Below are 56,647 nucleotides of genomic sequence, written 5' to 3'. Positions count from 1 at the left end.
TGACGAGCGGCAATATCTTCGGTGAGACGGCGACGCTCTCGTTGACCGACGATGACTTGTACGCCGAGGCGATGACGGACACATATCTTTGTACGATCGGGGTCGATGAGTTCGAGCAATTTATCGAAAAGAATCCGAAGATCGCCTTGAAGCTGATCAACATCCTGTCCGTGCGACTTAAGGAAGTGTACGCGCTCAGTGAAAAGATTGCTTTGACCGACGTGAAGTACCGCATCTTGTTCCTGCTCCTCAAGTTGAGCGAGAAGAGCGGTGAACGCAAAAAAGAATGGCAGACGATCAACATGAAGCTGACTCACGCCGATATCGCCGCCATGGTCGGGACGACACGGGAGACGACGAGCGTCATCATGTCTAACTTGAAGAAAGACGGGTATATCAAAAAGGGACTGCGTCTCTCGATCCACGCGGACAAGGTCCACCAGGCGCTAGACGAACTTTAGGAGGGGATTATTTGATAAAAGCATTCGTATTCGATGTGTACGGGACGCTGTTCGATGTCCATTCCGTCAAGGCGGCGTGTGACGAACAGTTCCCCGGGAAAGGTGACCCGATCAGTCAGACGTGGCGCACGAAACAACTCGAATATTTCTTCATCCGTCAGATTTCGGGCCGCTACGAAGACTTCTCGGTCGTCACGCGTGACGCCTTGCGTTACGCCTTAGCGGCGGCCGACGTGACCGCATCTAGCGACGTCGAGGACACGCTCATCGCCACGTATGCGGAACTCTCACCATATGAGGAAGTCGAGGACGTGTTGAAGCAGCTACAGGACAATCGGACCGTCGTCTTGTCGAACGGGACCGCTGACATGCTTGAACAATTGATCGCGAACGCGTCGTTCACCGAACTGTTCGACGAACTCGTCAGCATCGACGGTGTCAAACAGTTCAAGCCGTCACCTGCCGCCTATATGAGCTGGTTCAAGACGACCGACTTGAAGCGGGACGAGGTGCTGTTCATGTCTTCGAACGGCTGGGACATCATCGGCGCCAAGAACTTCGGCTTCCAGACGGCGTGGATCAATCGTGACGGCAAGCCCTTCGAAACGATGGATGTGCGTCCAGACGCGGTCTACGACGACTTGACCGGAATTTTGGAATGGAGAACTTCGTAACGTCTTGCTTTTGAGAAGGAGGAATCGTGATGAAGGCACTATTTTTGAACTGTTCGTTGAAAAGCGGAGACACGGTATCGCATACGGAAGGTCTGATGAAAGACATCATCCCCCACTTTGACAAACTCGGCGTCGAGTCAGAGATCGTCCGCGTCGTCGACTACGATATCGCTTTCGGGGTGACCGAGGACGAAGGGGCTGGCGACGAGTGGCCGCAACTCTTCGACAAAGTGAAAGCCGCCGACATCCTCATCATCGGGACGCCGCTTTGGCTCGGGGAGAAGAGCAGCGTCGCCACCCAAGTGATCGAACGGCTATACGGCGGGAGCGGGCTGAAAAATGAACACGGTCAAGCCATTTACTACAACAAAGTCGGCGGTGTCGTCGCAACGGGCAACGAGGACGGGGCGAAACACGCCTGTGCCTTAATCCTGTACGGTCTGTCCCATATCGGCTTCACCATCCCGCCGAACGTCGACGCGTACTGGGTCGGCGAAGCCGGTCCAGGCGACTCGTACCTCGACGCCGGCCGCGACAACGCCTTCACGAAAAAGAACGGACGGGTTTTGGCGTATAACCTCTATCATTTCGCGAACATGTTGAAACAACATCCAATCCCGGCTGAAGGCAACATCATGCCGTGACCGACCAAGGCGATGAACTGGCTAATGGCAAGGCGAAGGCGAAGATTTTACGAGGAGGTGACGTGTGATGGATTACACGACACTCGTCGACGATAAACGGCTCGACAGCTTCATCCGCTTGATCGACGTGATCGACGCGAACTTACCGGACGGGTTCGAGAAGACGACCGACGGGAAAGGTGTCCATTACGTCGTGCCGCTGTCGACGTACCCGCCCGGTTATCACGTGACGCCGGGCACCCCGTTGCCGTTTATAAGCGTCATCGCCCAGAAGAATCACGTCGCCTTGTATCACATGGGCGTCTACGCCGACGAAGACGTATTGCGTTGGTTCGAGCAGGCGTACGCTGAACGAGTGCCGACGAAGCTCGACATGGGCAAGAGCTGTATCCGCTTCAAGAACGTGTTGCATATCCCGTACGACTTGATCGGCGAGCTCGCCGCGAAGATGACGCCGGAGCGCTGGATCGAGCTATATGGAGGAAACCGGAGATGACCGCGTTGGTCATCTCTTTTTTTCGGCACATTTTGTAAGCTTGGTTACCGCCCCTGAATCGCCCGCTATTGTATGCTGAGAAGAGATACTCGTCGAAAGGAGGACCCGTTATGCCACGCCCGCTCAAAATCAGTCTCATGCTCGTCCTGTTCGGGACGATCTTTTACATCACCCATTTCCATTACGAGCTTCGCCCGTCCGACGTCCGGGACATCGTCTTGTCGTTCGGCTGGTGGGGACCACTCGTCTTCTTCTTGATCTATGCGATCGGCCCGCTCGTGTTCTTGCCGACGTCTGTCTTGTCGCTCGGCGCCGGTCTCGCATTCGGTGTTTGGCCCGGTGTCCTCTATATCCTGTTCGGTGCGACCGCGGCGGCGGTGACCGGCTACGTCATGGCCCGGCTGTTCGGACGTTCGGTGCTCAAAGTCGAGAAGTATCCGTGGTCAGAGAAACTGTTCGCCCAGATGGAGGCGCGCGGCTTTTTATACGTGTTCGTGCTGCGCCTGATCCCGCTCGTCAGTTTTGATCTGCTCAGCTACGCCGGCGGCATCGCGAAAGTGCGGTTCAAGTCGTTCCTGCTCGCGACCGTGCTCGGGATGATCCCCGGGACACTCGCCTACAGTTTTTTAGGGGCTAGCCTCGCTTCAGGGAGCGTGACGACGATCTTCATCGCCGGGCTCGTCTTCGTCAGTCTGCTAGGCGTCACCTACTATTTCCGGAATCCGGTCAAAAAGTGGCTCGGGCTAAACTAAATCTTATTTCCTTATCGTGAAAAAAGGCGATGGAGCGTGCTTCTCTTTTGTCATACAATCAGAAATGGAAATTAGTTCCACACCTAAAAAGTATGCAAGGAGACAAGGGCACGATGAAGAAATGGTTTCTCAGTTTTCTAATTGTCTGTTTCGTAGTAAGTAGCGTCCATCCTACACTCGCGAAAGGAAAAGGTAAGCGCTACGATGACAAGCAAATCGTCTATTTGACGTTTGACGATGGCCCTAGGGCAGAAACACTTGCCCTGCTGGACGTGTTAAAAAAGCATCAAGTGAAAGCGACGTTCTTCATTCTCGGTAAAAACGTTAAAGGCAACGAAGAAACGTTGAAACGAATCGTCGCCGAAGGCCATACACTCGGTCTCCACAGCATGTCCCACGATAAAAAACGGTTTTACAAATCGCCGCAATCCGCTGTCGACGAGATGAAGCAAGTACAGCAACTCATCCTCAAGACGACCGGCGTGAAGACGAGCACGATTCGAGTCCCCTACGGAAGCGTACCCCATATGACGAAAGCGCATAGGGATGCCATGGAGAAAGCCGGATTTCACATGTGGGATTGGAACGTTGACAGCCTTGACTGGAAACGTAAAGACGATCCACGCCTACTCCAATACGAAACGATTCGTCACGTGCGCATCAATCGAGCGAATAACATCGCCTCGGTCGTCTTGATGCACGATCAAGCAACCCCACCCGCATCGCTCGACTACATCATCCGCCACTTGAAAAAAGAGCAGTACTCGTTCCGGACGACAGTCAGCGTCACCGAACCGTACAACTTCTACAATAAATGGAAAACGAATACGCAACGCAAATAAGGTAGGGAGCACGAATGCTCCCTACCTTATTTAGACGTTGAATCGTCTCGTCATCTCACGCATCTCGTCTGCCATATTCGACAGCTCTTGCGCCGACGCCGTGATTTCTTCCATTGACGCCATCTGTTCTTCCGTCGCCGCCGATGAGTTCTCGGTCTCGGTCGCCGTCGTCTCGGTGATGCCTTGAATCTCATGCACCGACGTCAACACCTCGGTCGCACCTGCCGCCATCTCTTCGACAGCACCAGACACTTCCTCGACTTTCTGACTCACTTCTTCAATCGCGAACTTAATCTCATCGAACGCCGTCCCTGCCTGTTGGACGTTCGTCACGCTATGCGCCATATCGTCTTCGACGACGTGCATCGTCTTGACGGCTTGTTTCGTCTCCGACTGCGTGTCCGTGATCAGCGACGCGATCAACTTCGTCGCGACGGCCGACTCTTCGGCGAGCTTTTTCACTTCAGAGGCGACGACGGCGAACCCGCGTCCATGATCGCCGGCCCGGGCCGCTTCGATGGCCGCATTCAACGCCAGCAAGTTCGTCTGCTCGGCGATGCCTGAAATCGTTCCGGTGATCGTCCCGATCTCTTGGGAACGGACGTCGAGTTGGCCGATGACGTGTTGGAGTGTTTTGACTTTCCCACTCATCTCCTCGAGCTGTGTCTCGAGCGTCTCAATCAAGTCATTCCCGGTACCGACTTTCCGGAGCGCCCCTTCCGAAAGCTCTGTCATCTGTTGGGCGCTGCCCGAGACATGATGGATTCCGTTCGTCAGTTCCGTCAGTGTGCCGTTCGATTCTTTCACCCGCGTCAATTGACGGAGCGAGCCTGACGCGATTTCTTCCATCGTGACGGCGACCATCTCAGTCGCTTTCGTCGTCTCTTCGACGTTCGATTTCAAATCATCGGACGACGTCGCGACGCGTCCGGCGGTCGACGTGACATTCCCGATCAACTCCCGGAGACTATCTTTCATCTCATTGAACGAAGTCGAGAGGGAACCCAACTCATCCCGTGACACATATGTGCTCTCAACCGTCAAATCACCGGCACCGGCCTGGCTCATCAGTCTGTTCAACTCACGAATCGGACGGACGATGAGACGCGTGATGTAGATGCCGAGCGCAATCGATAGCGCTCCGCCGAGCGCGACGAGTGCCCAAAAGGTGAGGACCGACCGTTCGCGGTCCGTTTGCATCGCCGCACTCGCCGTCTCGGCTTCTTGATTGATTTCGTCCATGATGACAGTGGCCGTCTCGATTAGGTTTTGCCGGACCGGTCTCAAGTCGCTCATGTAGACGCGATAGGCCGCCGCGTCCTCATCACGGAGTGACGGCTGCAGCACTAATTCAGAACCTTCAAGGTAGGACACGATCTCGGCGTTCAAGTTTTCGACCTGTCGCTTCATCTCCTCGTCCTTCGATGTGAACGTCTCGTTGAATAGCTCGAGGTTCGTACCGATGCTGTTACGTCGTTCCGCGATGCTCGCTTGCAGTTCTTCATTCCGTGCTGAGTCGGTCGCGAGTATTAATTCGAGCAAATAACCGTCAAGCGCACGGTTGTCGGTCCGAATCTGACCCAAATAGCGAATCGGCAACAGCCGTTCCTCATAGATTTCTTCTCCCGCGTCGGCCATCCGCCCTATGAGGACGTGACTGAGCGCCGCCACAACGACGAGCGTCGCGATAAAAACGGTAATCAATACCGTGAGTTTTTTTGACATATTCAAATTTTTCATGGTCATACCCCCTATTTGTTTTATCGTAGGTGAGGGGGAGATTGTGAAGTTGTTTCCCTGAAGTGTTGACCTGTTTTAGCATTTTTCAAGCGATGAATCTGCTTTCTCTGTCTTTTCTGCCTCGATTTCTGGCGAGCCTGCAATTTTAGTGTCAGCTCGAAGCACGGGCTAACTAAAAAACAGACCACGAATTCGAATTCGCGGTCTGTTTTTATAGCGTTGCGATAAGTTGTTTGAGTGCCTCACGGATCGGCGTGACCGGACGACCGAGCACACGTTCGAAATCGGTCGATTCGACCTCGAGTGACCCATTTTGGATGCTTTCTTGGATGCCGACGACGATCGGGATGGCGAAATCCGATACACCGGCACCACGCATGACGTCGCCGTAAGCATCGGCCGTCACTTCTTGGAGCGGAACGTCCCGCCCGATGACATCGCTGAGCGCCTTGACGAGTTCTGCTTGGGTATGGAGCGGACCAGACAGCTCATAAATCTCTGCTTCGAAGTCGTCAGCGAGAAGGACGTTCGCTGCGGCTTCGGCGTAATCTTGTTGTGGCGCCCAACCGACTTTGCCGTCACGTGACGCGCTGACCCACGGTGCACCGGCAAGCGCCCCTTGGATGTTGCCGAGTTCGTTCTCTAAATACCAGTTGTTGCGCAGGAAAGCGTGGGGGATGCCCGTCGCTTCGATTGCCGCCTCGGTCGCGACGTGCGGCGGTGCCATCAAGTTTTGGCTGTCGGTCGCGTTCGCGAGGCTCGTATAGACGATAAAACCGACGCCGGCCTGTTTCGCTGCCTCGACTGCGTTTCCGTGTTGACGAATCCGTGTGTCGTTGTCCCCGTCCGTCGAGATGATCAGCAGTCTTTCGACGCCGCGGAACGCCGTATCGAGCGTCTCTCGTTTGTCAAAGTCCCCGTGACGCACATCGACGCCTTTCGCTTTCAACGCTTCCGCTTTCTCCGGGTTGCGGACACTGACCGCAAGTTCGCTCGCCGGAATGGACTCGAGTAATACATCGACGATTTTTGATCCGAGTTTTCCGGTCGCACCTGTGACTAAGTATTTCATGATTCATTTCCTCCTTCTCAATTTGTGGTCGAGTCAGTTACACCTGCTGTATTTGTCACTTGGTTGTTCCCTGTTAAGCTGAGAGTGTAACCAGTCTGCTTATATGATTGTTCCGGAGGTGGTCGCCAATGACGATTAGAAGCCGTAAAAACAAGTTCTAATGACCTCAAAATTTTAAATTCGTGCAAATTCGGTTATATTATCTATATAGATTTCAAACGAGGAGGAATTAGACACATGTCTGAACTTGAACTACCCCCACCTACGCTGCGCTTGGAGGTGAGGGATTCCTGAGTTATCCGGTCTAACGACCGAAACCTGATCAGGCTAACCCCGTCGTCCCGACGGTTGAAGAGGCCAGGATGCGTTCGGCTTCTCGTTTGAGATTGAGTCCTGCGTTGACATCGCGGTCGTGGTGGACGCCGCAGTTCGGGCACGTCCATTCACGCAAGCCGAGATGTTTCACGTCTTTGTGTTGATGGCCGCAACCTGAGCAGAGCTGGCTCGAGGCGAACGTCTTCCCGACCTTGACGACGGTCTTCCCGTACCAGTCGGCCTTGTATGCGAGCATGCGGAAAAACTCCGACCAACCGACGTCGGAGATGGCCTTGCTCAATTGGCGGTTTTGCTGCATGTCCTTCACCTGCAGCGTCTCGATCCCGATGACGTCGTGGTTTTTGACGATCTCGGTCGACACCTTCTGCAGGAAGTCGTTGCGCTTGTTCGCGATTCTCTCGTGGATGCGCGCGACCTTGCGCTTCTGCTTCTGATAGTTCTTCGCCTCGGACAATTTTACGTTCTTGTTCAGGGCGATGAGCTGACGGCGGGACAGCTTGCGCTGCTCACGTGCCAATTTTTTCTCGAGCGTGCGGAAATGGCGGTCGTTCGGGTACACCGTCCCGTCCGACAAGATTGCGAAGTGCTTCAGACCGACGTCGACGCCGACCGAGGAGCCGGTTTGAGGAAGCGGCTCGATGTCCTGCTCGACCTTCAGGGAGACGAAGTACTTGCCCGTCGCATTCCGGCGGATCGTGGCGCTGAGGATCCGACCCTCGACCCGTCTCGAGTTGGCGAACCGGACCCACTTCAGCTTCGGCAGTTTGAGCCGGTTCCCGGCGATCGACACCTCGGGCTGCTGCGACTTGCCCTGGATGTTCGTCGTGTACGACTGGACCGGGTTGCGCTTCGACTTGAAGCGCGGGTGCCCGTTCTGCTTCGTGAAGAAGCGGTCATAACCGTCGGCCAGGTGCTTCAACGACCACTGCAGGGCCGTGCTGTCCACTTCTTTCAGCCACGCGAGCTCCTCTTTCATGGATGGGAGCGCGTCGGAACACGCGCCGTAGGACAGTCCTGCCCCGCTCGCCTGGTACGTCTCGTCCCACTTCGCCAGGAAATGGTTGAAGACGAAGCGGGCGCAGCCGAGCGTCTTGGCGATCAGGACCTCCTGTTCCTCGGTCGGATAGATCCGAAATCTGTACCCTTTGTGTGTCGACACGCCGTTCACCTCCTCTAGGTATTTATACCCAGAAAAGTTCGTGGCGATTCATCGCCCACTTTCGCTGGGGCTTCGCCCTGGTCGCTTAGAAGCGGGCGTATTCTCGCCTATTTTTGATAAACAAAACGGTAAGTATGACCGCATCATCGATCAAGTTGCGGCCAAGGCGAAAGAAGTCACCGGGAAAATGAATGATAATAAAACTACCGGTCAACGAAGCGGCGATGGACACTCTAACTCTTTGACGGACAAACTGAAAGGCGTCCTTAATCAATTCCAAAATCCTAAAAAATAAGCGAAGAGATTGGGATATACCCAACCGATTTCAAAGAATTTAATATGAAGCGGCCACCGTAAGCGACTTGTTCGCTCATGGTGGCCTCTTTCTATTCGATTTACTCGATAATTCCAGCTCAATTTCTAAAAAACTGTCATGTCAACTCTTGCCTCATCGCTCCGTACTTAATAAAACACCGTGCTAACGATATATCACAAAGATGCCAATCCGATGCGCTCGCCACGGTTTTTCATGTGTATACTAGATAAAAAAACTTTAGGAGGCCTCATGGACTACACATCGACAGACCCTACTTGAAGCAAAACGACAAATCGACTCGATTATTCACAAATTGGACGAGACAGTGGCAACCCTCGAGGCGAAAGCGCAACCCGAACGCTACAAATCACAACTGACGCTAGCCAAACGGCGAATCAAAGCGCTCACGTTGGCCGCCGCGCTCATCGAAGAAAATTTACGGATCCGCTAACCGTCGAGTCTAGATGGCCCTCGTTCTTCTCACGTTTCTCAAGCTATGATGAGACAGAAGACGCTGGCTGATCTCTAGTACGGAGCCCTCCTGTTGTCTCACGAATGTAGTTCAACATGAGGTAGTCCTTGGCGCTCATACTCCCAGCGTCCGAGCTGCTCTAAAATCGGAAAGAGCGATCGACCTTCTTCTGACAACTTGTACTCGACGCGAGGGGGAATTTCCGAATATACGGTCCGAATGATCAGTCCGTCGTGTTCGAGCTCCCGCAACTGCCGTGTCATCGTCCGTGGCGTCGCCTGTGGGAACAAGCGGCACAGCTCGTTGAAGCGCTTCGTCCCGAGCGTGCCGAGCCGATGAAGAATCAACATCTTATATTTCCCGGAAATCTTTTGCACGATTGTTTCAACTGGACACTCCTGCATAGGATTCACTCCTTTAGTATCTTTAAAGATAGTATATGACAGAATTGTGCGTACTTCTAATTATATACGTGAACGGGTACGCTAAACATATCTACTAACAATGAAGGAGTGAGCGAAATGAACATCGCACTATTTGGAGGGAGCGGGCGAACGGGTCGTGAGTTGATCGCCCAAGCACTCGAACAAGGCCATGACGTGAAAGCGCTCGTCCGGACGCCAGAAAAACTCGGCATCACCCACGCCCGGCTCACAGTTATCCGCGGAAATGCCGAAAATCGGGCGGACGTCTTCCGGACCGTCGAAGGAACGGACGCTGTCGTGATGGCACTCGGCCACACGAAGACGTCGAACAAAGATATCCTCGAAAAAGCGACGTCACACGTCGTCGCCGCGATGCATGAGTACGGTGTGAAACGGGTCATCAACTTGACCGGCGCGACCGTCAAAGTACCAAAAGACGTCAAACAGAAGTTTATGAGCCGTTTTGCCGAGACGCTCATGAAGACGCTCGCGAGCGATCTGCTTCGCGATAGTTATACGCAAAAAGGGATCCTTGAAGCGAGCGGGCTCGATTGGACGGTCGTCCGTTGTCCTCGTCTGTCAGAAGGTCCGAAGACAGAGCAGTATCGGACCGGTTATTTCGCTTTCGACAAACCGATGATTGACCGGGCCGATGTCGCCCACTTTATGCTCGATGAAATCGAGGCACGGCAATATGTTCATGACTATCCGCTGATTGGAAACTGACAGACGTGGCCGCTTTATTCGGCCACGTCTGCTTTCGCTTCCTCTTCTTTTTGCTCCAACTCTTCGATCAACCGCTTCATCTCGGCGATCTCGCGCTCTTGTGCCTCGATGATTTCTTCTGACAATTGCTTCACGCGCGGGTCTTCAATCTCCGCCCGCTCGCTCGTCAAGATGGCGATCGAGTGGTGCGGAATCATCGCTCTCATCCAACTGACGTCATCGACCGTCGTCTGGCTGCGGACGAGCCAAAGCGACAGCGCGAACACGAGCGCACTTGCCCCTAAGATGATGGCATTCAGTTTCTTGTTTTTGTACATCCCCCACATAAAGAGCAACATGACGAACGCCATGACCGATCCCATGATGAGTGCCATATAGAGCCGCGTCTGACTGAAGAAGATGTGGTCGAGCTGGTACACATTCAAAAACATGAGCCAGTACATAAGGAACGTCGACACTAAAATCATTAATCCAAATTTCATGTAAGCTTTCATCGTTCTCTCCCGCCTTTCTATAATTTGCTTCTACGTATTTCTTTTCCTGTTCTTTTTTTTTTGAAACACCATTATTCACCCCTCTGAGCCCACACTTCTTCCATGACATCTCTCGCCCATCAATTGTTCGATCACCTCGGCATGTCGGCCGGTTTGATCGGGACGCTCAACGTCACACCTGGAAGGCATGGACGGTACGACCGCTACTATCGATTCCGTCGAAGAGACGACCGTCTATATGATTGACTTCACTTTAGAGTCTGGCGAGAAAGTGACCAATCATAAGTGGGTCACAGAGGAAGAACTATCTGAATACTAAAAGACACACGCGAAACGGCCACACCCTTTTAAAAAGGATGTGGCCGTTTTGTTTGCACATAGTCAGACAAGGCGACTATGTTACTTGATGCTTGTGAAAGAATTACGAACTTTAAGAATAAATTTCAATATATTTTTTTGAAATATAAATGACATATTTAATTATATTTTTTGATGGTAAAATTCCTAAAGAAGGTTAAGAAAAACATCGTTCCGTCGCCCTGTTAACTGACCGAAAGGATTTACCAAAAAATGAAAAAACAATTAATGACAATTACTCTCGGCGCACTTCTCGTTTCCGGTTTGACGCTTCAAACGTCAACACCGGTAGAGGCAGCCACTTCTTATAAAGTCAAAATCACAACGAACAGCTTGAACGTGCGGACGGGTCCATCGACCGCCTACAAAAAAGTCGGCAGCGCCAAGCTCGGTCAATCGTTCACGTATCTAGGGGCGACCGGCTCATGGACGAAAATCAATTACAACGGCAGCACGAAATATGTAGCGAGTACATATGTCAAAAAATATAGCGGTACGGCATTGAAGGCGGCCACGGCGGCTAAATTCATCATGCCGGCGAAAGGCCGATTGTCGCAAGGGTATGGCCCGGCGAGCGGAAAGTACGGTTACACGTTCCATAACGGCATCGACATCGCGGCCGTCAAAGGGACACCGATCCAAGCGGCCGCTTCCGGTCAAGTCATCGTCGCCCGAAACTATGGCGCCTACGGGAACCACGTCATGATCTCGCATACGATCAACGGCCAAGCGTACACGAGCGTCTATGCCCACATGGATCGGTTGAACGTCGTCAAAGGCCAATCAATCTCGAAAGGCGCGAACATCGGGACGATCGGGAATACCGGCAACTCGTTCGGGAGCCACCTCCACTTCGAGATCCATAAAAACAAGTACGTCTATAGCGGCTCGACAGCCGCCAACAGCGTCAACCCGTATACGTTATTCTAAAAAATACACCTTCATCCGCTAAAGGATGAAGGTGTATTTTTTAGCGCCGGAACGTATCTACGTGATCACGTGCGAACTCAGCAAACGAACGTGGCTTCTCCCCGGTCAACCGTTCAAAGTCGTCCGTCACCGCCTTCGCCGTACCGAGCCGTGTCATGAGATAGAGCGCCATCGTCACATTCACATACGCTGGATCCAGACCACGTTCCTGAATATAGTGTGAGCGATAGCGTAGCATGCTCGGCTTGGCGTACGTGATGCGCCGCCCGGTCAGAATCGTCAATTGGTTGGCGATGTCGACATAATCGAGCGCCTCGGGTCCGGTGAGCGTATAGGCCGTGTTGCGATGTGACTCCTGGTCGGCTAAGACGTGCGCGATCGCCTTGCCGATATCCTCGGCGTCGATGAAGCTGACTTGACTGTTACCGGCCGGGATGAAGATCTCGTCGTCTTGACGGATCTCCTCGGCGTGGACGCCGGTCACGTTCTGCATGAAGAAACCTGGCCGGATATGAACGGATGGAACACCTGATTGCTCGATGTACTTCTCGATCTTATAGTGTGGCGGGAACGGATTCGTCTCGACGCCCATGAGTGAAAGAAAGGCGACGAGTCGAATCGAACGTTCGGCCATCGCCTCAATGAACGGAACGAACACGTCCGCGTCCCCGATCTGTGGCGGACGCATCAAAAAGACGCGATCGACCCCGTCGAGCGCCGCTTCGTATGTGTCCGGATTTTCAAAATCGAGTTCGACGTGTCGTGCCGCCATCGGGAAGCGCCGCTGCAGCTCGTCCACCCTGCTCCCGGCCGCGACGACGGCTTCCCCTCGATTCTCTAAATACTTCACAACGTATTGTCCGACGTTCCCGGTCGCACCGGTCACTAAAATCGCTTGCTTCATCATATCGCCTCCTCTTCTCATTGTCGTACAGCTTCGTCTGTTTGTGTTTGAACAATTTGTGCCGACCGTCCCGATTTCCTCTCATTTTTAGGTAGGTCCATGGACTATATAGGGAAATACTGCACAATGTCGTATAATAGAGACAGATCAATCGACATCGTAGAGAGGAGGCCGACGCATGGACCGAAACCGATTTTATCGTTCATCCGCAAGGCACGGCCGAACACGTCCAAAACGAGCCATCCCGAACTATTCAACACGACGCTTGCCGCACTCTCCCATCGCTTCACTCATCGAGGAAGTGCAGGATGCCGTCTGTTATATCGATTTTACCCGCAACCACCTGTATACGAACCAACCGCTCCGTGCCTTCTGTCCGTCGCTGACGACACGGCGCTTCAGCGATTTCAAGACCTTGAGCCGCTTCTTCCATGATGTGTTCGAACGGAACGGGGCCGACCCGGTTGCCGTGACGTCTTTTTGGGAAGAATTGCTCGACAATCGCTTCGGCTGCTGTCCGAGTATGAAACCCCACTATTTTCAGCTCGGCGACCGGACGCTGCAACTCATCTTGAACTTCACCTATACCCCGCGCGGCGTGTTCATCCTCTGGCGCGACGAGACCGAAGCGCGCCGGTTCGAGGAGCAGAAAGACTCATTTTTAGCCGAGCTGTCGCACGAGTTCCGCTCACCGCTCACCGCCATCAGCGGCTACACCGAACTGCTCATGTACCAACATACCGATAACGAAAAGACGCACGGCATGCTGACGCTCGTGAAGCGAGAAGCGGAGCGACTCGAACGGCTCGTCGATAACTTCCTCGACTATCAACGCGTCAACTACTCCGCGGACTTGCTGACGCTGTCGACGTTCGCACTCAAACCGGTTCTTGAAGGCATTGTCGCCCATTATGAGACGACATCCCCCAATCACCAGGTCGTCTTGTCCACTTGCGACGCGACGATCGAGGCCGACCAGGAGAAGTTGTTGCAACTGCTTCACAACTTGATCGGCAACGCCATCAAGTATTCACCGAAAGGCGGGACGATCCGAATCACGGGCTCGATGGACGATACGACGCTCGTCTTATCCGTCCGTGACCCAGGCATCGGTATCCCTCCTGAGTCCATCCCGTACATCTTTGACGAGTACTACCGGGTCGACTCCGACTCCCACCGTCCGATCAAAGGGACCGGGCTCGGCCTGCGCATCTGCAAACGGATCGCCGAGGCGCACGGCTGGGGCATCCACGCCGACTCCGTGTACGGAGAAGGGACGACGTTCTCGATTTACTTATATGACTGATCAACAAAGGGGCCCGGCAATGTATGCCAGGCCCCTGTTTGTTATGCGGCTTTTCGAACCGGTGCGTCGCACTCGAGATCTTGGGCGCGCATCGCTTTGGCGTGCTTGAAGAACAAGCCGAACAATGTCACCGTCCCGACCGTCGCGATGACGTACGGAATGATTCCGTCCATCTTGAAGCCGATCGGTGCCGTCAAGATATAGAACCAGACCGCATACAACATGAACGTCCCCGGGACGAGCGCAATCCAGTAGTTGCGTCCTTTAATGTACAAGTACGTCGCCCCGACGAACAAGGCGATGACCGCCGTCGTCTGGTTGGCCCAGTTGAAATATTGCCAGAGGAGACGGAAGTCGACTTTCGTCAAGATGAACGAGATGGCGAACAACGGGAGTGCGATCCAAAGGCGCGATGCGAACTTCTTCTGCGCGATCTTCATGTAGTCGGCGATGATCATCCGGGCGCTACGGAACGCCGTGTCACCTGACGTGATCGGCAAGACGATGACGCCGAGGATGGCGAGCGTGCCGCCGATGCTGCCGAGCATGAGCGTCGCCACTTCTTGGACGACGAGCGCCGGTGTGCCGGCGTTGATCATCGCGAGCAGTTGACCCGGTTCGAAGATCGCCATCGCGGCCGCTGCCCAGATCATGGCGATGACAGCCTCGACGATCATCATGCCGTAGAAGATGCTGCGGCCATTACTCTCTTTCATCGTCGTCCGCGAGATGATCGGCGACTGCGTCGCGTGGAATCCTGAGAGCGCGCCGCACGAGATCGTGAAGAACAAGAGCGGCCAGATCGGCAAGCCGTCCGGGTGCATGTTCGTGAACGTCATCTCAGGGACCTGATAGCCTTGGGCGAACAGGCTGACGGCGATGCCGACGGCGCTGATCAACAAGAGTGCCCCGAAGAACGGGTAGATGCGCCCGATGATCTTATCGACAGGTAAGAGCGTCGCCAAAATGTAGTAGCCGAAGATGGCGAGGAGCACCCAGGCGAGCGTTGACGCATTACCGTCGAACAAGTTGTTGATCATATTGGCCGGTGACGTGACGAACACCGTCCCGACAAGCAGTAGCAACAAGAGCGCGAACCCGTTGACGACGTGACGGAGCGAGCGACCGAGGAACTTCTCAGCGAGCTGCGGCAAGTGTGCGCCGTTGTTACGGAGCGAGATCATCCCGGTCAAGTAGTCGTGCACCGCCCCGGCAAAGATTGACCCGACCACGATCCAAAGGAATGCGACCGGACCGTAGAGTGCTCCCATGATCGGACCGAAGATCGGACCGACACCGGCGATGTTCAACAGTTGGATCATCGAGTTACGTTTTTTCCCCATCGGTACATAGTCGACACCGTCTTGAGACGCATAGGCGGGCGTCGTCCGTTCCTCCTTGATGCCGAACGTCTTCTCGACGTAACGGCCGTAGACGAGGTACCCGACCAATAATAATCCTAGTGCAATAAAAAATGTAATCATCTTCTCTTCCTCCTATAATATGACCCATGTATGATTTCTTATTGTGAAGTTTATCACAATTAAAATATAACAGGCTTTTCTACGGATGGATAGATGTAATTGCTCACTATTTCACATGAAAATAACAATGTTCATCTTTTAGACAAACGTTGATGTTGAGCCATTTTTATGAAAACGGTTTCTTTTCGAATGAATCATTCCGCTTCCGGGAACAGTCAAAGAGAGACGTAGGGAAAGGATGAATCAAATGAAACGACAACGTGGATATTTAGCACTCCCGGTCGCCGTCGCCTTTATTCTCATCTTCGGACTGTTGTTCGACAACTGGTGGCTCGGTCTCGGCATCGGCATCGCGATGTTCTTCGCTTTTAAAGGAACGAAGAAAAAGGCGTGATGTTGAACTATGTATTCTGATTCGCCGAAATTTTAATAGGGAAATACTATGCTGCATTGAAGTGAGAGGATCAACCATTGATTTGGGTGTTCCTCTTATTTTTAATGCTTTCAGTCATGTGAACCACTAGTAAATCAGTAGTTTGAATACATTGAACCATCTTATTTTTACAGTTTTCTTTAAAAAATATTTTCGGATTTGACAAGTTTTTGCAGTCTGTTACGGTTAAAGTATACTCTGTGACTAAGGTCGTGATTTTATGCCAATTATCTCTCTATTCGTTAATGCTTGTGTCGCTTTTACCGGCTTTTATTTGATTTCCAAAGTGTTTCACTCACAACTATTCTTCTCATCAAGAAGTCGTGGCGTCCTAATCGGTATGCTCGCGGGGATGCTCGGCTTGTTCCTTATGTTTAACGGTGTCGAGGTGAACGAGGATGTCCGTGTCGACTTGCGCCACTTGCCGCTCGTATTGCTCGCTTTTTATGGTGCACGTTTGCCATTGTTCATCGCGACCGGCTTTATCGCAAGCACTCGGTTCTTGTTTGGATTCACTGATCAAGCCGTCGTCGCCTTTATCGCGACGTGGTTCGTTAGCCTCGGTATGATATGGATTCATCGCCGTCTGTCTGAACGACTGTTCTTTCAAAGTATGCTATTAAACGTCTGGGCGCTATTTGTTATCTCAATCGCCGTATTAATCAATCTAGGCTGGAGCATGTCTTATATCACACTTATCGCCACGATTTGGACGGTTGGACTATTGGTCGGGTTGCTCTCGAGCGTACTGACGATTGACCTTGAGCAGGCGAAACGACGAGCGAAAGATTATAAACAATCCGCCGAGCGTGACCCTTTGACCGGTTTATTCAACCGTCGTGTCTGGGATCGTTATACGTCTGAACTAGAGAATGAAAATCGGCCGTCTAACGTACTGGCGTTAGACATCGACCATTTCAAACGCGTCAACGATACATATGGTCATGCAAACGGGGACCTCGTTTTACAACGCTTTGCTGAACTGCTTTTGGCTGAAACGAGATTGCATGATGTGGTCGCACGTGTCGGTGGTGAAGAGTTCGTCATTTTAATGTATGATCTTACTCCTGAAAAGGTGGAAAAAGTCGCTGAACGTATTCGTAAGCGGATTGAGGATGAAGTTTTCGTATTGAAGGACTTTCCTCCGATTCATATCACCGCTTCAATCGGGATTGCCCACGGTAAATCGGAGCCGGTTCAGAAGATGACCGAAGCAGCGGACAACGCATTATATCAAGCGAAACGCTCGGGACGAAACCAAGTGATTCTAACGAATGTCAGTGAACTTTCACTCGTAACCAACTAATGATTCACCTTAAAAAATGGAGCCTTCGAGTGAAGGTTCCATTTTTTTATACGTTGAGTGAACTCCCCGTATATGAGCGCAGGATTATGTTTCCGAAGTCGAATCAACTGTTGATAATATTGAAACAATGACAAGAGGCCGTCAGGAGCGCATCAATTGCTCCCGGTGGCCTCTTTCCTATGAATCTACAGTGCTGTCCCCGCTTCTTGCTTCTCGTTCATCGTCTGATTTCGAGTGTCTCAAACAGCTTCGGTGGACGAGTCTCAAGGAGCCCTCCGTTCTCGTCGAACAACGTCATATGCCGCGGCGCAATGTAACATGCCACTTTTTCGCCGATCGCGAGCGGCCATTGACCTTCCCATTTGGCAATCCACTCGGCATTCCCTAAATGAAACGTGAGCACTGTTTCCGCACCGAGTACTTCAATCCTTTTCAACTCGGCATAAAAGGTCACATCTGCTCCCGCCGGCAGGATGTGCTCGGGTCGGACTCCAAGTATCGCCTGCTCTATTCCCGTGACCAATAAGGGACGGAACAGACGGCCGTCGTTGACAGACCATCCCTTGTCACTTCGCGTCACAGGCGTCAAGTTCATCGGGTGTGTACCAAGGAACGACGCGACGAACGTATTCGCCGGTTTATTGTACAAGTCGAGCGGTTTACCGATTTGCTGAGCGCGACCGTTATTCATGATCATCATCCGGTCCGCCATCAACATCGCCTCGCTCTGGTCTTGGGTCACGTACAGAAACGTCAGACCAAAATGTTGTTGCCATTGCCTAAGCTTCGCGCGAAGTTCCGTTCGAAGTTTGACATCAAGGTTCGAGAACGGTTCATCGAGCAAGTAGATTTGCGATTCCGTGCTGAGCGCTTGAGCCAAAGCAATCCGTTGTCGTTCCCCCCCTGAGAGTTCGTATGGTTTTCGTTTCATGAGGTCGGACAGTTCAAACAGATTGACCATCTGACGGCATCGGTCTTGTCGCGCTGAACGTGTCAAGCCTCTTCCGCGCAAGGACCACTCCATGTTTTGCTCAACGGTCAAGAAGCGATAGAGCGTGTCCTGCTGAGACAAATACGCCACCTCTCGTTCCTTCGGTTTCAACCGATTCGTCGCGACCCCGTCAATGCGGATCGTCCCGCTCGTCGGCGACTCCATGCCGGCAATCATGCGAAGGAGCAAACTTTTTCCGCAGCCTGACGGGCCGACAATCGCAAAACATTCGCCCGCCTCGACCATCATATCAAGCTCGCTTATGACTTCACGGTCCCCATACTTTTTTCTAACATGTTGTAGCTGGAGCGATTTCATACTGAACTCTGATTGCTGCTCGTCTGAAGTGTCACGTCCAATCGAACGGCAGACGCATCAAACTGTCCATGGTAGACGGTGATAGGTCGGGACACCACGTTGTATGTCACGATCGGAAGAGAGATGGAAGGGATAGCATCCCACGTTTGAGAGTTAGGTTGACTCGAACAAGGATCACCTTGTTTTGTTTCAAGTTCTACTGCGTGCGTATTGCTATTCATCTGAATCATTCCTTTCTAAAAAAGGACCACCAGAAACATGACGTCACGGACGTGTGGGCTTCTGCTGGTCTCTCGAATGTTCTACCGAATGCTATTCACTTTGGGTTGAGGGGTCTCACAAGTCCTATCGTAACGGATGAATGTAAAGCATCCGTGAAGCCCGTGCAAAATTTTATAAAGACGACGTAAAAAAACCGATTCACGGGGAATCGGTCAATGTTTGTCGCGCCTTCGCCAAGATGTCGGCTTTGACGTCGTCGTCACGCCCTTGCCAGTTGCGGACCATCATCTTCATGCGCTGGTTGTTCGAGAACCGCTCCTCGTGCTTGTCGATGAAGTTCCAATAGAGGGCGTTGAACGGACAGGCGTCAGCCTCGGTCGTGTGTTTCGGGTTATATTTGCAGCCTTTACAGTAGTCGCTCATCCGGTCGATGTATTTGCCCGAGGCGATGTACGGCTTCGTCGCAAGACGTCCCCCGTCGGCATGGAGTGCCATCCCGAGCACGTTCGGCAACACGACCCAGTCGTAGGCATCGATATACATCTCGTTGAACCAGTCGCTCGTCTGTTGTGGTGAGATCTCGAACAGCGTCGCATAGTTACCGAGCACCATCAGCCGCTGGATGTGATGGTTGTGCGCCCGCTCGACGACCGGCTTCAGACTCTCGTGCATACAGTTCAGGTCCGTGTCCGCGTCCCAAAACAAGCCAGGTAAGTCACGCTCGTGGTTGAACGTGTTCACGTCTCGATAGTCGGGCATCAACGCCACATAGACGGCGCGCATGTATTCCCGCCAGCCGAGGATTTGGCGGACGAACCCTTCGACTGAAGCAAGGGGCGCGTCGGTCGCGCATGCCGCTTTGACGACCTCATGCGGGGTCAGCAGTCCGACATTGATTGCCGCCGACAACAGACTGTGTGACATCTCCGGGTTTTCGGTCAACATCGCGTCCTGATACGGACCGAACGTCTCGAGCCGCTCGTCGACGAAACGCTTGAGTGCTCGCCTTGCCTCGTCCCGCGTCACCGGCCAAGCGAACGGTTCGATTTGTCCAGGGTGGTCGGAAAACGTCGCCTCGACTTTTCGGATGACGTCTGTCGTGATGGCGTCAGGTCGGAAGTGGATGGCCGGTGGGAACGTGAGCCCGGATTTTGGCGGCTGGCGATTGTCCGCGTCGAACGACCACTTGCCGCCTTTCGCCTTGCCGTCTTCGAGCAACACGTCAAACCGCTTGCGCATATGACGGTAGAACCGGTCCATCCGCCACGGCTCGCTGCCGAGCGTGTCGACGGCCTCTTGCTTCGTTAAATAGAAGAGCGGCACGTCCGTATGTTCGATGAGCTCGTGCTGGTCTCCGAACTGCTTCAGCTTCCGCTCCATCGGCTCATCGGTGACGGCCGTGTAGTGAATCGCATCGGGATTGAAGCGGCTGAAGTGATCGTCCCACGCGTCTTGGAACGAGTCGGCCTCGTGGTAGTCGACGGTGAAGCCGCGCTCGCGTAACTCCTCGGCGAAATGTCGCATCGCCGAGAAGATGAGGACGAGTTTTTGTTTATGATACTTCCGCCACATCGCCCGTGACGTCGCCTCGATCATGACGATGACGTCATCGGCTTGGACGTGGTCGAGCATCTCGAGGTCGTGTGATAACTGATTGCCGAAAATCCAAAATGAGCGCACGGATTCATCCCCTCTCTGATTTTTTGATTGTGCTACACTCAATCTACATAACGTTCGTTTAGAAAGGAATGGTTCAATGTTCTCAAAACGTCTCCAGACATGGATTGACAGTCAATACAGACCTCTAAGATCAGCGCGGACCTGATTCCCGCGATTATCGTACGGTCGCTGTGACGGGGCGAAAACCACTCTAACGTCAGCCTCTACTCCTCCGCGTCACAGCGACCCCACCGAAACCGCTGATGATCGCGATATAGAATCCTAAATCATAAAACCAACCGGTGTTGTTCACTTCATAGACGCGATACGTATCATTGAACAACCCTAAAATCAGTGACACCGGTGCGATCCAGCCGTGCCAGACACCCCAAAAGAAGCCGGCCGGGTCCGTCGTATAGGAGCCGTCACCCGGCACGCAGCCGCCGAGGACGACAACCATCCCGAGCATGATGGCCAATAAACCGATTCGTTTCATATAAATCCCTCCTCGTATTCCTATTCCCCGTTTCCATAAAAAAAGCACTGACCGAAGTCAGCGCCAAAGTTGGACCGTGTTGGCGAACTCGATATCGGTCGCGATCTCACCGTCGAGGGCGTGCAAGTCGAAATCCTCCCCGTCGAGCCACGTCTGAAAATCAAAGATGACCGGGTCGCGGTCGCCGCCGAGGGCGAACCACGTCTCGAGCGTCTCCGGGAAATAGGCGGCCGTATGGATCGTCCCGGCCCAACTTTTATACAGCTCCGAAAACACACCTTTATCCGAGTCGTTCATGAGCCGGAACGCGCTCTCGGCGTCTTGGACGATATGTTGATACATCTTGATCTCCATCATCCGCCGCGTCGAGTCGTCGAGATGGTAACGGTTCTCGTGCTGCAACAGCTCGAAGTGGTTCGTGCAAATGTTCGATTCGCGGACACGGATGTCGCGCGGGGTCGCTTCGATGACACGTGTATTTGACGACTTGTCATGGACGACATACGTGAACGAGCCGCGGTGCGGGATGTCTTTCAACAGATCGACCGCTTCTTCGACCGTCGCGCACGTCTCGAGAATCATCCGTCCGATCATCTGGCAGACGAAGCCGTCGCCGGGGCGGCGGCGGTTGATGAAGTTATAGCCCATGGCGAGTCCGCGCTCGTTCATTCCGTCCATCCGCCCGGTGACGCGCGAGACGGGTCCGATGACGGCGTAGCCCTCGTCCGGTTGGAACACGTTGTAGCGCCCGTCATACGTCATCGGATGATAGTCGTAGTTGCGGACGAGGAAGTTGTCCCCTGTCAAAATCGAGCAGCCGCTGATCGGGTTATTGACCCGGAAATGACCGAAGTGAAGGAGCGTATCGCCGAGCGTCAGTTCGAGCTCGTCCTGCAGGCCGAGTAGTTCTTCCCAAATCCTCGGGGCGAACCGGGCGAACGCTTGTTTCGCCTCGCGCTCGTCGATCTCAAACCGGGGGACGCGCAGCTTCCACTGATCGGTCCGGTTCTCGAGCAGCTTGCTGCGCTTGATATATTCACCTTGAAAGCGGCCAAAGTCATAATGACTGCCGCGGAATTGTGTAAGTTCGCTTGAGACACGTTGCATGAAAAAACCTCCCTTGCGCCCATTATAGCGGACGCGCGGGAGGGATGTCTGACTTGAAGCTGTTCATAGCTTAAACTGGCGGCTCATCTGTTGCATGTCTTCCGCAGTGAGCGACAAGTCTTTGACGAGACGGTTCATCGTCTCGCTCGTCGCCGACATCTGTTCAGTCGAGGCGGCCACTTCCTCGTTACCGGCCGTGCTCTCTTCGGAGATCGACGCAATATCTGAAAGACCGCGCTTGATGTCTTCTTGGTTCGTCTTGACGCGACCGAGCTGTCCTTGCATCGACCCGGTCAACCGTTGCATCTCACGGACACTCGCCTCGATCTCGTTGAACGCCTGCTTCGTCGCTTCGAGCGTCCGTCTGCCGTCTTCGGCGGCGTGCATACTGTAGGTGAACGTCTCGCCGAGCGCAATCGAGTTTCGTTTGACGCTGCCGACGATCTCTGAGATCTCACTGACCGACTGGGCGACGCTGTTCGACAGACCCCGAATCTCGGAGGCGACGACGGCGAACCCTTTCCCGTGTTCCCCGGCACGGGCCGCCTCGATGGCCGCGTTCAAGGCGAGCAAATTCGTCTGTTGCGAGATCTGTCGGATGATCGTGACGAGCGCGGTCACTTCGTCCGCCTGTTGCTCAAAGTCTTTCACTTGGCCTTGCGACTCATTCACTTGCGCATGGATGTTCGTCATCTTCCCGACCGCGTCTTCCATGAGCTGCAGCCCTTCTGCTGTCGCCCGACTGACGACTTCCGCTTGAGTGCTCACGCCGTGCCCGTCCGTCGCCGTCTGTTCGACGAGTCCCGAGAACTCGTTCATGTGTCCGTACAGCTTCATCGTGAGCACGCTCTGATTCTCGACCCCGCCGGCGATTTCTTCCATTGTGAACGCAATCTGTCGCGACGCGTCGTTCACTTCTTCCGAGATGCTCGCGACGTTACCGCTCTCGTCACGGACCGTCTGTGCTGACGTCTGTAGGTTTGAGATCAACCCTTTCAACATCTTCGTCATTTGGTCCATCGACGCAGTCAGACGCTTGATCTCATCATTCGCGCGCAGTTGAATCTTGTCCATCTCAACCGACGCCGTCGCCAAGTCGCCACCGGCGATATGCGTTGCGACGCGTTCAAGGTCACGGAGCGGCCGCAATTTCCAACCGAGGTAACGCCAAATGATGACCGAGGCGAGACCGAGCAAGATGACGAGGCCGATGAGTACCGGAAGCAGACTTTCGCGTAATACGCCAGTCGTCACCGCTTTGACATCGTCTGCGCTTTTGTCGATGCCCATGACACCGATGACTTCATCCCCTTGCTTGATCGGGACGAGCACCGTCATATAGGTCCCAAACTCCGGGTCTTCGACGATCGGCGTCGTGCCGGTTCCGCCTTCAAACGCCGGTTGCGCGTCTTCGAATGAAGTTGCAGTCACCGGTGTCCCAATCTCGACCGCGTCCGTAGCACTCATTCCATCTACAATGATTTGTAGCTCCTCACCGTCTAATGCGAGCGTGTAGACGTACATCGCCCCGATTTGTGTACGATACGTATCGAGCTGTTCCCGAAACTGCTCGAATCGCTCATTCTTCTCCGGATTTTGTAAAAACGCCGCATACGCGTCCGCGTCCATCGCCTCGCTGATTCGGGCAGCGTCTTCTAGCAAGACGGCCTGCATCGAGCTGAGCACCGTATGTTTCGTGCTGAAGTACTGGATGACCCCGAACGTAACGATGAGCAGTGCGACGAATGCGAGCATCGCCGCAAGGATACGGTTTTGCAGTGACTGTGGTTTATTTTGTTTCATAAATTCCCCTCCTAGTTCCTTATGTTCTATATCGGAGGAAATCTAAAAAGAGTAAACAAAAAACGGATGATTTTCGACAAAATCATCCGTTTTTTTATTTATTTGTCGAATTAACGGCTTCGAGCGGCATCGAGACTTCCGCCTCACCTTCTTCTCCGATATGGAACAACGGGAGTGTCGTCGGCACGAACAATTCTGGGTTCATGTCGGCTTGATAGACGTATGTCCGCACGTCACCTTCACGCTCGGCGACGAGTTCACCGAACGGGATCGGTACGCGCGTGCCATCGACTTCGTAGCTGATCACCGTCGTCGGGTCGAGCCGACGGTCTTCGAGCACCCGGATCGTGAACAGCATCGTCGAGCTGTTCGTCCGCTCGAGCGACACGGCGATCGACTCAGACTGTCCGGCCCGCTTGTCGATCATCGCATCGCCCGCCGTCTGTTCGAAGACGACGTTCTCTTCTGTCGCTTCTTCTGTCTGCATCTGTTGGCATCCGACGATCGTCGCTAATCCAAGCATCAAGGCAATCACTAATACACGCATCTCGTTTCCCCTCACTTCAGGGCGAAAGTCAGTTCTGCAACACACGCCACTTCTCCGTCGACCGTCGCTACGGCACGTCCTTTACCGATCGGACCACGCACCTTCAAGATCTCGACCTCGAGGCGCAACTGGTCGCCCGGGACGACTTGACGTTTGAAGCGACAGTTGTCGATGCCGGCGAAGAACGCGAGCTTACCTCGGTTCGACTCTTGTTTGAGCATCGCGAACGCACCGACTTGGGCGAGTGCTTCGATGATCAAAACGCCCGGCATGACGTTATAGTCTGGGAAATGTCCGTTGAAGAATTCTTCGTTCGCCGTCACATTTTTTAAACCGACGGCCCGTTCGCCTTCTTCGACCTCGAGAATCCGGTCGATGAGCAAGAACGGGTACCGATGCGGGATCACTTCTTTAATCTGTTCAATCGTGTACATGGTTCCACCACCCTTATGATGTTAGCCAGAAATCGGTGATATGGCGCCACGTGTCGATGTTGAACACGTCTCTCCACTCGCCTCCGCCAATCACGCTGTACCCGATAATGGCACCGATCGCGAGCATCGCGGCGGCCAAGATCAAGACAACGATGATGCGTAACAAGATCGGGAAACGGCGGTTGTTCGACAAGCGCTTTCGCTCCGTCCGCTCTTTAGGCTCTTTTTCTTCCGAGCCCTTTTGTTCTTCGTTCGTCACGTCCATTCATCCTTTCAGCTGATCTGATTATAACATATTAGTACCAGGTATTAAAATTGTTTCATAAGTTCTTTATAAGTGTAACGTATCTAGAAATGTCGAACAAGCGCCCCGTCCTCTGGCAGTCGAGCGTCCGTGCGAAAAAAGATACGGCTTGCCTCAAAGAATATGCTAACGTGAGGGTATTCATTGTAAAAGGAGGATTCATTTCATGTGGAAAGAATTCAAGGACTTCGCAATCAAAGGTAATATGATCAACCTTGCTGTCGCCTTCATCCTCGGGGCCGCCTTCACGGCGATCGTCACGTCGCTCGTCAACGATATCTTCATGCCGTTCCTCGGCATCCTGATCGGCGGCATCGATTTCTCGACGCTCGCAGTCACCGTGCTCGGCGTCAGCGTCACATACGGCAACTTCCTGCAAGAGATCGTCAAGTTTTTCCTGATCGCTTTCGCCTTATTCATGATGGTCAAAGGGATCAATCGCCTGAAGCGCGAGCAAGCGATCGAAGAGACGCCAGAGCCAGAGTTGTCGCGCGAAGAACAGTTGCTCTCAGAGATTCGTGATCTGCTTAAAAACCGTCCGCTATGAGTCATTCGTCTGAACCGTCACGGTTTAGACGTTTTTTCAATTAGTCGAAACGCTCGGCTGACCGCGTTCGTCAAGAGCGGTGCCGCTTCCATCATCGCCGTCTCAAGCGTCATGACCCGGGAAATGAGCGGGAAAATGGCTTCAATCCCGACTTCCGGGAGTGCCGTCATGTCGGTCTGGCCGGTGAAGACGAGTGTCGGGACACCATGTTCGTGCGCAAAACGAGCCAAACCATACGGGGCTTTCCCATGAAGCGATTGTTCATCGAAGCGACCTTCTCCCGTGATCAGCCAATCGGCCCCATGCAGCTGCTCGTCAAACGATGACCAGCGCATCACTTCCTCGATGCCATTCACGTACGTCGCCCCGAGTTGGTACATCGCAAAACCGATGCCACCAGCAGCTCCCGCTCCGGCGACCGTCGTACCGGCGCGATCGAAACAAGCAGCGTAAGCGCTCATCAAGTCGTCATAGCGGGCGACGTCACTTGGTGCCAGACCTTTTTGTGGACCGAACACGGCCGCCGCGCCCACGTGTCCGAGGAGCGGGTTCGTCACGTCCGAGGCGATTCGCCACGTGACGTGCTTCGTCTCCGGCATCAGACCGGACCAGTCGACGCGCTTCACGCGCTCGAGTCCGTGCGGGAACGGTCCGAGCACTCGTCCGGACTCATCGAGGAAACGGACGCCTAGCGCTTCGAGCACGCCCTTGCCACCATCGACGGTCGCACTGCCGCCGAGACCGATCGTGATGCGTCTCGCTCCGCGTTCGATCGCTTGTCTGAGTTGCATCCCCGTACCGTAAGAACTGTACCGCCACGGATCAAGCTGGTCAACGAGCGTCAGTCCGGACGCTTCCGCCACTTCGACGACCGCTTCTCGTGTTGCTTCATGCCATCCGTAGCGCGCCTGACGGACTTGTCCGTCGAGCGCGGTCACTTCCTGTTCGACCGCATTCGCTTCCGGATGTGTCGCCAGCCAGGCGTCGAGAAACCCTTCGCCCCCGTCCGACACAGGAATCTCTACGACGTCATGTCCCGCAAGCGCCCGTCGTACCGCCCGATTTGCTTCCTGACTCGTCAGCGAGCCTTTGAATGAATCCATCGCCACAACAATTCTCATACCGTTCCCTCCTTCACTTCATTATAAAATAAAAACCGCTCCTCCGAAGAGAAGCGGTCAATGTTATGGGCGAAGTGACGTCACGAGCCCCATCATCTGGTCGCTCATCGACAGCGCCCGGGAGTTCATCTGGTAGGCACGCTGGGTGATCGTCATATCGGTCATCTCTTTCATCAAGTCGACGTTCGATGATTCGAGCGTCCCTTCTAATAAGAGATTCCCGACTGGACGGTCGACTTCGATATCGAGGTCAGCCGAATAGATGTTGTTCCCAAGCGGACGAAGTTCCGACGTGTTGCGCACCTCGACGATGTCGAGGCGTCCGAACTCTTCTTCGACACCGTTCACGCTGGCGACGACGACACCGTCTTGGCGGACGCGATGATTCGTCGCTTCGTTCGGCGTGACGATACGGTTGCCATCTGCACCGAGAAGTGCGTTGCCGTTCACGTCAGAAAGTGTCGTCCCGTCATTGCCGACCGAGAGCTGCATGTTGCCGCTCCGGGTCACACCGATCCCGTCTTCCGTCTCGACGACGAAAAACTGGCGGCTCGCCTGCAAGAAGACGTCAAGACCTCGGTCCGTCTTCTTGATTTGGCCGATGTTGAACTGTTGGGAGATGTCCCCGACGTGACCGCCGACACCGATGCGGATCCCGTTCGGTGTATCGCGGCCGACTTCAAGTTCGGCCCGAGGTTGATTGTCATACGCTTGCGAAAGGAGCGAGGCGAAGTGACCTTGCTGGCGTTTAAAGCCGACCGTGTCGACGTTCGCGATGTTGTGGCCGGTCACATCGAGCTGGCGTTGAAGCTGGGCTAGTGACGAGACCGAGTTATAAATGGACTGCATGGGTTTCCTCCTTATCGAATCCGAGCGATTTCGATGGCCCGCTCGGCACTCTTGTCATACGCCTGGACGACTTTTTGGTTTGCCTCGAACTGACGGTACGTCACCATGAGGTCAGCCATCGTCCGGTCGAGGTCAACGTTTGCTTCTTCGATATAGCCTTGTTGGAACTGGACGTTCACAGCGGGATTTGCTCCCCCGTTGACGCGATAGTCGTTCCCGACTTGTTCGAGCGTGGCCAAATCATCGATTTGAACCGCCCCGAGCGTCGCTACGTCCTGACCGAGCGACGTGATTTGACCGTCGCCTGACAATTCGAAGTCACTAGACGGCAACTGGATGCGTTCACCCGTATCCGACAAGATGTACCCACCATCCGCCGAGCGGAGGAACCGCTCATCGTCGACCGAGAAGCGGCCGTTCGTCGTATAGAGCGCCTCCCCGTTCTGTTCGACCGCGAACATGGCGGCGCCTGTAAAGTCAGCCGGAACTTTCAAATATACGTCGGTCGGGCTATCCGTCGCCGTGACGCTGCCAGCAGAGAAGCGTGGCATCGTTTCCTGTAAATACACGCCGGTCGAGAGCGTGCCGACCTCGCCTTGGACACGCGAACGGTCGTTACCAGGATGGCTCACCTCGGCGAGCAATAGTTCAGGGAACGACCGGACGACACCATTTGATGCCTTGAAGCCCGGAGTCCGAACGTTTCCAAGGTTGTTGCTCAATATCTCTTGTTGCCGCTGAAGCGCGTTCATCGCACCCGCCGCCGTATAAAGTCCACGTAACATATTCGTCTTCCCTTCATCCTTAAAGTTTCTACTCTTTATATCGTACCAAAGGAAGGAATCATTCACCCTTTTTCGAAAAAATGCATAAAAAACTCCTTAGTCGTCAATACGAGACAAAGCCCACTTCAGTTTGACTGAAGTGGGCTTTGTCTATGCAATCATTCAACAATCGGCAGTTCGACGATGATCGTCGTCCCATGTTCTGATTTAGAGCGGACTGAAATCGTCCCGCCGTGTGATTCGATGATCTCTTTACAGATGGCGAGCCCAAGGCCGGTGCCTCCAATATTACGGCTCTGTTCATTCTGTACACGGTAAAACTTTTCAAATAACCGTTTGGCATCTTCTGCTGTCACCCCGATACCCTCGTCTTCGATGGCGACGCGGAAGACGTCCTCTTCACGCGATACGTTGACGGCGATATTCCCGCCGTCAGGTGAATATTTGATGGCGTTGTTCAAGATGTTCGAGAACACTTGGCGCAGTTGGGCCAGGTCCCCTGAGACGCGAATCTCCTCGTCACACTCGAAATGGAACGCATGCAGCTCGGTCGACCCCGCATGAACCTCAAGGACGTCCGAGAGGAGCTCGAACAGACTCTCGACTTTAAAGTCTTGCTCGACTTTTCCCGCTTCCATCTTTTGAACGTCGAGCAGATCACTGACGAGCCGTTCAAGCCGTCTCGTCTCGCTGTTGATCATCCCTAGGTAACGCTTTCGTTTCAGTTCATCGACGTGACGGTGCTCGAGGAGCTCCGTGAAGCCGAGGATGGATGTCAAAGGCGTCCGCAGTTCGTGAGATACGGTTGCGACCAATTCAGTTTTCAACCGATCGACCTCAATCTCTTTCGTGACGTCGCGCAACACAAAGATAACACCAACACGTTCGTCCTGCAGTTCGATCGGTTCGGCATACATCCGTATGATACGTCTTCCCCCTTGCATCGAGTACGTAAACGTCTCATCAAATATTCCTTCATGCTTCGCTCGATTTGTGAACCGGTTGAGACCTTCCTGATCGTCGATTTGATCCATGAACAGTCGGTAAAACGCTTCAATCGGATAGAGACTTTGGCGATCATTAAATGGGATTGGTTGTTCGTACAGATCAAACAACGCCGCATTGGCATACCTTTGCCCTGTGTCCGTCTTAACAAATACGATCGCGTCTCGCATCGTATGAACAATTCGTGCCGTCTTCTCTCGTTCCCGCTCCAATTCATCATGCTGCTTGATGAGCGAACTCGACATCGCGTTGAACGATCTCGAAAGCTGCCCCACCTCATTTTGAAGCGGATCGACCGGGACGAGCAATGCGTGCGGGTCGACTGCCAACCGTTCGCTGTTCGTGATGAGTGCCTGGAGCTGGTTCGTCAACCGGACGATATACGGTTGCAGACTGATAAAGAGCGTAAACAGGGCGCCGAGCAAGATGATGAGACAACTCCATTGGGCTTTGGCGAGCTGTTCAGATAGAGATGCACGCAGTCCGATCTCTCGGAAGTCAAGTTCGGACCGATAATCGGTGAATATCGATTCCATGTCGACGATGCTCGCGCTCATATCGGCCGCGCTAGTTGACTTGAAGTTGAATCGTGTCTGGTTCGAGCTCGCGATTTGCGTCAGAAGCTGTCCGACGGTCGCCATCTGCAGGAACGGCTCATCGACTTCTCCGTTCGCCTTGGCAATCACGTAACGCTCGAGCCCGGGCATGACCCGGGACGTATAGACTGTAAAGAGGAGACGGGCTTCAGTCGCGAACGTCACTTCTTCTGCGCTCGCGGCGCTTTGTTCGAACCACGTCGTCTGTTCGTCGATCCGGCCTTGTGCCGTTCGTACTTCATCTAGCAGTGACGCCTCACCGAGCAGGACATGCCCGCGCATCTCATACTGCATCGATTGCCACGTCTCGAACAAGTCGGTCGCGCGCGCGCGTTGTTCACTGATTCGCTCGAGTTCAACCATCGTCTCATCGATCGCCTGTTGCGTATAAAAATAAGTCCCGAGCGAGGGAACGGAAATTAAAACGATGAGAGCGTAGAACACCGTTAGGACTTGCCGGCTAATCCGTTGTTCGATCCAGTGTTTCATACATGGCCTTCTTTCCGTATCAGTTATATTTCATTTAATTATGTTCGCTATTCAAACAAAGCAGATACGTGTACTATAATTAAGTGTTAGTCATTATTTTTCTAAAAAATGTAGCTTTTTTCCTGACTTAGTAACAGTATAGAGATGACTTCTCACAAGAAACTCACAAATAGCGAAGGGAATATGCTAATGACCCCTAAATACATCGGGCTGACGCTGTTGATTCTCCTCCTGGCATTGACAGGTGGGCTCACGTTCACACGCGGGCAGTCGATTGACAGTACAGCTACCGTCACCCAAGGAACTGCCGACTTGAGCGCTTCCGAAGTGACCGACACGATCGTACGTCTTGACGGGACTTGGCGTTTTCAATCGAGCCTGCTCGACCAAGTCGACCGTCAGACGTATCGCAACGTCCCGCACATAACCCCACATCAAGTGGCAACGTACGAAGCGGACGTCTCTCTCCCGCCTGGCCAGTACGCGTTACGCGTCCCGAGAAACCACCCGCACATCCGTCTCGCAATCGATGGTGAAGCGGTATCTCCCGTCTATTCGTCGACACCCGATTCACGGCATGCCTATCTCGTCTTACTCGATACGCACACGCCCGATTTTCGCTTGACGATGCAAGTGACCAGGTCGGATGAACGCACAACCGGTATCCAAGACAGTCTGCTCATCGGTCCGACGAGCAGTATCATAACCCTCCAAAATAAATTTTTCAGCTACGATTTTATCATTATTTTGATTTCGTTTTTAATTTTTTCATTCTATGCGATCGTCTTTATGTTCCACCGGAAAGAATCGCTCTATCTATACGGTGCCGCCTTCTTCTTCTTGATCGGCTTGTCGTTGTTGACACGTGATCAAATGATCATATTCGAATTCATCCCGGCCATGACCTACGTCGTTGCCCATAAGTTCAGCTTGATCACAGGACTCCTTAGCTTGACCATGCTGATCGGATTCGCACTCCGGCTCGAGCAAGTCCCGTTCAGCCGTTTCCTCTCCATCGCATCTTACCCACTTTACGCGTTCAGCTTGATCGCACTCATCATTCCGTACAGTGTACACGCGACGTTTGATTATGTTGCCTGGGTTTATGTACTCGTAATCGCCTTGTTTTGGACAGGACTCAATATCCATTGGCTGTTCGAACGAAAAGACGATGGGTATCCGTTTGAATTTCTAATTTTTACGCTCGCGTTGGTCATCGGCTATATCGGCCAACTCATCAACGTGTTCATCACGCATCCGAACCAAGTGTTGTATTCGAACGTCCTGTCGCTCATCTACTTTTTACTCATGTTCATGTTGCTACCGGTTCATTTATCGACCGACAAAAAACAGAAGCGGGAAGTGCAGACGTTCGCCACACAAAGCGAGATCTCATTCTTCAACTCTCAAATCAAACCGCACTTTTTGTATAACACGTTCGGGAACGTGATCGCACTCTGCTACACGGCACCGAATGAAGCCGCACGCCTCCTTGGTCACTTGAGCACGTACGTCCGCTTCATTTTCGAGAACGGACGCACAGAGACAGATATTTCACTCCGGCAAGAACTCGCGGTAATCGATTCTTATTTGATGATCGAGCAGACGCGGTTCGACGGCGCCTTCACCATCATCAAAGATATTGACGAGACCGTTCTCGACGCCCTCATTCCCCCACTCTTGATCCAACCGCTCGTTGAGAACGCGGTTCAGCATGGGTTGATGAAACAAGACGGCGTCAAACGTCTCATGCTATCCGTCCAAGACACCGGCGATATGATCGATATCCGTATCGCGGATAACGGAGTCGGCTTTAACCCGAAGACGGTGCTTCACGAAGTGAGCGGTATCGGTATCCCGAACGTCAAGAGCCGAATCGGTTATCTTCCTGACGCCACGTTTAAATTGAATTCTGAACACGGGGTCGGCACGAACGTGCACATTCGGCTTCCGAAACGAGAGAGGATGACAGTAACACATGCGGACGATCCTGATTGAAGACGAGCCCCATATTTTGAGGATGATGGAACGATTCATCCAAGCAGAACCGAATTTGAAATGGCTAGGCTCGTTCCACGACCCCGTCCAAGCACTCGAATTTTTAACGACGCAAGAAGTCGATCTCGTCTTTCTCGACGTCGAAATGCCAAAGATGAACGGAATCGACCTCGCCAAGCGCCTGCCTGAGACGACACAAGTCGTTTTCACGACGGCACATAGCCAATACGCGGTCGAGGCGTTCGGGTTACAGGCGACCCACTATCTCCTCAAACCGATCACCGAAGAAATGATTCACGACCTCGTCCCGCTCGTCTCGAAACGGTATACAGAGACGCTTCAGCCCAAGCATCATCGGACGTGTACGATCCAATGTTTCAACAATTTCTCCGTCAAGACGCACGAAGGCGACCTCGTCAAATGGCCGACCCAAAAGACCGAAGAACTGTTCGCCTACTTGATTTACCATCGCGACAAGGTCGTCAATAAATGGCTCATCGCCGAGATGCTCTATCCCGATATCGATGATCCGCAACGGGCACTCCATAACGTCTATAACCTCATCTATCGCTTAAAGAAGACACTCGCTGATTTCGACTTGAACATCACGGTCCAAACGATCAACAATGGCTACTCGCTTCATTTAGACGACGTTTGTTCATGTGACTACCACGACTGGTTGAACACTGGTCAGACGGAAGCAAACACTCGCCTGTTCGTCGACAAAGATTACAAGTGGCACTAAAAAAACTTCTTCCCGGTTGGGGAAGAAGTTTTTTTATCGTCCGATGTTTAGTGGAGCAAAAAACTAGGTAAGGCTAGTCAATAAAAGGACGAACCAAAAAACTCGGCCCAAGCGTCCCGTCTTCTCTAGGAAGTGTAGACGCCGTGTACCGAGTTTCCCTCTTATTTCAATCGATCTAAGTTCTCAAGCATGATGCCCGTACCGTGCGCGACGCTAAGCGTCGGCTCGTCGGCGATCATGACTGGCAAACCGACTCGTTCAGCAACGAGCTGGTCGATGCCGTGAAGGAGCGATCCGCCACCTGTCATGATGATGCCGCGGTCGATGATGTCAGCTGCGAGTTCTGGCGGCGTCTGTTCGAGGACGCGCTTCGTCGCTTCGACGATCTCGTTCGCCGACTCGGCCATCGCTTCACGGAGTTCTTCTGACGTGATCGTTACTGTACGCGGAAGTCCACGCACCATGTCTCGGCCTCGGATATCCATCGTCTCGTTGCGTCCACCCGGGAATACGGTCGCGATCTCTTTTTTGATCTGCTCGGCCGTACGCTCACCGATGATGAGCTTGTGCTTGTCTTTGATGGCACGGAGAATATCCGTATCGAACCGGTCTCCGGCAATCTTGATCGTTTCACCGCAGACGATGTCGCCCATCGAGAGGATGGCGACGTCGGTCGTCCCGCCCCCGATATCGACGATCATATGTCCAACCGGTTTCCAGATGTCCATGCCCGAGCCGACAGCCGCCGCTTTCGGTTCCACGGCGAGGAAGACTTCTTTGGCGCCAGCTTTCTCAGCGGCCTCACGAATGGCTTTCGCCTCGACCGGTGTCACGTTGGCCGGTGTACAGATCAGCATCCGGATCCCGCCGAAGAAGCCACGGACTTGAATCTTCTCGACAAAGTGGCGAAGCATCGCTTCTGTCGTCGCGAAGTCGGCGATGACCCCGTCACGGAGTGGACGGATGGCAACGATGTCGCCAGGCGTACGCCCGACCATCTGATACGCTTCCGAACCAACGGCGAGTACTTTCCCTGTCGAACGCTTGATGGCCACGACTGAAGGCTCGTCGAGAACGATACCTCGGCCTTTCACGTGGATGACGACGTTTGCTGTTCCTAAATCAATCCCGATATCTTTTGAAAACATGGTGTGTAGGTTCCTCCGTTCGTTACTTCATTGAAAAGAGCGAGAAGAATCTCCTCGCTCCTATGAGTCTATTAATTAGTTGTTGACCATTTCTTCAGCGACTTCGACAGTTCCTTCGATTCGCTCGATGTCGGCACCGAGTGCTTGAAGTTTCTTGTGGAAATCGACGTATCCGCGGTCGATATGGTATAAGTCACCGACACGAGTCTCCTCGTCGGCGATGAGTCCTGCGAGGACGAGCGCTGCCCCGGCACGAAGGTCTGTCGAAACGACTTCGGCACCTTGGAGGCGGACGCCACCTTTAATGATTGCTGAACGACCTTCAATCTTAATATCTGCGTTCATGCGGCGGAATTCTTCGACATGCATGAAGCGGTTTTCAAACACAGTCTCCGTAATGACTGACGTGCCGCCCGCTTTTAAGACGAGGGCCATCATTTGCGCTTGCATATCTGTCGGGAAACCAGGGTGTGGCATCGTCTTCAAGTCGATTGGCTTCAACACTTCTGGTCCAATGACACGCATACCTTCCGTCGTCTCTTCGAACTTGACGCCCATCTCTTCCATCTTCGAGATGAGTGGACGTAGGTGTTCGCGCTCAGCTCCGATGACTTCAATGTCGCTGGCTGTGATCGCAGCAGCGACGAGGAACGTGCCGGCTTCGATACGGTCCGGGATGATCGAATGCTCAGCACCATGCAACTTGTCTACGCCTTCGATGCGGATCGTTTCCGTTCCAGCACCGCGGACGTGAGCGCCCATACCGTTCAAGAAGTTCGCGAGGTCGACGATTTCCGGTTCTTTCGCAACGTTCTCGATAACAGTCGTTCCTTCAGCGAGAACCGCCGCCATCATGATGTTTTCTGTCGCACCGACCGATGGGAAGTCAAGATAAATCTTCGCACCTTTCAAGCGACCTTCAACCGATGCTTCGACGAAACCGTTGCCGATCACTGTCTTCGCGCCCATTGCTTCAAACCCTTTTAAGTGGAGGTCGATCGGACGTGATCCAATCGAACATCCACCTGGCATTGCGACACGCGCATGCCCAAGACGAGCAAGGAGAGGACCCATGACAAGGATTGAGGCACGCATTTTGCGAACGTACTCAAGCGGCGCCTCGTCTTTGATTGTGCCCGAGGCATCGACAGTGACTTCGTTGTTTGCTTCATCGAACGCGACCTCTGCACCGAGATGGCGAAGTACTTTATTAATCGTGTAAACATCAGCAAGACGTGGCACGTTTTGAAGTACCGATTTTCCTTCGCCTGCTAAAAGAGTGGCAACCAATGTTTTCAGTACGGCGTTTTTAGCTCCTTCAACACGCACAATACCTGACAATTTACGTCCTCCACGGACTACAATCAAATCCTTCATATCTCTCTTTGTCCTCCAGCTTCGTTGTTTTTTTATTTTATGCGTCGATATCCGTTTCCGGATGTGGTTATGTCGATTACTACGATGTTTTTTTAACGTGACGCCTCATCAGAAAAAAATAAAAATAAAATCATAATCTGTCCTGATGATTGGTCGTCATGTCAGACGAGTTTATCCTACATGATATACATATAGGAGTCGTTACAACAGGATTACAGTTTGTTAATGATTTGGAAAATCGACTGTAACGGTACGAGCGCCTGAGCTAATCGGATATACTCCAAGAAGAACTGGGCAATTAGAGAACCGAAGACGACGGCCACGAGGACACGCAAGACAGCGGCTTGCGGACTTCTCACTTGGTTGAGCACACTCTCCCATTTAACTGGCATGAGTGCCCACCAAGCGACGTAAATCGCTACGACATAGATGACGAGCGATAAAACGGTGTTTAACATCTTCAATTCCCCTTTTTTCGAAATTTTGTACCATTTTTAATCATAGCACGTTGCGACAGAGAAAAAAAGACTTAGCATGATGATGATCAATCGAATCGTCTCATCCTATCAGCTCACTCTCTTTAAATGAATCGCATACAAAAAGGACGTCATCGGCGCATAGCCTTTACTACAGTAATTAACGTCCCACCAAATTTTCAAACATTATTCCTTGTTTCCGTCCTGTGCGAGCGCCCAGCGGATCGCTTCGATATAGTAACGAGACCAATCTAGAGCCGTCTCGTCGACTGGCACAGTTAACTGCTCATACGCTTTTACCGATTCGAGCAGTTCATGCAACTTGTTCGGCTTACCAAGAAGTGCCTCTTTGACAACCGGTTCGACGGGGAGCTCGGCGATCAATGAATGCATCGTCTCGTCCAAAATGACGTCGAGTGAAGAGAAAATACCGGTGATGAACGCATCAAACGGAGCTACTCCCGGAATTGTCTCATCGGCAATCAACTCCATCATCTTCCCACGGATGACGCTTTGCTTGATCAACTCTTTCGATTCAGACGTCTGCATCTCCCGAAGCAACATCAAATACGACCAACGCCGCATCTCATTAAGTCCGATGCGAGCAACGGCTTGTTCGATCGATTGAATCGTCGTGCGGCCCTTTTGATAGACCGTATTCACCGACCGGAGCATCTTGTAGGACAGATCGACACTTCGTTCGATTTGCCCGGCGATGCGGCGGAAGTTCGGTTCTGGTTTATCGAGCTCCTTCAGCACCTCGACGAGCGTATTACGGAGCGGATGGACTTCCGCCCCGTGAATGACTGTCGGGCGACTGAAGAAATAACCTTGGAACATTTTATAGCCAAGATCTTTGGCAATATCATATTCAAGCTTCGTCTCTATCTTTTCCGCAAGAAATTCAATCCGGTGCCCGAGCGCATCGATCAAGCGTTTCTGTTGATCGACCGGTGTCGCCTGATAATCGATTTTAATAATATCCGCAAGCCCGATCAACGGGCGGTATTTCTCTTCGAAGACAAAATCATCTAATGCGATTGTATAACCTTTCCGACGAAGTGATCGCAGGGCGGCAAGTACTTTCTCGGTCGGTTCGACGTGTTCAAGCACTTCGATGACGAGTGATTGCCGCGGCAATAATGAAGGCACTTCTCCTTCGATCAAGTTCTGTGGAAAGTTGATGAACGCCCGCGTCCCTTCGGTCAATTCCCGAAAATTAAAGACGAGGTAGGCGTTATGGATCACGTCGGCGGTCGCAAGCGCATCGTCGACGTGTTCGAACATATTTTTCTCGCTGCGGCGATACAACAGTTCGTAGCCGCAGACACGTAGTTTCTGGTCAAAGATCGGTTGACGCGCAACGTAAACTTTCATCCATTTATCTCCTTTTTGATAGTTCCCACCTATATTATCGGACAACCCGTTCTTTCGTTCCACTATTTGAACGCGAAAAACCTGATTCTTTCGACCTACGTTTTAATGACAGAAGCGGGTTCAATCGTCCAGTTCAAAATTGAGGAACAAAAAAATCCCCTCCCACTTAAACGTGAGAGAGGATGCTCATCATTCTTTAATATCGCGAATGCTCAAGCGGTTGACAGCTTTCTTGAGCGCCAGCTCCGCACGTCGGAATTCAGTATCCGAAATCTTCGAATCTTGAAGGCGACGTTCGGCGCGGAATTTCGCCGCAGAGGCGCGGTCGTAGTCAATCTTATCCGCCATTTCGGCCGTTTCAGCTAAGATCGTCACCATATCGGGACGAACTTCCATGAAACCGCCGCTGAGTGCGATCAGCGTGCGTCCACCATCTTCGTGGCGCAGTTTAAGGACCGAGACGTCGAGTGGCGTCACCATCGGGATGTGTTTCGGCAAGATACCGAGTTCACCTGTCACCGATTTGGCGACGACCATTCGTGCCTCGCCCTCGTAGGCTGCACCATCCGGGGTGACGACGTTGACGTGAAGAGTATTCATCGTCTAGTTTCCCCCTTCCGTGTAGGTCTTAGACCAACGTCTTCGCTTTTTCGATGACGTCTTCGATTGGACCAACGAGACGGAATGCGTCTTCTGGAAGATCATCGTGTTTACCATCGAGGATCTCTTTGAAGCCACGGACTGTCTCTTTAACTGGTACGTACGAACCTTGTTGGCCAGTGAACTGCTCAGCCACGTGGAAGTTTTGTGACAAGAAGAACTGAATCCGACGGGCACGGTGAACCGTGAGCTTATCGTCTTCAGACAACTCGTCCATACCGAGGATCGCGATGATATCTTGAAGCTCTTTGTAACGCTGAAGCGTCTGCTGGACGTTACGCGCGATTTCATAGTGCTCAGGTCCGACGATGTCAGGCGAGAGAGCACGTGAAGTCGATGCGAGCGGGTCAACGGCTGGGTAGATCCCCATCTCCGAGAGACGACGCTCAAGGTTGGTCGTTGCATCAAGGTGGGCGAACGTTGTCGCTGGAGCCGGGTCAGTATAGTCATCGGCTGGTACGTAAACCGCTTGGATCGATGTGACCGATCCTTTAGCTGTCGACGTGATCCGCTCTTGAAGCATACCCATTTCCGTCGCGAGTGTCGGCTGGTAACCTACGGCAGATGGCATCCGACCGAGAAGGGCCGATACTTCAGAACCTGCCTGTGTGAAACGGAAGATGTTATCGACGAAGAGAAGAACGTCTTGTCCTTGCTCATCGCGGAAGTATTCTGCCATCGTGAGACCCGTCAAGGCAACGCGTAGACGCGCGCCCGGCGGCTCGTTCATCTGACCGAATACCATCGCCGTCTGCTTGATAACGCCTGATTCCGTCATCTCGTGGAACAAGTCATTTCCTTCACGCGTACGCTCACCGACTCCTGCGAATACAGAAATCCCGCTGTGCTCTTGCGCGATGTTGTTGATGAGTTCCTGGATGAGGACGGTCTTACCTACACCGGCACCACCGAAGAGGCCGATTTTACCACCTTTGATGTACGGTGCGAGAAGGTCGACGACTTTGATCCCTGTTTCCAAGATCTCAACATTTGTCGACAATTCATCGAACGTAGGTGCGAGACGGTGAATCGGTGCCCGACGTGCAGTCGGTGAAAATTCTTTATCGTCGATTGGGTTACCAAGTACGTTGAAGACACGACCGAGCGTCTCTTCTCCGACTGGTACTGAAATCGGTGAACCTAAGTCAAGTACTTCCATGCCGCGGCGAACGCCGTCCGTTGAGTCCATCGCAATCGTACGGACCGTGTCATCCCCAAGGTGAATCGCCACCTCGAGCGTCAAGTCGACACTGACATCTTGCGCCGTCTCTGCCACGTACGTGACTTTGAGGGCGTTGTAGATGTTCGGTAAGTGGTCCTCGAACTTAACGTCGATAACTGGGCCCATGACTGCGACTACGCGGCCTTTCATGCCGTATTCGTTCATCGTGTTAGCCTCCTACAATCTAGAGGGCGTGCGCTTATTCAAGCGCAGCCGCACCTCCGACAATCTCTGTGATTTCTTGTGTGATCGCCGCTTGGCGCGCGCGGTTGAACTTGAGCTTGAGTCCGCGGATGAGATCATCCGCATTGTCTGTCGCGTTCGCCATCGCCGTCATCCGAGCCGCGTGCTCCGATACTTTCGCATCGAGAAGCGCGCCGTAGATGAGCCCTTCCGCGTAACGCGGGAGGAGCGCTGCTAAGATCGTTTCTTCTTCTGGTTCGTATTCATACATCACATTAGATGCGGTCTGTTCGATATTCCCAAGCGGAAGCAGTCGATCCATCTTCACTTCTTGGCTGATGACAGAGATGAACGAGTTGAAGCAGAGCTTCAATTCATCGATCTCGCCTTCACTGAACGCGCCGACCGTCTGTTTGACGATCTCCGCGACTTCAATGAATGTTGGCTGGTCGTTAAGTCCTGTCATCGCACTGTACACCGGAATGTTACGTGTCTTGAAGAACTGAACGCCGACCTTCCCGATCACGTACAGACGGTACTCGTCTGTCGAATCGTGTTTGGCTTTCAACTCGCGGTACACGTCGCGAAGGACGCTGGCGTTGTATCCACCAGCAAGTCCGCGGTCCGACGTGATGACGATGTAGCCGGTCCGTTTGACAGGACGGACTTGAAGCATCGGGTGTGTTGCGCCTGAAGTACCGCCGGCAATCGACGAGATGACTTCTTGCAACTTGGTCATGTACGGCTTGAAGTTGGCGTTGCTCCCTTGAGCGCGGTTCAATTTCGAGGCCGACACCATGTTCATCGCTTTCGTGATTTGCTTCGTGCTTTGGGTCGAGGTGATCCGCATCTGGATCTCACGTAATGATGCCATTTCGATTCACCACCTTAATAGACGCTCGTCACCGGATTAAACCGATGGCGAGAACGTCTTTTTGAATTCCGCAATTGCATCGACCATCGCCTCGTCAGCAGGAAGGTTTCCTGTTTGACGGATTTCACGGCAGAGGTCCGCACGGTTTTGGTCGAGCCATGCGTTCATGTCTTTTTCGAAACGACGGATGTCTTCGACTGGGACGTCATCGAGATGACCTTTCGTGAGGGCGTAGATGATGAACACTTGCTTGTCGACCGAGAGCGGTGCGTTCAATTCTTGCTTCAAGACTTCAACCGTCCGTTGTCCACGGTTCAACTTCGCTTGTGTCGCTTTGTCGAGGTCTGACCCGAACTGGGCGAACGCCTCGAGCTCACGGTATGACGCGAGGTCAAGACGGAGCGTACCGGCAACTTTCTTCATCGCTTTCACTTGAGCCGCACCACCTACACGCGATACCGAGAGACCGGCGTTGATCGCGGGACGTACCCCTGAGAAGAAGAGGTCCGACTGAAGGAAGATTTGACCGTCTGTGATCGAGATAACGTTCGTCGGGATGTAAGCCGAGATATCCGACGCTTGTGTCTCGATGAACGGAAGAGCTGTCAGTGAGCCGCCACCGAGTTCGTCGTTCAACTTCGCCGCACGCTCAAGAAGGCGTGAGTGGAGGTAGAAGACGTCACCTGGGTAGGCTTCGCGGCCTGGAGGACGACGGAGAAGCAGCGAGAGCTCACGATAAGCTGCCGCTTGTTTCGAGAGATCATCATACACGACGAGGACGTGTCGTCCGCGGTCCATGAAGTACTCACCCATCGATACCCCTGCAAACGGCGCGAGGTAAAGAAGTGGGGCTGGCTGTGAAGCCGAAGCCGAAACGATGATTGTGTAATCGAGGGCACCATTTTTACGGAGCGTCTCAACTACGCCACGGACAGTTGATTCTTTCTGACCGATTGCGACGTAGATACAAACCATGTTTTCTTCTTTTTGGTTGATGATCGCATCGATTGCGACCGATGTCTTACCAGTTTGACGGTCACCGATGATGAGCTCACGCTGACCGCGACCGATTGGTACGAGGGCGTCAATCGCCTTGATCCCAGTTTGGAGCGGTTCGTGAACTGACTTACGGGCCATAACGCCGTAAGCTTTACGTTCGATCGGGTTGTATGTGTCCGTCACGATTGGTCCAAGACCGTCGATCGGTTGTCCGAGCGGGTTGACGACGCGTCCGAGGAGCGCATCACCGACTGGTACTTCCATGATGCGGCCCGTACGTTTAACCGAGTCGCCTTCTTTGATGCCTTTGTAGTCGCCGAGGATGATAATCCCGACGTTGCCTTCTTCTAAGTTTTGCGCCAAGCCCATTATGCCGTTTGAGAACTCTACGAGTTCTCCTGCCATAACGTTATCGAGTCCGAATGCACGAGCGATACCGTCACCTACTTGAATGACTGTACCTGTCTCACTAACTTCGATTTCAGAACCGTACGAAGCGATTCGCTCTTTTAGCAGGGCGCTGATTTCTTCAGCTTTGATCGTCATTGAATTCACCCCTATTTCTTACGCATTCAACAATTCACGCTCAAGGCGTGTTAGTTTAGTTTCGATTGTGTCATCATACGTCGTGTAACCGATCTGGACGCGAAGTCCACCGATAACCTGTTCATCGACGACGTTCTTCAATTGAAGCGTCTTGTTCATCTTCTGACCGAAGACGAGTTCAACTTCTTTCAGCTCTGCTGCCGACAACGGGTAAGCACTAATGACGAACCCTTCAGCGATGCCGCGGAAGTCGTTGATGTAATCTAAGACGTAACGCGGCAGCGCGCGAACTTCGCTCGCACGGTCGTTCTCGACCATGACGAGAAGTGTGTTAAGCACGATTTCTGTCATATCACCAAAGCTGTGTGTTAAAAGCTGTGCAAGCTCGCTGTCGCTGACTGCTGGATTCGTTAAGAGATCCACCAGTTCAGGCGTCGCGTGGAGCACTTCATCGAGCAGACGCACTTCCGCTTCGACTTGGTCGAGCGTGCCTTGCTCCCGCGCTAAGTCGAAGAGCGCTTTGGCATAGCGTTTTGCTAACGATATGTTCATCAGTTAGCGCCTTTCGCTTTAGACAGGAAGTCTGTGACGAGGGCACGTTGTTTCACTTCGTCGCCTTTAAGGTCTGACTGAAGGACGTGGCGTGCTGCCGAGAGCGCCTGTGTGACGACTTCGGTTTGAAGCGACTGTTTCGCGAGCTCGCGCTCACGCTCGATCGCTTTTCCAGCCTCGATCTTGATTTGTTCGGCTTCCAAACGCGCCTGCTCCACCAAGCGTGCTTGTTCGGCTTCTGCTTGACGACGGCTTGAGTCAAGCATCTCTTTTGATTCTGTACGTGCGGCGCTTAAAGCGTCACGTTGTTCGACGACATATGTCTCCGCGTCTTTGCGGCTCTTTTCAGCAAGCTCGATTTCGTTCGCTACATACTCTTCACGCTGTCTCATCATTCCAAGGAGTGGTCCCCAAGCAAATTTCTTCAACAGGGCCAAGAGTACGAGGAATGTGAAAAGTGTAAAGATCATATCCAGGATGCGGAGGCCTTCGCCACCAGCACCAGCTGCAATCATCATCGTATCCATGCATACCCTCCTCTTGACTAAATAAGTGAGGGAGACTTGCTCCCCCGTTTGTTGTTCTCGTTAACTCGTAATCAAGAGTTGAGGAGAAGGAAACCGACAGCCACACCGATGATCGGGAGGGCCTCAACCAAACCGATACCGATGAACATCGTTTGACGAAGTTCGTTTTTAAGTTCTGGCTGACGTGCTTGTCCTTGTACTGTTCCGTATACGATGAGACCGTTACCGATACCAGCCGCGAGTGCTCCGAGACCGATAACGATTGCTGTTGCGAGAAGATTCATTTGTTCCATTGTGTATGTTCCTCCTAAAAGTTAAGTAAATAGTTTTTTTGTTCAACGCTTTGGCGAGGCCAACTTATCCGAATCAATGCTCGGCTGAAGCTTTATGCCCGATGTACACCATTGCAAGCGTCAGGAAAATGTAGGATTGGATAACCCCGATAAAGATTGAGAAACCTTGCCATAAAATCATCGGCAGGATTGCGAACACAGCACCAAGCGGGTTAAGTGCCCCTTGTGCGGTAATTGCGAGTCCCAAGATGATGGTAATCATGATTTCACCGGCAAAGATGTTACCGTAAAGACGCAGACCGAGCGTCAAGGTGTTCGCGAACTCCTCGATGAGCTTGATCGGCAATAAGAACCAGACCGGCTTCACGAATTCCGCCGAATAGTGCTTGAAACCGTGTAGCTTCACGCCGTAATAGTGTGACATTGCAACGACGAGTGTCGACAATGCCAATGTGACGTAAGGATCGGCCGTCGGTGAGTTGAACCATAGATAGTGACCGGAAATGACGTTGAACGGCAGACCCATCAAGTTCGAAATCAGAATGAACAAAATCAACGTCATCCCAAACCCGATAAAGCGGCCTCCTGTCTTCCAATCCATCGCACTCGAGATAATCCCGCGTACGAATTCCGCGAAGAATTCCATCAAGTTCTGCTTACCTGTCGGCTTCATGGCCAAGCGTCGTGTTCCCCAAACGGCGAACGCAAAGACGAGCAGTGATGCGATTAGCACCGTAATGACGTTCGTCCAGCTCCCATATAACGTATAGTCTCCAAGTTGTAGAGAATATGTGGGAAACTCATGACCCATTAGTATTCACCTCTTTTCCTGCTGAGCTGGGCAAGTGTGAACTCGCCAAATTGTATGATGTGGCCGGCGATTAGACCAGTTACCACTGCAATCAGCGATACTCGATCTTCATAGAAGAGACCGACTATCACGGCTAACGCACCGACTGCCATTCTTGAAACAGTCCCGTGCGATTTCGGGCGTCGCCCATGTTCGATCACGTCAAACATCCGAATGACGCTGCGATTCTGCATATGTAGAATGATCAGACTGGCGACCCCACCCAGGAACAAGCCGAGAAATACCGGTTTGTACACAGGGACGATGAGCGCTCCGACGAGGAGAATGGCGAACCATCCGACAAACCACTTCGTATAGCGTTTCATCAACTCTTGCTGTGCTTTTCTGTCTGCTTGCACTTGTTGTAGTTCCGTTTGTTCTAGCTTCATTCGTCCTCTCCTGTCATTAAACTCCGAAGGGTGAGTACGAGCGCGGTGATCCCGATAAACATTCCGAGAAACACCGACACATTCCAACCAAACGTGCCCCAAAATTCACGTCTCGCTCCATATTGGCCGACGAGATAACCGATGACGATCGGTCCGGCGAGCGCGGTCGAGATTTGTGAGGCGAGCGTGGCGTAGGATAGGTAACGATTGTCTTTTTTCGTCATCCTAGTCCCCCTTTCTAACTGGCAGCCAGCACTTCATCTTCTTCGATTTACACTCGCATGACCATCAAAAGTCACACAAGTTCAGAGTACTGGAAATAGCATAAGAAGTCAATTGATTTCACAATTATAAAAGCGCTTTAAACCGAGTAATATCAAGGCTTTTACGCACTTCACAAACTAAATTAAAATCGCTAAATTTTAAATAAGTGTGAAAAAACAGTGAAATAAAAATGTTGACTTTATAATATTTCACAAACCGAATCAGATGAGGAATAGTTCAGTTATACATCCGCGTATTGGAAAATACAACGTAAACCGCCCCACGTTCACAAAAGGTTTTAAAACGGACGCTGATTTCGTATTGAAATCGTTTTCATTATCCTGTATCAGTATACCGATTATCTTTTTGCCGTGTCGAGCGATTCCGACAATTTTGCAGTGATGAATCTCACATCGCCATTCCCAAGCACGCATCGGCTGAAAACCCAACGCTAGCACCAGTTGGAATGGCTACGTTCAAGATATAAGTGCCATCAATAAATGTATCAATTTCGCGACTTATAAACCGACGCCCGCATTATAAGTGTTATGATTGGCTCTTAACACCGTTTAAATCGCAAGGGATATTCCCCTGTTTCACAAAATGTTAAACACTTTCTCTGGAAATAACGTTTAAAATCTTTCAACAATGGGGAAATAAGGTTATGTAAAAATAATTATTGAAAAGGGTGAATGCATGATTGAGTTTAAAAACGTGATGAAGTCCTTCAAAAACACAACAGTGTTGAAGGAAATGAATCTCACCATTAACAAAGGAGAGCTCGTCGTCTTTATCGGCCCCTCCGGCTGTGGTAAAACGACGTCGCTTAAAATGATTAACCGCTTGGTCGAGCCGACGGAAGGAACCATTATCGTCGACGGTCAAGACACACGGAAAATGGATCCGATTCAACTACGACGCCAAATGGGCTACGTCATTCAACAGACGGGCCTATTCCCGCACATGACGATTCGTGAGAATATCCAGCTGATTGCCAGCCTCGAAGGACAAGCTGAACAGGATATGGACGCTCGAACCGAGCAACTGCTTCGAATGGTCGGCCTCGAACCCGAGCAGTTCATCGATCGCTATCCGAGTGAATTGAGCGGTGGTCAGCAACAACGCATCGGTTTCGTCCGCGCCCTCATGAACGATCCCAAGGTCATCTTGATGGACGAGCCGTTCAGTGCCCTCGACCCCGTAACACGTAGCGATCTCCAAGAAGAGCTGTTCAACCTGCAAGAGGAAGTCAAGAAAACGATTGTGTTCGTCACCCACGATATGGATGAGGCGATCAAATTAGCTGATCGTATTTGTATCATGCGCGACGGGGAAATCGTCCAGTTCGATACACCGGAACAGATTCTTCGTAATCCAAAAGATGCGTACGTCGAATCATTCATTGGCAAAAACCGGATTTGGAACAGCCCTGAATTCATCAAAGCGAAAGACATCATGATCACCGACCCAGTCTCAATCAGCGGGAAACGCACTGTCTTGCAGGCGATTGAAATCATGCGCTCACGCAAAGTCGACAGTTTGCTTATCACAGACCGGGAGCAGGTTCTACAAGGTCTCATTAAATTGAAAGACGTCCACGGGATCCAAGATAAGACAAAACGACTCGAGGAAGTCATGAACGTGAACTATGCTTTCGTCTCAAGCGAAGATTCATTGCTCGACATTTTAGATGTTATGAACACGAGTGATCAAGGCTATCTTCCGGTCGTCACCGGGGCGACGCTAAATGGACTCATCACACGCAGCAGTTTGCTTTCCGTCCTCAGTGAGCAATTCATGCAAGAGGAGGAAACGCTATGAATACAATCCAATCATTTTTAAATTACTTTGCGAGCAACACCGACCAAATCGGTACATTGCTCTTTGAGCACTTACAACTGACCGTCTTCGCCGTCTCGCTTGCGGTAATCATTGGCGTACCGCTCGGTATTCTAATTTTACGGATGCCGCGATTCGCTAAACCGGTTCTCGGTCTGACGAGTGTCGTCCAGGCTGTACCGAGTCTCGCCCTGCTCGGTTTTCTCATTCCGTTTATCGGGATCGGGTCTACCCCGGCCATCATCATGGTCGTCTTGTACTCACTTCTCCCGATTGTGAAGAACACGTACACGGGTTTGTCGAGTATTCCAGGTGACACGCTCGAGTCCGCTAAAGGAATCGGTCTCACTGACCGTCAAATCCTAAGCAAGATTCAACTTCCGCTCGCACTCCCGATTATCATGGCCGGGATTCGGATTTCAGCGGTTACAGCCGTCGGTCTCATGACAATCTCGGCATTCGTCGGAGCCGGCGGTCTAGGGTATCTTGTCTTTGCAGGCATCCAGACAGTCGACAACAACCAGATTCTAGCAGGTGCGATTCCGGCCGGCCTACTTGCGCTCTTGATCGACTTCATCGTCAGTCGTATTGAGTATAAAGTCGCCCCGAACGGAATCGTTCTTGCAGACGGCCGCGTGAAGAAAAAAAAGCATCGTTCCGCAAAGAACGTGAACAAACCGCTCATCATAATTGCGACAACGTTCATCGTGCTTCTCGCCGTTTCGATCTTCGCCTTCACCCGTGAAGACGATACGATTGTCGTCGGCTCGAAAAACTATACTGAACAGCTAATTCTCGGCAATATGGTCGCCGATTTAATTGAAGACAAAACCGACCTCGAAGTGAAACGTCAACTCAATCTCGGTGGCACACAAGTTGCGTTTAATGCGCTTCGTACCGGCGAGATTGACACGTATATCGAGTACACGGGCACGCTCTACGTCGATGTCTTAAAACAAGAAGTCGAGAACGATCCAGAAGTCGTCTACGAAAAAGTCCAGTCGCAGGTCCAGGAACGTTTTGACATTCGTACGCTCGACCCAATCGGCTTCAACAATACGTATGCTATCGCCGTCAAACAAGAAGCTGTAGACAAGTATAATCTAACTACCGTGTCTGATCTCGCCGCAGTGAGTGACGAGCTCATCTTCGGTCCCACGATCGAATTCTCGAACCGGGAAGACGGCTATCTCGGGTTAAAAGAAGCTTATCCGTTTAATTTCCAAGACGTGAAGCCCGTTGATGGCGGACTTCGTTATACGGCACTTATGAACGATGAGAGTGACGCCATCGACAGCTTCTCGACTGACGGTTTATTAAAGCGATTTGAACTTGTCGTCCTTGAAGACGATAAAAAGTTTTTCCCGCCTTACTACGCCGTACCAATCGTCAGTGAAGAAACGCTCACAGAACATCCTGAGCTCGCCACCGTATTGAACTTACTCAGTGGAAAAATCACGGATGAAACCATGCAAGAGTTGAACTACCTCGCCGACGTCGAAAAACAACGTCCTGAGAAAGTGGCTCGTGATTTCCTCGTCTCTGAAGGTTTAATCGAAGAATAAAGACAGAAATCCCGCCCCTCGAAAAGGGCGGGATTTTGTCTGTCCGTTTGGTGATCACTTCCGTCGTTTTCGACGCCTCGAATCGAACGGCCTACATCGCTTTCCCCATCGAAACGCGGTTGCGCCCGCTTTGCTTCGCCTGATAGAGCGCTCGGTCAGCCGCCTCGATCAAATCAGACTTCTCGACGTCCAGTCCCGGGATGTGTTCTGCGACGCCGATGCTGACGCTCACTTTACGAAGCGGCTGATACGCTTCGTGCAGAATGTTCAGCTTAAGAACCGCTTGGCGAATCCGCTCCGCGACTTCTTTTGACTGACGGGCATGGTGTGGCCGAAGTAACACCGCGAACTCCTCGCCGCCATAGCGGGCGACCATCCCATTTTCCCCGACCGCTTTATCCACGGCTTTTGCGACCCGTTCGAGACAGGCGTCTCCCGCCAAATGACCGTACGTATCGTTATACAGTTTGAACGCATCGATATCGAGCAGGAGGAGCGCGACGTCCGTACCTGATTCTTCCGCCTCATCCCAAAGCCGCTCGAGCTTTTCATCGAAGGCACGACGATTCCAAACGCCGGTCAAGGCGTCATGAAGCGACCGATAAATCAGCGCCTGCTTGCTGCGCTCGAGCCGAAACGTGTGCACGAATGCGAGCAACAAGAGGATGGCGATCGCGACGACGATGACAATCACCCACGTAGCCGAATTTGAGGCACTGACACTTCGCTGTGACGCCTCTTGAATGATCTTGTCGATGTCTTCCCGGATGTCGGCGTCAACGTCTCGGAATTGATTGATGTAATCGATCCCGCTATAGCGCCGCGAATTCGCTTCCACAATTTTACCCGCACCGACGAGGTCAAGCTGTGACTCATAAAATATCTCCATCTCATTAATGAGCGGAAGCGCCTCTCCTTGAATGATTTCCTGCATAATCGGATGGCGGTGGTCAAGCTCGTGGATGACTTGAATCGTCTCAGCAAGAGCATACTTCGTCTCATTATATTGTCGGAGCGACAACATATCTTGATTATATGTATAGCCACGGACCGATAACTCTTGATCGAGCAGGAGCGCGAACAGTTCAGACGCCGCGTTCGCGATCGGGATCGCCTCTTCGACGATACGCTCGTTCTGCCGCTCGATATTTTGGAAAGCGCTGTAGCTCCATAGACTCGTCAAAAACAGCGCTAATAACGCAATCAACAGGTAGGCTTGCAAAAGTGACAGTTTAGGCCTCATGGTCGTTCTCTTCCTCATTTCAACAGATGACATTCACTTCTGTCTTCACTATCGGCTGTTGCTTCGATTTTCTCAACTATTTTGGATCGGTTTTGACAGATTGAGCGCACAAAAAAGGAGGATCCGACTGGAACCTCCTTCCGTCTTGCTTATTTTGTTCCGAACAAACGGTCACCTGCATCACCGAGTCCTGGCACGATGTAGCCATGTTCGTTCAACTTCTCGTCGAGTGCGGCGAGATAGATTTCAACGTCTGGGTGCTCGGCTTGAACGCGTTCGACGCCTTCTGGTGCTGCGCAGAGACAAGCGAGTTTGATCGACTTCGCGCCGTGTTTTTTGAGGGCTGCGATGGCATCAGCTGCAGATCCGCCGGTCGCAAGCATCGGGTCGACGACGATGAAGTCACGCTCGGTAATATCTGTCGGCAACTTGAGATAGTATTCGTGCGGCTCGAGCGTCTCCGGGTCACGGTAAAGACCGATGTGACCGACTTTGACGTTCGGCATCATTTTGAGGAAGCCATCCACCATGCCGAGGCCTGCCCGTAAAATTGGGACGATTCCCAATTTCTTGCCGGCAATCATCTTTTGTGTCGATACCGAGACCGGTGTCTCAATCTCCACATCAGTAAGCGGAAGGTCGCGTGTAATTTCATATGCCATGAGTGAAGAAACCTCTTCTACGAGTTCACGGAACTGCTTCGTCCCCGTCTCTACTTTGCGCATAATCGTCATCTTGTGCTGAATCAATGGGTGATCATAAACGTGTACTTTTCCCATTTTGCTTCACTCCTCTCTAAATCTCTCTCGAGCATTGTACCCCAACTTCTCTTAGAAAGGTAGGGTCAACTTCCGTTTTTGAAGAGGTCAGACGAAACCCCAAGGGCCAGTTTGACACCTTGGGGTTGATCTGCCTTCTAGATTAGAATTTGAAGAAGTTCAAAAAGCCGGCTGTCTTGTGCTTTACTTTTGCACACATGTTGCCTTTAGCTTTTTCGTGCTTTACGAACTTGGCATGCTTAGCAGCATGTTTTTTCGCGTGCTTCTTCGCTTTCTTTTTCTCTTTTTTCAGTTCTTTTTTTGTTTTCTGCTTTGGCTCAGCTTGCTTCGAATCTTTTTGCTCGACTGGTTTCGTTGTCGTGCTCGTCGATGTAGCAGGCTTCGTCGGCGCTGTCGTCGGTTTTGGCGCAGTCGACGTTTCCGTTACTGGCTTCGTCGCTTCCGGTTTTGGCGCAGTCGACGTTTCTGTCGCTGGCTTCGTCGCTTCCGGTTTTGGCGCAGTCGACGTTTCCGTCGCTGGCTTCGTCGCTTCCGGTTTTGTTGCTGTTGACGTTTCCGTTACTGGCTTCGTCGCTTCCGGTTTTGGCGCAGTCGACGTTTCCGTCGCTGGCTTCGTCGCTTCCGGTTTTGGCGCAGTCGACGTTTCCGTCGCTGGCTTCGTCGCTTCCGGTTTTGTTGCTGTTGACGTCTCTGTCGTCGGTGCTACTACGACAGGTGCCGGAGTTGGTGCAGTGTCTTTCGTCCGTGTCACAAGACCTGCGTTCCAGTTCACGTAAGCGTCTGCTTCGTGGAAGTGGATAAACTTCGAGTCAGCGGCAAGTTTGTGGCTTTCCGCACTTTGACGCGTCGAGATCGTGAGCGTTTTGACCGAATGTTTCGTGTCGACTGCTTGAAGTTTTTTGATCATGTTTTGTGACCAGGCGTCGCTTTTGATCGTGTCAGCGTTGAAGCTCTCCCACATGATGCCATCGACGTAAGGTGCTGTCGACGTTTCGAGTGTGTCAAAGCCCCAGTTTTGGACCATAGCGATGCTGCCGTAACGGGCACGCGCTTCTTTCAAGAAGTTGACGAGACCGTCACGTTGCTGCTTGAGCACGGTCGGGTTGTTCAAATGTTCGTTGTCGATATCGCCGACCGTATCCATGAACACGCCATCGATCCCTTTAGCGATGACTTGGTTTTGGATTTCCGTGAGCAAGAGCCCTTGGAAGTGCGGTGAAGCGATGTTCGTCAAGTAAGAATCCCATTCCGGGTAGTGGACACGTTGTCCGTTACGCGTGAAGAAATCACCTGACTGAAGTTTTGACATGAGACCGGTGTTCCACGTCGCGACTTCCATGACACTAATATAACCGAGTACTTTCGTACCGCGTGACTTGATCTGTTCAACTTGAGCTTTTGTATAATGAAGCGGCTCGATGATGACGAGATCATAGTTTTGCATATCTTTGATGATCGTTTCGGTCGGGTGACCATAATACACTTGATAGTTCTTCACACCGTCGAGTGGGTTCATCGTTTGCGCCCCCGTTTTTGACATGTTCAGACTAACAATTAACAACACTACCGTTAGAGACATAATAAACTTTTTCAATTTCAATACCTATTCCTCTCCTGATGACTGACAAAACTTGGTGACGGACAATGATGGTTGAATTGAGATGTGTCTCTCCGTTCCCCCTTTTCTTCATAATTTGATGACGAGAAGGTTAGTGCTGTGTGTTTTATAGATGTATCGGATTCATGTATGTAATGTTGAACCTTCGCAAAAAAAATTATAGGATAGTTTTCCAGCAAAATATAGTGTCAATTTGACGACAAAAAACCGCTTCATGACATAATCTTGTCATAAAGCGGGTAATACATCTAGTTCAGCTATTATATCGAATCGATCGATTCAACAATTCCTCGAGCCGCATCAGGTCGATGGCGTACGTTTGTTTCGTCGTCAGGTCGATGAGGTGGACACGTTGATTCCCAGGCTCGACCCAAACCTCGAAATGTTGCTCTTGCAAGTGTTCGTACAAGGAGAGTGTCCCGTGTTGGACGGCTGCTTCTGACTTGGTTCCGCCTGTCACATGCGTCAGTAGTTTGAACAGCTCTTGCGTATTCGGCCCATCGAGATATGACGTCTCCCCATTCGTTTCGTACGTGGCGAGTTTCGTCTTCACCGAACGAGCGGATGAACTCATCAGCTTCGTGGTCATCGGCCGTCTGACACTGCCCCACACTTCGATGACCGCGTCATATTGTTTAGACAATGTGAGCGAGGTGACGTCGCTTACGTCTTCAATCGGCTGTTCAGAAAGCACGACTCGTTTCAACAGTTGGCGTTTTGAATGATCGAGCGTGAACGCATCAGTTGTCGAATCGGTATATACATACTTTCCGGTGAAGGCGCTCGGAAGAACGGTGCGGGCCCATGACGATTCCGTACCCATCTGTAGCGCGACCCTACCATCCGCTAACTTCGTAAGGAAAGCGTATCCGTCATTCTTCCCGCTCTCGAATACGAACAGCCCCGGTTCGATCGTCCGGTCGAGCGTCCGTCCGTTCCGCATCACCTCATACGTCACGTACAACGAACCGCTGTCCGGCGTCTGATAGCGGAATGTCGATCCCGGGACGATTGTTTCATGCGCTTGATTGATCCGGAACAAGTTGACAATTTTTGCGACATCAGGCTCCGGATAAAACGTGACCGTCTCTCCGACGTCGACCTCGACTAGTTCACTCGAGACGAGCGATTCGAATTCGTGGACGGGTTCGATTTGGAACGTCCGCTCGATTTGTTCGTGGCTGTTCGCACAAGACAAATAACGGTCGTCGCCGCTCACCCAATACTTAATCGTCTGGCTACCGAGCTCTGCATAAAGCGGATGACGGAACGTCACTTCAGCCACCTCGCCCCGGCGTGACGGGAGCCGTTCCGTCGTTTGTTGTCGACAATACGCCAGCAGTCGCTTCTCTGTTTCCGGTAAAACGCGAACCTGCTCATCTTGATTCGTCGCGTATGCTTCGAGCGGGCGTAACGCGAGGGCGTTCATTTCTTCTTTTGACCCGCAGCCGCTGAGGTAACAGAGGGCGAGCAGGGCAGTCCAACTCAGTCTCATCACTCGTCTCCCCTCTCCCTACATCGTCGTTATCTGTATTATGTTATATCGACATAAATTCCCTCTCCATCATATCATAAGATACGAATCGATTATGTTTGCAGAAATATTACGAATCAAAAACGGGTGCCTCCAGCGGGCACCCGTTCGTTCATCAATTGTCGTCATCACGACCGTCGTCACTATCAACGCTATCGTCTGCGCTGTCACGGTCATCATCACGTTCGATCTCTTTGACTTGCTCTTGCATGTTCAATTCAAGTTTGACGCGATCACCGGCTGTTGGCATCTCATCATCGACTTCATAGCGCGCGGCGAGTGGGTACGTCACTTGCTTCCCGTCACGCTCAATGACGACGTCTCGAGCTGAGAGGCTGACGAAACTACCGTAAATATCGAAGTCGTCGCTCTCCCGGTCGACTTCTTTCACTTCATTGTTTTGATTGAACTCGAGTTTGACACGGTCACCGGCTTTCGGGGTGTCGTCATCAATCTCGTGGCGTGCCGCAAGTGGGTACGTCGATTCTTTTCCGCTGAAGCTGATCGTCACGTCCTGATCTGACAAGCTGACGAGCGTCCCGTATAGTTCATAGTCGTCATCGTCGACCGAACGGACGGGCACGTCACTTGAAGATGAGTTCGATTCGGAAGTAGCGGCAGCTTCCTTCGCAGCGTCGTCTTTCGCGTCGTCGGTTCCACTATTGGCACTATCAATGGCGCGTGGGATGATGACCGTATCCGTCTTGTCGTTCGCGATATACAACCCGATCCCCGCGACAGCGAGTACGGCCAGGCCGACCCCTAAAATCCACCCAAGTAATTTCATGATGTTTCCTCCTCGTTCCATGTGCTGTTCCGTCTCTACACCTTCATCATAGAACGTTGACGTTAGAGCACCACGAGGATTTCATTAGAAAATGATGAGTGCCTGAGAAACTTTCCTCATTTCGTGACGAAGAATACGCTCCCGTCCGGCGCGTTCGCGTAACTTCCAACCTTCCAGCCGTTCAAATCGGCGACTTCTTTGGCGATGGCCAGCCCGAGACCGCTGCCGCTCCGGTCGCGCGCTTCATCAAGCCGATAGAACCGGTCGAACAACCGCGCACGCGCCTCCTCGGTCAGAGTCGTCCCATGGTCGCGCACCTCAATCCGATTTGGTGTCATCGTCACGCTCGTGTCGGTCGCGTACTTCAAGCTGTTATCGATGAAGATGACAATCAATCGTTGCAACGAGTCGCGATGTCCCGTCCAACTCCCTGCCGCTTCGATCGGGACGTGGTTTCCGTGCGACCGTTCGAATCGTTCCTCGAGTTGGAGCGCGAGGTCGCTCAAATCGATCTGTTCGACTTCGATGTCCTCTAAAGCAGCGAAGCGACTCAGTTCGAGCATCGGTTCAATCAAGTCCTCCCGCATCTGTCTCGACTCGGTCAAAATATGGTCGATCGCCTCGTCGCGCACGACGGGGTCATGTTGACCCCAACGTCTGAGCAACTTGGCGTACCCTTCGATGACGGTGAGCGGGGTTTTGAGTTCATGTGAAACATCCGCGACGAAACGGCGTTGTTGCTCCATCGACCCTTCGACACGGGCAATCATCTGATTGAATCCGGTCGCGAGCGTCGACACCTCATCTTGATTCGGACCGACGTCAATCGTCTCGAGCGTCCCCGACTCCGTGATCCGGCCCATCGTCATCTCGAGCCGCCGGAGCGGATCGAGTCCTTGGCGCACGATCCATAAACTGCCGACGAACGTCATCGCCACCGCGATCAGGAAAATGATGAGGAAGATCGTCGCGAGCGTCTGTAACGTCTCACTTACCGCCGCGTCTTGAAAGGCAAAACTGAGACCGTTCGACGTAGCGATGACGAACCAGTCATCGATCAGTGCCGGCTCTCCAAAATTGATGGGAAAACTCAAACCGTCTGCCGCTCGTCCGCCGATGATGCCCCAATCGCCATTGCTCTGCCGCTCGAGGACGATACTGTCCTCATGCAGTGACAGCACGGCCTGACGGTTCCGCTCATCCTCCTCGAGCAGACTGAGCGCTTGACGGAGCACGTCATAGCGGGCGTCGACAATTTGCTGACGCGAGACGACCCAGGCGACCCCGAACGACGTGATGAGCAAAAACAGCATGAACCCGGCCATCGCGAGGGCGATCTTCGTCCGTAATTTCATACTCACTCACCACGCTTCAGCATGTAGCCGACGCCTCGTACCGTCTGAATCCAAGAACCTCCGAGTTTCTTCCGTAAGTAACGCACGTAGACGTCGACGACGTTCGTGTCCCCATAATAGTCGAAACCCCAGACGTGCTCGACGAGTTGGTCGCGCGTGAGCACGCGTTCCGGATGCTCGAGCAAATAGACGATCAAATCGAATTCACGACGAGTCAACTCGACTTTCTGTCCCTCGCACGTCACCTCATGCCGGTTAACGTCGACCGTGAGTCCCTCATAGGACAAAACACGTTCAGTCGCATCGACATGGACGTGCTGGCGCATCCGCAAAAATGCACGGATCCGGGCAAGCAGTTCCTCCATCTCGAACGGCTTTGTGATGTAATCATCCGCCCCAAGGTCGAGCCCACTCACTTTATCGTACCGGTCGCCCCGCGCCGTCACCATCAAGACCGGAAGCAACGGTTGTTCTTCCTTCACCCGACGGACGACCTCGAGCCCGCTCATTTGTGGAAGCATCACGTCTAAAAGCATCAAGTCGATCCCCCCGGCGAGCGCTCGTTCAAGCCCGCTACGTCCGTCGTGGGTGACCTCGACTTGATAGCCGGCGTGCATCAGTTCAAGTTCAAGCAGTCTGGCAATTTTGGCATCGTCTTCTACGACGAGGATTGTCGGCATATAGTTCATCCTTTCTTGAAAAAAAGCGCCGAGCAGTCTGAACTGAGCCCTGTTTTTCGGACAGTTTAATAAAAAGTGCGTCGTCTTTTATGCGGCGATCAGATGGCTCCGGTATTGCTCCGGAGTCATTTTTTTTAGGTTCCATTGCTTGCGTTCACTATTGTA

At 52.3% G+C, this 56,647-nt stretch carries 58 protein-coding genes and 1 pseudogene (1 of these 59 cut by a window edge); 19 read left to right on the top strand and 40 right to left on the bottom strand.

Annotation, left to right across the window (positions count from 1 at the left end):
- The 6 genes from EVJ26_RS10940 to EVJ26_RS10915 all read left to right on the top strand — a co-directional run.
- Positions 1-461, top strand: the 3' portion of a protein-coding gene (locus EVJ26_RS10940; RefSeq protein ID WP_131459044.1) for a Crp/Fnr family transcriptional regulator. Its footprint begins 220 nt before the window's first position; only the last 461 of its 681 coding nucleotides appear in the window; the start codon falls outside the window, past its left edge; the stop codon is at positions 459-461.
- A gap of 11 nt (positions 462-472) precedes the next feature.
- Positions 473-1,135, top strand: coding sequence for a haloacid dehalogenase type II (locus EVJ26_RS10935; RefSeq protein ID WP_131470412.1), 663 nt, complete (start codon positions 473-475; stop codon positions 1,133-1,135).
- A gap of 29 nt (positions 1,136-1,164) precedes the next feature.
- A complete protein-coding gene (locus EVJ26_RS10930; RefSeq protein ID WP_131459046.1) occupies positions 1,165-1,779 on the top strand; it encodes a flavodoxin family protein in 615 nt (204 codons plus the stop codon).
- A 67-nt stretch (positions 1,780-1,846) separates the two neighbouring features.
- On the top strand, positions 1,847-2,275 hold the full coding sequence (locus tag EVJ26_RS10925; protein ID WP_131470411.1) for a DUF1801 domain-containing protein: 429 nt from the start codon (positions 1,847-1,849) through the stop codon (positions 2,273-2,275).
- 110 nt (positions 2,276-2,385) lie between these two features.
- Positions 2,386-3,027, top strand: coding sequence for a TVP38/TMEM64 family protein (locus EVJ26_RS10920; RefSeq protein WP_131459048.1), 642 nt, complete (start codon positions 2,386-2,388; stop codon positions 3,025-3,027).
- Between the two features lie 113 nt (positions 3,028-3,140).
- Positions 3,141-3,869: a polysaccharide deacetylase family protein gene (locus EVJ26_RS10915; protein ID WP_131459049.1), complete on the top strand. Its 729-nt coding sequence runs from the start codon at positions 3,141-3,143 to the stop codon at positions 3,867-3,869.
- Between the two features lie 30 nt (positions 3,870-3,899).
- On the opposite strand, the gene EVJ26_RS10910 is transcribed toward EVJ26_RS10915, so the two are convergent.
- From EVJ26_RS10910 to tnpB, 3 genes are all read right to left on the bottom strand, one after another.
- Entirely contained in the window at positions 3,900-5,609 is a 1,710-nt protein-coding gene (locus tag EVJ26_RS10910) for a methyl-accepting chemotaxis protein (protein ID WP_131470410.1), read from the bottom strand.
- A gap of 211 nt (positions 5,610-5,820) precedes the next feature.
- Positions 5,821-6,681 (bottom strand): SDR family oxidoreductase, encoded by an 861-nt coding sequence (locus tag EVJ26_RS10905; RefSeq protein WP_131470409.1) that lies wholly within the window; start codon positions 6,679-6,681, stop codon positions 5,821-5,823.
- 322 nt (positions 6,682-7,003) lie between these two features.
- On the bottom strand, positions 7,004-8,176 hold the full coding sequence (gene tnpB, locus EVJ26_RS10900) for an IS200/IS605 family element RNA-guided endonuclease TnpB (protein ID WP_131459052.1): 1,173 nt from the start codon (positions 8,174-8,176) through the stop codon (positions 7,004-7,006).
- 40 nt (positions 8,177-8,216) lie between these two features.
- On the opposite strand from tnpB, the gene EVJ26_RS10895 reads away from it, so the two are divergent.
- Together EVJ26_RS10895 and EVJ26_RS14565 are read left to right on the top strand one after the other, a co-directional pair.
- Positions 8,217-8,471 (top strand): hypothetical protein, encoded by a 255-nt coding sequence (locus EVJ26_RS10895; protein ID WP_131459053.1) that lies wholly within the window; start codon positions 8,217-8,219, stop codon positions 8,469-8,471.
- A gap of 346 nt (positions 8,472-8,817) precedes the next feature.
- Positions 8,818-8,943, top strand: a complete 126-nt coding sequence (locus tag EVJ26_RS14565) for a hypothetical protein (protein ID WP_255569915.1) — start codon at positions 8,818-8,820, stop codon at positions 8,941-8,943.
- 98 nt (positions 8,944-9,041) lie between these two features.
- Here EVJ26_RS14565 and EVJ26_RS10890 read toward each other — a convergent pair whose 3' ends face one another.
- Entirely contained in the window at positions 9,042-9,368 is a 327-nt protein-coding gene (locus EVJ26_RS10890; protein ID WP_131459054.1) for a winged helix-turn-helix transcriptional regulator, read from the bottom strand.
- A gap of 117 nt (positions 9,369-9,485) precedes the next feature.
- On the opposite strand from EVJ26_RS10890, the gene EVJ26_RS10885 reads away from it, so the two are divergent.
- Positions 9,486-10,115 (top strand): NAD(P)-dependent oxidoreductase, encoded by a 630-nt coding sequence (locus EVJ26_RS10885; RefSeq protein ID WP_131459055.1) that lies wholly within the window; start codon positions 9,486-9,488, stop codon positions 10,113-10,115.
- 14 nt (positions 10,116-10,129) lie between these two features.
- Here the strand turns inward: EVJ26_RS10885 and EVJ26_RS10880 are convergent, their stop codons facing one another.
- Positions 10,130-10,609 (bottom strand): DUF305 domain-containing protein, encoded by a 480-nt coding sequence (locus EVJ26_RS10880; RefSeq protein WP_131459056.1) that lies wholly within the window; start codon positions 10,607-10,609, stop codon positions 10,130-10,132.
- A 166-nt stretch (positions 10,610-10,775) separates the two neighbouring features.
- On the opposite strand from EVJ26_RS10880, the pseudogene EVJ26_RS10875 reads away from it, so the two are divergent.
- Positions 10,776-10,928 (top strand): annotated as a pseudogene (locus EVJ26_RS10875) (DUF1541 domain-containing protein); the annotation flags it as partial.
- Between the two features lie 251 nt (positions 10,929-11,179).
- Positions 11,180-11,896 (top strand): peptidoglycan DD-metalloendopeptidase family protein, encoded by a 717-nt coding sequence (locus EVJ26_RS10870; RefSeq protein WP_131459058.1) that lies wholly within the window; start codon positions 11,180-11,182, stop codon positions 11,894-11,896.
- 40 nt (positions 11,897-11,936) lie between these two features.
- On the opposite strand, the gene EVJ26_RS10865 is transcribed toward EVJ26_RS10870, so the two are convergent.
- Positions 11,937-12,800 (bottom strand): SDR family oxidoreductase, encoded by an 864-nt coding sequence (locus EVJ26_RS10865; RefSeq protein WP_236635559.1) that lies wholly within the window; start codon positions 12,798-12,800, stop codon positions 11,937-11,939.
- Positions 12,801-12,978: 178 nt separating this feature from the next.
- Between EVJ26_RS10865 and EVJ26_RS10860 the strand changes: the two genes are divergently transcribed.
- A complete protein-coding gene (locus tag EVJ26_RS10860) occupies positions 12,979-14,106 on the top strand; it encodes a sensor histidine kinase (protein ID WP_236634158.1) in 1,128 nt (375 codons plus the stop codon).
- A gap of 41 nt (positions 14,107-14,147) precedes the next feature.
- On the opposite strand, the gene EVJ26_RS10855 is transcribed toward EVJ26_RS10860, so the two are convergent.
- A complete protein-coding gene (locus tag EVJ26_RS10855) occupies positions 14,148-15,590 on the bottom strand; it encodes a carbon starvation CstA family protein (protein WP_131470406.1) in 1,443 nt (480 codons plus the stop codon).
- A 247-nt stretch (positions 15,591-15,837) separates the two neighbouring features.
- Here EVJ26_RS10855 and EVJ26_RS14485 point away from each other — a divergent pair, with 247 nt between their 5' ends.
- Positions 15,838-15,984, top strand: a complete 147-nt coding sequence (locus EVJ26_RS14485) for a hypothetical protein (RefSeq protein WP_201738370.1) — start codon at positions 15,838-15,840, stop codon at positions 15,982-15,984.
- A 259-nt stretch (positions 15,985-16,243) separates the two neighbouring features.
- Positions 16,244-17,329, top strand: coding sequence for a GGDEF domain-containing protein (locus tag EVJ26_RS10850; protein ID WP_131459016.1), 1,086 nt, complete (start codon positions 16,244-16,246; stop codon positions 17,327-17,329).
- A gap of 217 nt (positions 17,330-17,546) precedes the next feature.
- On the opposite strand, the gene EVJ26_RS10845 is transcribed toward EVJ26_RS10850, so the two are convergent.
- From EVJ26_RS10845 to EVJ26_RS10810, 8 genes are all read right to left on the bottom strand, one after another.
- A complete protein-coding gene (locus EVJ26_RS10845; RefSeq protein WP_131470405.1) occupies positions 17,547-18,638 on the bottom strand; it encodes an ABC transporter ATP-binding protein in 1,092 nt (363 codons plus the stop codon).
- Between the two features lie 420 nt (positions 18,639-19,058).
- On the bottom strand, positions 19,059-20,540 hold the full coding sequence (locus EVJ26_RS10840) for a cryptochrome/photolyase family protein (protein ID WP_131470404.1): 1,482 nt from the start codon (positions 20,538-20,540) through the stop codon (positions 19,059-19,061).
- Between the two features lie 196 nt (positions 20,541-20,736).
- Positions 20,737-21,015, bottom strand: a complete 279-nt coding sequence (locus EVJ26_RS10835; protein WP_131468944.1) for a hypothetical protein — start codon at positions 21,013-21,015, stop codon at positions 20,737-20,739.
- Positions 21,016-21,072: 57 nt separating this feature from the next.
- A complete protein-coding gene (locus tag EVJ26_RS10830; RefSeq protein ID WP_131459012.1) occupies positions 21,073-22,122 on the bottom strand; it encodes a C45 family autoproteolytic acyltransferase/hydrolase in 1,050 nt (349 codons plus the stop codon).
- Positions 22,123-22,185: 63 nt separating this feature from the next.
- Entirely contained in the window at positions 22,186-23,925 is a 1,740-nt protein-coding gene (locus EVJ26_RS10825) for a methyl-accepting chemotaxis protein (RefSeq protein WP_131470403.1), read from the bottom strand.
- A 94-nt stretch (positions 23,926-24,019) separates the two neighbouring features.
- The gene (locus tag EVJ26_RS10820) at positions 24,020-24,472 is read right to left on the bottom strand and encodes a hypothetical protein (RefSeq protein ID WP_131459010.1); all 453 of its coding nucleotides are present in this window, start codon (positions 24,470-24,472) and stop codon (positions 24,020-24,022) included.
- Positions 24,473-24,483: 11 nt separating this feature from the next.
- Positions 24,484-24,906, bottom strand: a complete 423-nt coding sequence (fabZ, locus tag EVJ26_RS10815) for a 3-hydroxyacyl-ACP dehydratase FabZ (RefSeq protein WP_131459009.1) — start codon at positions 24,904-24,906, stop codon at positions 24,484-24,486.
- 13 nt (positions 24,907-24,919) lie between these two features.
- Positions 24,920-25,171, bottom strand: a complete 252-nt coding sequence (locus tag EVJ26_RS10810; protein WP_070328163.1) for a DNA-directed RNA polymerase subunit beta — start codon at positions 25,169-25,171, stop codon at positions 24,920-24,922.
- A 205-nt stretch (positions 25,172-25,376) separates the two neighbouring features.
- On the opposite strand from EVJ26_RS10810, the gene mscL reads away from it, so the two are divergent.
- A complete protein-coding gene (gene mscL, locus EVJ26_RS10805) occupies positions 25,377-25,757 on the top strand; it encodes a large-conductance mechanosensitive channel protein MscL (RefSeq protein ID WP_131443558.1) in 381 nt (126 codons plus the stop codon).
- Positions 25,758-25,774: 17 nt separating this feature from the next.
- Here mscL and EVJ26_RS10800 read toward each other — a convergent pair whose 3' ends face one another.
- The 4 genes from EVJ26_RS10800 to EVJ26_RS10785 form a co-directional block, all read right to left on the bottom strand.
- Complete coding sequence (locus tag EVJ26_RS10800; RefSeq protein WP_236635558.1) at positions 25,775-26,878, bottom strand: glycerate kinase family protein; 1,104 nt, start codon at positions 26,876-26,878, stop codon at positions 25,775-25,777.
- A 63-nt stretch (positions 26,879-26,941) separates the two neighbouring features.
- On the bottom strand, positions 26,942-27,727 hold the full coding sequence (locus EVJ26_RS10795; protein WP_131459008.1) for a flagellar hook-basal body protein: 786 nt from the start codon (positions 27,725-27,727) through the stop codon (positions 26,942-26,944).
- An 11-nt stretch (positions 27,728-27,738) separates the two neighbouring features.
- A complete protein-coding gene (locus tag EVJ26_RS10790) occupies positions 27,739-28,512 on the bottom strand; it encodes a flagellar hook-basal body protein (protein WP_236634160.1) in 774 nt (257 codons plus the stop codon).
- Between the two features lie 158 nt (positions 28,513-28,670).
- Positions 28,671-30,602, bottom strand: a complete 1,932-nt coding sequence (locus EVJ26_RS10785; protein WP_131468936.1) for a sensor histidine kinase — start codon at positions 30,600-30,602, stop codon at positions 28,671-28,673.
- Between the two features lie 189 nt (positions 30,603-30,791).
- On the opposite strand from EVJ26_RS10785, the gene EVJ26_RS10780 reads away from it, so the two are divergent.
- Complete coding sequence (locus tag EVJ26_RS10780; RefSeq protein WP_131470402.1) at positions 30,792-32,600, top strand: sensor histidine kinase; 1,809 nt, start codon at positions 30,792-30,794, stop codon at positions 32,598-32,600.
- Positions 32,581-33,345: a response regulator gene (locus EVJ26_RS10775; RefSeq protein ID WP_131470401.1), complete on the top strand. Its 765-nt coding sequence runs from the start codon at positions 32,581-32,583 to the stop codon at positions 33,343-33,345. The genes EVJ26_RS10780 and EVJ26_RS10775 overlap by 20 nt, the downstream gene beginning before the upstream one ends.
- A 161-nt stretch (positions 33,346-33,506) precedes the next feature.
- Here the strand turns inward: EVJ26_RS10775 and mreB are convergent, their stop codons facing one another.
- The 14 genes from mreB to EVJ26_RS10705 form a co-directional block, all read right to left on the bottom strand.
- Positions 33,507-34,493 (bottom strand): rod shape-determining protein, encoded by a 987-nt coding sequence (mreB, locus tag EVJ26_RS10770; RefSeq protein WP_131459003.1) that lies wholly within the window; start codon positions 34,491-34,493, stop codon positions 33,507-33,509.
- Between the two features lie 75 nt (positions 34,494-34,568).
- Complete coding sequence (gene murA, locus EVJ26_RS10765; protein WP_131459002.1) at positions 34,569-35,870, bottom strand: UDP-N-acetylglucosamine 1-carboxyvinyltransferase; 1,302 nt, start codon at positions 35,868-35,870, stop codon at positions 34,569-34,571.
- Between the two features lie 212 nt (positions 35,871-36,082).
- A complete protein-coding gene (locus tag EVJ26_RS10760; RefSeq protein ID WP_131459001.1) occupies positions 36,083-36,328 on the bottom strand; it encodes a DUF1146 family protein in 246 nt (81 codons plus the stop codon).
- Between the two features lie 204 nt (positions 36,329-36,532).
- On the bottom strand, positions 36,533-37,723 hold the full coding sequence (locus EVJ26_RS10755) for an EAL and HDOD domain-containing protein (protein ID WP_236634161.1): 1,191 nt from the start codon (positions 37,721-37,723) through the stop codon (positions 36,533-36,535).
- Positions 37,724-37,912: 189 nt separating this feature from the next.
- Complete coding sequence (locus EVJ26_RS10750; RefSeq protein WP_016510237.1) at positions 37,913-38,323, bottom strand: F0F1 ATP synthase subunit epsilon; 411 nt, start codon at positions 38,321-38,323, stop codon at positions 37,913-37,915.
- A 28-nt stretch (positions 38,324-38,351) separates the two neighbouring features.
- On the bottom strand, positions 38,352-39,770 hold the full coding sequence (atpD, locus tag EVJ26_RS10745; protein WP_131457704.1) for a F0F1 ATP synthase subunit beta: 1,419 nt from the start codon (positions 39,768-39,770) through the stop codon (positions 38,352-38,354).
- 34 nt (positions 39,771-39,804) lie between these two features.
- The gene (gene atpG, locus EVJ26_RS10740) at positions 39,805-40,662 is read right to left on the bottom strand and encodes an ATP synthase F1 subunit gamma (protein WP_131457705.1); all 858 of its coding nucleotides are present in this window, start codon (positions 40,660-40,662) and stop codon (positions 39,805-39,807) included.
- 36 nt (positions 40,663-40,698) lie between these two features.
- Positions 40,699-42,207 carry a F0F1 ATP synthase subunit alpha gene (atpA, locus tag EVJ26_RS10735; RefSeq protein WP_131457706.1) on the bottom strand — a complete coding sequence of 503 codons (1,509 nt, stop codon included), beginning with the start codon at positions 42,205-42,207 and terminating at the stop codon, positions 40,699-40,701.
- An 18-nt stretch (positions 42,208-42,225) separates the two neighbouring features.
- Positions 42,226-42,759 (bottom strand): F0F1 ATP synthase subunit delta, encoded by a 534-nt coding sequence (locus EVJ26_RS10730; RefSeq protein WP_131469476.1) that lies wholly within the window; start codon positions 42,757-42,759, stop codon positions 42,226-42,228.
- Positions 42,759-43,286 (bottom strand): F0F1 ATP synthase subunit B, encoded by a 528-nt coding sequence (atpF, locus tag EVJ26_RS10725; RefSeq protein WP_021066136.1) that lies wholly within the window; start codon positions 43,284-43,286, stop codon positions 42,759-42,761. Before atpF ends, EVJ26_RS10730 begins: the two co-directional genes overlap by 1 nt.
- A gap of 71 nt (positions 43,287-43,357) precedes the next feature.
- A complete protein-coding gene (gene atpE / locus EVJ26_RS10720; protein WP_035386543.1) occupies positions 43,358-43,570 on the bottom strand; it encodes a F0F1 ATP synthase subunit C in 213 nt (70 codons plus the stop codon).
- A gap of 82 nt (positions 43,571-43,652) precedes the next feature.
- Positions 43,653-44,390, bottom strand: coding sequence for a F0F1 ATP synthase subunit A (atpB, locus tag EVJ26_RS10715; protein ID WP_016510243.1), 738 nt, complete (start codon positions 44,388-44,390; stop codon positions 43,653-43,655).
- On the bottom strand, positions 44,390-44,818 hold the full coding sequence (locus EVJ26_RS10710) for an ATP synthase subunit I (protein WP_070328179.1): 429 nt from the start codon (positions 44,816-44,818) through the stop codon (positions 44,390-44,392). The genes atpB and EVJ26_RS10710 overlap by 1 nt, the downstream gene beginning before the upstream one ends.
- Complete coding sequence (locus tag EVJ26_RS10705; protein ID WP_131457708.1) at positions 44,815-45,042, bottom strand: hypothetical protein; 228 nt, start codon at positions 45,040-45,042, stop codon at positions 44,815-44,817. The genes EVJ26_RS10710 and EVJ26_RS10705 overlap by 4 nt, the downstream gene beginning before the upstream one ends.
- 736 nt (positions 45,043-45,778) lie before the next feature.
- On the opposite strand from EVJ26_RS10705, the gene EVJ26_RS10700 reads away from it, so the two are divergent.
- Both EVJ26_RS10700 and EVJ26_RS10695 read left to right on the top strand, forming a co-directional pair.
- Complete coding sequence (locus EVJ26_RS10700; protein WP_131457709.1) at positions 45,779-46,903, top strand: ABC transporter ATP-binding protein; 1,125 nt, start codon at positions 45,779-45,781, stop codon at positions 46,901-46,903.
- The gene (locus EVJ26_RS10695) at positions 46,900-48,486 is read left to right on the top strand and encodes an ABC transporter permease/substrate-binding protein (protein WP_131457710.1); all 1,587 of its coding nucleotides are present in this window, start codon (positions 46,900-46,902) and stop codon (positions 48,484-48,486) included. Before EVJ26_RS10700 ends, EVJ26_RS10695 begins: the two co-directional genes overlap by 4 nt.
- Positions 48,487-48,577: 91 nt before the next feature.
- On the opposite strand, the gene EVJ26_RS10690 is transcribed toward EVJ26_RS10695, so the two are convergent.
- From EVJ26_RS10690 to EVJ26_RS10660, 7 genes are all read right to left on the bottom strand, one after another.
- Positions 48,578-49,729 carry a GGDEF domain-containing protein gene (locus EVJ26_RS10690; RefSeq protein ID WP_236634090.1) on the bottom strand — a complete coding sequence of 384 codons (1,152 nt, stop codon included), beginning with the start codon at positions 49,727-49,729 and terminating at the stop codon, positions 48,578-48,580.
- A 149-nt stretch (positions 49,730-49,878) separates the two neighbouring features.
- A complete protein-coding gene (gene upp / locus EVJ26_RS10685; protein ID WP_035386536.1) occupies positions 49,879-50,508 on the bottom strand; it encodes a uracil phosphoribosyltransferase in 630 nt (209 codons plus the stop codon).
- Positions 50,509-50,650: 142 nt separating this feature from the next.
- Entirely contained in the window at positions 50,651-52,024 is a 1,374-nt protein-coding gene (locus EVJ26_RS10680; RefSeq protein WP_161567618.1) for a glycoside hydrolase family 191 protein, read from the bottom strand.
- A 355-nt stretch (positions 52,025-52,379) separates the two neighbouring features.
- Positions 52,380-53,621, bottom strand: a complete 1,242-nt coding sequence (locus tag EVJ26_RS10675; protein ID WP_131470398.1) for a hypothetical protein — start codon at positions 53,619-53,621, stop codon at positions 52,380-52,382.
- Positions 53,622-53,775: 154 nt separating this feature from the next.
- Positions 53,776-54,447, bottom strand: a complete 672-nt coding sequence (locus tag EVJ26_RS10670; RefSeq protein ID WP_236634091.1) for a hypothetical protein — start codon at positions 54,445-54,447, stop codon at positions 53,776-53,778.
- A gap of 116 nt (positions 54,448-54,563) precedes the next feature.
- Positions 54,564-55,802, bottom strand: a complete 1,239-nt coding sequence (locus EVJ26_RS10665) for a sensor histidine kinase (protein ID WP_131470396.1) — start codon at positions 55,800-55,802, stop codon at positions 54,564-54,566.
- Positions 55,803-55,804: 2 nt separating this feature from the next.
- Positions 55,805-56,482 carry a response regulator transcription factor gene (locus tag EVJ26_RS10660; RefSeq protein WP_070328189.1) on the bottom strand — a complete coding sequence of 226 codons (678 nt, stop codon included), beginning with the start codon at positions 56,480-56,482 and terminating at the stop codon, positions 55,805-55,807.
- Positions 56,483-56,647 lie beyond the last annotated feature (165 nt).

It is taken from the genome of Exiguobacterium sp. SH3S1, from assembly GCF_004337105.1.
GTDB classification, from domain to species: Bacteria; Bacillota; Bacilli; order Exiguobacteriales; family Exiguobacteriaceae; genus Exiguobacterium; species Exiguobacterium aurantiacum_A.
This window is presented reverse-complemented; position numbering and strand designations above follow the sequence as displayed.

Excerpts from the sequence above, each read along its gene's own strand:
- EVJ26_RS10930 (WP_131459046.1), top strand. The coding sequence starts at position 1,165 with ATGAAGGCACTATTTTTGAACTGTTCGTTGAAAAGCGGAGACACGGTA.
- EVJ26_RS10925 (WP_131470411.1), top strand. The coding sequence starts at position 1,847 with ATGGATTACACGACACTCGTCGACGATAAACGGCTCGACAGCTTCATC.
- EVJ26_RS10920 (WP_131459048.1), top strand. The coding sequence starts at position 2,386 with ATGCCACGCCCGCTCAAAATCAGTCTCATGCTCGTCCTGTTCGGGACG.
- EVJ26_RS10915 (WP_131459049.1), top strand. The coding sequence starts at position 3,141 with ATGAAGAAATGGTTTCTCAGTTTTCTAATTGTCTGTTTCGTAGTAAGT.
- EVJ26_RS10910 (WP_131470410.1), bottom strand. The coding sequence starts at position 5,609 with ATGAAAAATTTGAATATGTCAAAAAAACTCACGGTATTGATTACCGTT.
- EVJ26_RS10905 (WP_131470409.1), bottom strand. The coding sequence starts at position 6,681 with ATGAAATACTTAGTCACAGGTGCGACCGGAAAACTCGGATCAAAAATC.
- EVJ26_RS10890 (WP_131459054.1), bottom strand. The coding sequence starts at position 9,368 with ATGCAGGAGTGTCCAGTTGAAACAATCGTGCAAAAGATTTCCGGGAAA.
- EVJ26_RS10885 (WP_131459055.1), top strand. The coding sequence starts at position 9,486 with ATGAACATCGCACTATTTGGAGGGAGCGGGCGAACGGGTCGTGAGTTG.
- EVJ26_RS10880 (WP_131459056.1), bottom strand. The coding sequence starts at position 10,609 with ATGAAAGCTTACATGAAATTTGGATTAATGATTTTAGTGTCGACGTTC.
- EVJ26_RS10870 (WP_131459058.1), top strand. The coding sequence starts at position 11,180 with ATGAAAAAACAATTAATGACAATTACTCTCGGCGCACTTCTCGTTTCC.
- EVJ26_RS10865 (WP_236635559.1), bottom strand. The coding sequence starts at position 12,800 with ATGAAGCAAGCGATTTTAGTGACCGGTGCGACCGGGAACGTCGGACAA.
- EVJ26_RS10860 (WP_236634158.1), top strand. The coding sequence starts at position 12,979 with ATGGACCGAAACCGATTTTATCGTTCATCCGCAAGGCACGGCCGAACA.
- EVJ26_RS10855 (WP_131470406.1), bottom strand. The coding sequence starts at position 15,590 with ATGATTACATTTTTTATTGCACTAGGATTATTATTGGTCGGGTACCTC.
- EVJ26_RS14485 (WP_201738370.1), top strand. The coding sequence starts at position 15,838 with ATGAAACGACAACGTGGATATTTAGCACTCCCGGTCGCCGTCGCCTTT.
- EVJ26_RS10850 (WP_131459016.1), top strand. The coding sequence starts at position 16,244 with ATGCCAATTATCTCTCTATTCGTTAATGCTTGTGTCGCTTTTACCGGC.
- EVJ26_RS10845 (WP_131470405.1), bottom strand. The coding sequence starts at position 18,638 with ATGAAATCGCTCCAGCTACAACATGTTAGAAAAAAGTATGGGGACCGT.
- EVJ26_RS10835 (WP_131468944.1), bottom strand. The coding sequence starts at position 21,015 with ATGAAACGAATCGGTTTATTGGCCATCATGCTCGGGATGGTTGTCGTC.
- EVJ26_RS10830 (WP_131459012.1), bottom strand. The coding sequence starts at position 22,122 with ATGCAACGTGTCTCAAGCGAACTTACACAATTCCGCGGCAGTCATTAT.
- EVJ26_RS10825 (WP_131470403.1), bottom strand. The coding sequence starts at position 23,925 with ATGAAACAAAATAAACCACAGTCACTGCAAAACCGTATCCTTGCGGCG.
- EVJ26_RS10820 (WP_131459010.1), bottom strand. The coding sequence starts at position 24,472 with ATGCGTGTATTAGTGATTGCCTTGATGCTTGGATTAGCGACGATCGTC.
- fabZ (WP_131459009.1), bottom strand. The coding sequence starts at position 24,906 with ATGTACACGATTGAACAGATTAAAGAAGTGATCCCGCATCGGTACCCG.
- EVJ26_RS10810 (WP_070328163.1), bottom strand. The coding sequence starts at position 25,171 with ATGGACGTGACGAACGAAGAACAAAAGGGCTCGGAAGAAAAAGAGCCT.
- mscL (WP_131443558.1), top strand. The coding sequence starts at position 25,377 with ATGTGGAAAGAATTCAAGGACTTCGCAATCAAAGGTAATATGATCAAC.
- EVJ26_RS10800 (WP_236635558.1), bottom strand. The coding sequence starts at position 26,878 with ATGAGAATTGTTGTGGCGATGGATTCATTCAAAGGCTCGCTGACGAGT.
- EVJ26_RS10795 (WP_131459008.1), bottom strand. The coding sequence starts at position 27,727 with ATGCAGTCCATTTATAACTCGGTCTCGTCACTAGCCCAGCTTCAACGC.
- EVJ26_RS10790 (WP_236634160.1), bottom strand. The coding sequence starts at position 28,512 with ATGTTACGTGGACTTTATACGGCGGCGGGTGCGATGAACGCGCTTCAG.
- EVJ26_RS10785 (WP_131468936.1), bottom strand. The coding sequence starts at position 30,602 with ATGAAACACTGGATCGAACAACGGATTAGCCGGCAAGTCCTAACGGTG.
- EVJ26_RS10780 (WP_131470402.1), top strand. The coding sequence starts at position 30,792 with ATGACCCCTAAATACATCGGGCTGACGCTGTTGATTCTCCTCCTGGCA.
- EVJ26_RS10775 (WP_131470401.1), top strand. The coding sequence starts at position 32,581 with ATGCGGACGATCCTGATTGAAGACGAGCCCCATATTTTGAGGATGATG.
- mreB (WP_131459003.1), bottom strand. The coding sequence starts at position 34,493 with ATGTTTTCAAAAGATATCGGGATTGATTTAGGAACAGCAAACGTCGTC.
- murA (WP_131459002.1), bottom strand. The coding sequence starts at position 35,870 with ATGAAGGATTTGATTGTAGTCCGTGGAGGACGTAAATTGTCAGGTATT.
- EVJ26_RS10760 (WP_131459001.1), bottom strand. The coding sequence starts at position 36,328 with ATGTTAAACACCGTTTTATCGCTCGTCATCTATGTCGTAGCGATTTAC.
- EVJ26_RS10755 (WP_236634161.1), bottom strand. The coding sequence starts at position 37,723 with ATGAAAGTTTACGTTGCGCGTCAACCGATCTTTGACCAGAAACTACGT.
- EVJ26_RS10750 (WP_016510237.1), bottom strand. The coding sequence starts at position 38,323 with ATGAATACTCTTCACGTCAACGTCGTCACCCCGGATGGTGCAGCCTAC.
- atpD (WP_131457704.1), bottom strand. The coding sequence starts at position 39,770 with ATGAACGAATACGGCATGAAAGGCCGCGTAGTCGCAGTCATGGGCCCA.
- atpG (WP_131457705.1), bottom strand. The coding sequence starts at position 40,662 with ATGGCATCATTACGTGAGATCCAGATGCGGATCACCTCGACCCAAAGC.
- atpA (WP_131457706.1), bottom strand. The coding sequence starts at position 42,207 with ATGACGATCAAAGCTGAAGAAATCAGCGCCCTGCTAAAAGAGCGAATC.
- EVJ26_RS10730 (WP_131469476.1), bottom strand. The coding sequence starts at position 42,759 with ATGAACATATCGTTAGCAAAACGCTATGCCAAAGCGCTCTTCGACTTA.
- atpF (WP_021066136.1), bottom strand. The coding sequence starts at position 43,286 with ATGGATACGATGATGATTGCAGCTGGTGCTGGTGGCGAAGGCCTCCGC.
- atpE (WP_035386543.1), bottom strand. The coding sequence starts at position 43,570 with ATGAATCTTCTCGCAACAGCAATCGTTATCGGTCTCGGAGCACTCGCG.
- atpB (WP_016510243.1), bottom strand. The coding sequence starts at position 44,390 with ATGGGTCATGAGTTTCCCACATATTCTCTACAACTTGGAGACTATACG.
- EVJ26_RS10710 (WP_070328179.1), bottom strand. The coding sequence starts at position 44,818 with ATGAAGCTAGAACAAACGGAACTACAACAAGTGCAAGCAGACAGAAAA.
- EVJ26_RS10705 (WP_131457708.1), bottom strand. The coding sequence starts at position 45,042 with ATGACGAAAAAAGACAATCGTTACCTATCCTACGCCACGCTCGCCTCA.
- EVJ26_RS10700 (WP_131457709.1), top strand. The coding sequence starts at position 45,779 with ATGATTGAGTTTAAAAACGTGATGAAGTCCTTCAAAAACACAACAGTG.
- EVJ26_RS10695 (WP_131457710.1), top strand. The coding sequence starts at position 46,900 with ATGAATACAATCCAATCATTTTTAAATTACTTTGCGAGCAACACCGAC.
- EVJ26_RS10690 (WP_236634090.1), bottom strand. The coding sequence starts at position 49,729 with ATGAGGCCTAAACTGTCACTTTTGCAAGCCTACCTGTTGATTGCGTTA.
- upp (WP_035386536.1), bottom strand. The coding sequence starts at position 50,508 with ATGGGAAAAGTACACGTTTATGATCACCCATTGATTCAGCACAAGATG.
- EVJ26_RS10680 (WP_161567618.1), bottom strand. The coding sequence starts at position 52,024 with ATGAACCCACTCGACGGTGTGAAGAACTATCAAGTGTATTATGGTCAC.
- EVJ26_RS10675 (WP_131470398.1), bottom strand. The coding sequence starts at position 53,621 with ATGAGACTGAGTTGGACTGCCCTGCTCGCCCTCTGTTACCTCAGCGGC.
- EVJ26_RS10670 (WP_236634091.1), bottom strand. The coding sequence starts at position 54,447 with ATGAAATTACTTGGGTGGATTTTAGGGGTCGGCCTGGCCGTACTCGCT.
- EVJ26_RS10665 (WP_131470396.1), bottom strand. The coding sequence starts at position 55,802 with ATGAAATTACGGACGAAGATCGCCCTCGCGATGGCCGGGTTCATGCTG.
- EVJ26_RS10660 (WP_070328189.1), bottom strand. The coding sequence starts at position 56,482 with ATGCCGACAATCCTCGTCGTAGAAGACGATGCCAAAATTGCCAGACTG.